Source organism: Sinomicrobium oceani (assembly GCF_900119185.1).
Classification (GTDB): domain Bacteria; phylum Bacteroidota; class Bacteroidia; order Flavobacteriales; family Flavobacteriaceae; genus Sinomicrobium; species Sinomicrobium oceani.
In genome coordinates, this window is record NZ_FPJE01000028.1 from 1 (window position 1) to 57,671 (window position 57,671).

At 43.7% G+C, this 57,671-nt stretch carries 45 protein-coding genes (1 of these 45 running past the window's edge); 21 read left to right on the forward strand and 24 right to left on the reverse strand.

The window, feature by feature from the left end:
• Positions 1–231, forward strand: a 231-nt coding sequence (locus tag BT112_RS18340; RefSeq protein ID WP_072318925.1) for a transposase, incomplete at its 5' end; no start/stop codon positions are given.
• Positions 232–335: 104 nt separating this feature from the next.
• Here BT112_RS18340 and BT112_RS18345 read toward each other — a convergent pair.
• On the reverse strand, positions 336–1,232 hold the full coding sequence (locus BT112_RS18345) for an IS982 family transposase (protein ID WP_175545823.1): 897 nt from the start codon (positions 1,230–1,232) through the stop codon (positions 336–338).
• Positions 1,233–1,502: 270 nt separating this feature from the next.
• On the opposite strand from BT112_RS18345, the gene BT112_RS18350 reads away from it, so the two are divergent.
• The 3 genes from BT112_RS18350 (at position 1,503) to BT112_RS18360 (ending at position 3,403) form a co-directional block, all read left to right on the forward strand.
• Complete coding sequence (locus BT112_RS18350; protein WP_072318926.1) at positions 1,503–1,862, forward strand: BlaI/MecI/CopY family transcriptional regulator; 360 nt, start codon at positions 1,503–1,505, stop codon at positions 1,860–1,862.
• A complete protein-coding gene (locus tag BT112_RS18355; protein WP_072318927.1) occupies positions 1,862–3,184 on the forward strand; it encodes a M56 family metallopeptidase in 1,323 nt (440 codons plus the stop codon). The genes BT112_RS18350 and BT112_RS18355 overlap by 1 nt, the downstream gene beginning before the upstream one ends.
• 66 nt (positions 3,185–3,250) lie before the next feature.
• On the forward strand, positions 3,251–3,403 hold the full coding sequence (locus BT112_RS18360; RefSeq protein ID WP_072318928.1) for an SsrA-binding protein: 153 nt from the start codon (positions 3,251–3,253) through the stop codon (positions 3,401–3,403).
• Positions 3,404–3,428: 25 nt separating this feature from the next.
• Here the strand turns inward: BT112_RS18360 and BT112_RS18365 are convergent, their stop codons facing one another.
• Both BT112_RS18365 and BT112_RS18370 read right to left on the reverse strand, forming a co-directional pair.
• Positions 3,429–4,358 carry a GYDIA family GHMP kinase gene (locus BT112_RS18365; RefSeq protein WP_072318929.1) on the reverse strand — a complete coding sequence of 310 codons (930 nt, stop codon included), beginning with the start codon at positions 4,356–4,358 and terminating at the stop codon, positions 3,429–3,431.
• Positions 4,359–4,394: 36 nt separating this feature from the next.
• A complete protein-coding gene (locus tag BT112_RS18370) occupies positions 4,395–5,714 on the reverse strand; it encodes a hydroxymethylglutaryl-CoA reductase, degradative (protein ID WP_072318975.1) in 1,320 nt (439 codons plus the stop codon).
• A gap of 239 nt (positions 5,715–5,953) precedes the next feature.
• On the opposite strand from BT112_RS18370, the gene BT112_RS18375 reads away from it, so the two are divergent.
• The gene (locus BT112_RS18375; protein ID WP_072318930.1) at positions 5,954–8,119 is read left to right on the forward strand and encodes a S9 family peptidase; all 2,166 of its coding nucleotides are present in this window, start codon (positions 5,954–5,956) and stop codon (positions 8,117–8,119) included.
• Positions 8,120–8,139: 20 nt separating this feature from the next.
• Positions 8,140–9,513 (forward strand): peptide MFS transporter, encoded by a 1,374-nt coding sequence (locus BT112_RS18380; protein ID WP_072318931.1) that lies wholly within the window; start codon positions 8,140–8,142, stop codon positions 9,511–9,513.
• A gap of 9 nt (positions 9,514–9,522) precedes the next feature.
• On the opposite strand, the gene BT112_RS18385 is transcribed toward BT112_RS18380, so the two are convergent.
• The 5 genes from BT112_RS18385 to surE all read right to left on the reverse strand — a co-directional run bounded on the left by BT112_RS18385 (position 9,523) and on the right by surE (position 14,453).
• A complete protein-coding gene (locus BT112_RS18385) occupies positions 9,523–11,559 on the reverse strand; it encodes a ComEC/Rec2 family competence protein (protein WP_072318932.1) in 2,037 nt (678 codons plus the stop codon).
• 42 nt (positions 11,560–11,601) lie between these two features.
• Positions 11,602–12,168, reverse strand: a complete 567-nt coding sequence (locus BT112_RS18390; RefSeq protein WP_072318933.1) for a C40 family peptidase — start codon at positions 12,166–12,168, stop codon at positions 11,602–11,604.
• Positions 12,169–12,234: 66 nt separating this feature from the next.
• On the reverse strand, positions 12,235–13,356 hold the full coding sequence (lpxB, locus tag BT112_RS18395) for a lipid-A-disaccharide synthase (protein WP_072318934.1): 1,122 nt from the start codon (positions 13,354–13,356) through the stop codon (positions 12,235–12,237).
• Positions 13,357–13,402: 46 nt separating this feature from the next.
• On the reverse strand, positions 13,403–13,684 hold the full coding sequence (locus BT112_RS18400; RefSeq protein WP_072318935.1) for a hypothetical protein: 282 nt from the start codon (positions 13,682–13,684) through the stop codon (positions 13,403–13,405).
• On the reverse strand, positions 13,677–14,453 hold the full coding sequence (surE, locus tag BT112_RS18405; protein ID WP_072318936.1) for a 5'/3'-nucleotidase SurE: 777 nt from the start codon (positions 14,451–14,453) through the stop codon (positions 13,677–13,679). Before surE ends, BT112_RS18400 begins: the two co-directional genes overlap by 8 nt.
• A 388-nt stretch (positions 14,454–14,841) precedes the next feature.
• Here surE and BT112_RS18410 point away from each other — a divergent pair, with 388 nt between their 5' ends.
• Entirely contained in the window at positions 14,842–16,971 is a 2,130-nt protein-coding gene (locus BT112_RS18410) for a carboxy terminal-processing peptidase (RefSeq protein ID WP_072318937.1), read from the forward strand.
• A gap of 60 nt (positions 16,972–17,031) precedes the next feature.
• Here BT112_RS18410 and rodA read toward each other — a convergent pair whose 3' ends face one another.
• Complete coding sequence (rodA, locus tag BT112_RS18415) at positions 17,032–18,336, reverse strand: rod shape-determining protein RodA (protein ID WP_072318938.1); 1,305 nt, start codon at positions 18,334–18,336, stop codon at positions 17,032–17,034.
• Entirely contained in the window at positions 18,329–20,191 is a 1,863-nt protein-coding gene (mrdA, locus tag BT112_RS18420; RefSeq protein WP_072318939.1) for a penicillin-binding protein 2, read from the reverse strand. Before mrdA ends, rodA begins: the two co-directional genes overlap by 8 nt.
• A 281-nt stretch (positions 20,192–20,472) precedes the next feature.
• On the opposite strand from mrdA, the gene BT112_RS22155 reads away from it, so the two are divergent.
• On the forward strand, positions 20,473–20,679 hold the full coding sequence (locus tag BT112_RS22155) for a hypothetical protein (RefSeq protein ID WP_175545824.1): 207 nt from the start codon (positions 20,473–20,475) through the stop codon (positions 20,677–20,679).
• Positions 20,680–20,689: 10 nt separating this feature from the next.
• Here the strand turns inward: BT112_RS22155 and mreC are convergent, their stop codons facing one another.
• From mreC to BT112_RS18475, 9 genes are all read right to left on the reverse strand, one after another.
• The gene (gene mreC / locus BT112_RS18430; RefSeq protein WP_072318941.1) at positions 20,690–21,520 is read right to left on the reverse strand and encodes a rod shape-determining protein MreC; all 831 of its coding nucleotides are present in this window, start codon (positions 21,518–21,520) and stop codon (positions 20,690–20,692) included.
• A 10-nt stretch (positions 21,521–21,530) separates the two neighbouring features.
• Positions 21,531–22,559, reverse strand: a complete 1,029-nt coding sequence (locus tag BT112_RS18435; RefSeq protein WP_072318942.1) for a rod shape-determining protein — start codon at positions 22,557–22,559, stop codon at positions 21,531–21,533.
• Positions 22,560–22,743: 184 nt separating this feature from the next.
• On the reverse strand, positions 22,744–24,270 hold the full coding sequence (purH, locus tag BT112_RS18440) for a bifunctional phosphoribosylaminoimidazolecarboxamide formyltransferase/IMP cyclohydrolase (protein ID WP_072318943.1): 1,527 nt from the start codon (positions 24,268–24,270) through the stop codon (positions 22,744–22,746).
• A 336-nt stretch (positions 24,271–24,606) separates the two neighbouring features.
• Positions 24,607–25,842 carry a DUF4280 domain-containing protein gene (locus BT112_RS18445; protein WP_072318944.1) on the reverse strand — a complete coding sequence of 412 codons (1,236 nt, stop codon included), beginning with the start codon at positions 25,840–25,842 and terminating at the stop codon, positions 24,607–24,609.
• Between the two features lie 652 nt (positions 25,843–26,494).
• Positions 26,495–27,409: a hypothetical protein gene (locus BT112_RS18455; RefSeq protein ID WP_072318946.1), complete on the reverse strand. Its 915-nt coding sequence runs from the start codon at positions 27,407–27,409 to the stop codon at positions 26,495–26,497.
• 11 nt (positions 27,410–27,420) lie between these two features.
• A complete protein-coding gene (locus BT112_RS18460; protein WP_072318947.1) occupies positions 27,421–29,253 on the reverse strand; it encodes a type VI secretion system Vgr family protein in 1,833 nt (610 codons plus the stop codon).
• Between the two features lie 502 nt (positions 29,254–29,755).
• Positions 29,756–31,120 carry a DUF5458 family protein gene (locus BT112_RS18465; protein ID WP_072318948.1) on the reverse strand — a complete coding sequence of 455 codons (1,365 nt, stop codon included), beginning with the start codon at positions 31,118–31,120 and terminating at the stop codon, positions 29,756–29,758.
• Between the two features lie 9 nt (positions 31,121–31,129).
• Positions 31,130–31,591, reverse strand: coding sequence for a type VI secretion system contractile sheath small subunit (locus tag BT112_RS18470; RefSeq protein WP_072318949.1), 462 nt, complete (start codon positions 31,589–31,591; stop codon positions 31,130–31,132).
• A 56-nt stretch (positions 31,592–31,647) separates the two neighbouring features.
• Positions 31,648–32,679 carry a PKD domain-containing protein gene (locus BT112_RS18475; RefSeq protein WP_072318950.1) on the reverse strand — a complete coding sequence of 344 codons (1,032 nt, stop codon included), beginning with the start codon at positions 32,677–32,679 and terminating at the stop codon, positions 31,648–31,650.
• A 534-nt stretch (positions 32,680–33,213) separates the two neighbouring features.
• Here BT112_RS18475 and BT112_RS18480 point away from each other — a divergent pair.
• The 9 genes from BT112_RS18480 to BT112_RS18525 all read left to right on the forward strand — a co-directional run bounded on the left by BT112_RS18480 (position 33,214) and on the right by BT112_RS18525 (position 43,677).
• Positions 33,214–33,870, forward strand: coding sequence for a C40 family peptidase (locus BT112_RS18480; protein ID WP_072318951.1), 657 nt, complete (start codon positions 33,214–33,216; stop codon positions 33,868–33,870).
• 336 nt (positions 33,871–34,206) lie between these two features.
• The gene (locus BT112_RS18490) at positions 34,207–35,184 is read left to right on the forward strand and encodes a C40 family peptidase (protein WP_072318953.1); all 978 of its coding nucleotides are present in this window, start codon (positions 34,207–34,209) and stop codon (positions 35,182–35,184) included.
• Positions 35,184–36,110, forward strand: coding sequence for a hypothetical protein (locus BT112_RS18495; protein ID WP_072318954.1), 927 nt, complete (start codon positions 35,184–35,186; stop codon positions 36,108–36,110). Before BT112_RS18490 ends, BT112_RS18495 begins: the two co-directional genes overlap by 1 nt.
• A 2-nt stretch (positions 36,111–36,112) precedes the next feature.
• Positions 36,113–36,976 (forward strand): TssN family type VI secretion system protein, encoded by an 864-nt coding sequence (locus BT112_RS18500; protein WP_072318955.1) that lies wholly within the window; start codon positions 36,113–36,115, stop codon positions 36,974–36,976.
• Positions 36,977–37,073: 97 nt separating this feature from the next.
• Positions 37,074–38,270: an SMP-30/gluconolactonase/LRE family protein gene (locus tag BT112_RS18505; RefSeq protein ID WP_072318956.1), complete on the forward strand. Its 1,197-nt coding sequence runs from the start codon at positions 37,074–37,076 to the stop codon at positions 38,268–38,270.
• A gap of 19 nt (positions 38,271–38,289) precedes the next feature.
• Positions 38,290–38,805, forward strand: a complete 516-nt coding sequence (tssO, locus tag BT112_RS18510) for a type VI secretion system TssO (RefSeq protein ID WP_072318957.1) — start codon at positions 38,290–38,292, stop codon at positions 38,803–38,805.
• Positions 38,806–38,824: 19 nt separating this feature from the next.
• Entirely contained in the window at positions 38,825–41,302 is a 2,478-nt protein-coding gene (locus BT112_RS18515) for an ATP-dependent Clp protease ATP-binding subunit (RefSeq protein WP_072318958.1), read from the forward strand.
• A gap of 15 nt (positions 41,303–41,317) precedes the next feature.
• Positions 41,318–41,749 carry a GPW/gp25 family protein gene (locus BT112_RS18520; RefSeq protein ID WP_072318959.1) on the forward strand — a complete coding sequence of 144 codons (432 nt, stop codon included), beginning with the start codon at positions 41,318–41,320 and terminating at the stop codon, positions 41,747–41,749.
• A gap of 56 nt (positions 41,750–41,805) precedes the next feature.
• A complete protein-coding gene (locus BT112_RS18525) occupies positions 41,806–43,677 on the forward strand; it encodes a type VI secretion system baseplate subunit TssF (protein WP_072318960.1) in 1,872 nt (623 codons plus the stop codon).
• A gap of 109 nt (positions 43,678–43,786) precedes the next feature.
• On the opposite strand, the gene BT112_RS18530 is transcribed toward BT112_RS18525, so the two are convergent.
• From BT112_RS18530 to BT112_RS18540, 3 genes are all read right to left on the reverse strand, one after another.
• Complete coding sequence (locus BT112_RS18530) at positions 43,787–45,253, reverse strand: SusD/RagB family nutrient-binding outer membrane lipoprotein (RefSeq protein ID WP_072318961.1); 1,467 nt, start codon at positions 45,251–45,253, stop codon at positions 43,787–43,789.
• 82 nt (positions 45,254–45,335) lie between these two features.
• Positions 45,336–48,470, reverse strand: coding sequence for a SusC/RagA family TonB-linked outer membrane protein (locus BT112_RS18535; RefSeq protein WP_072318962.1), 3,135 nt, complete (start codon positions 48,468–48,470; stop codon positions 45,336–45,338).
• A gap of 24 nt (positions 48,471–48,494) precedes the next feature.
• On the reverse strand, positions 48,495–49,772 hold the full coding sequence (locus BT112_RS18540; RefSeq protein WP_072318963.1) for an alkaline phosphatase family protein: 1,278 nt from the start codon (positions 49,770–49,772) through the stop codon (positions 48,495–48,497).
• Positions 49,773–50,048: 276 nt separating this feature from the next.
• Here BT112_RS18540 and BT112_RS18550 point away from each other — a divergent pair, with 276 nt between their 5' ends.
• A complete protein-coding gene (locus tag BT112_RS18550; RefSeq protein ID WP_072318965.1) occupies positions 50,049–50,648 on the forward strand; it encodes a TetR family transcriptional regulator in 600 nt (199 codons plus the stop codon).
• A 3-nt stretch (positions 50,649–50,651) separates the two neighbouring features.
• Here BT112_RS18550 and BT112_RS18555 read toward each other — a convergent pair whose 3' ends face one another.
• On the reverse strand, positions 50,652–50,897 hold the full coding sequence (locus BT112_RS18555; protein ID WP_072318966.1) for a CBU_0592 family membrane protein: 246 nt from the start codon (positions 50,895–50,897) through the stop codon (positions 50,652–50,654).
• Positions 50,898–51,168: 271 nt separating this feature from the next.
• Between BT112_RS18555 and gyrB the strand changes: the two genes are divergently transcribed.
• The 3 genes from gyrB to secDF all read left to right on the forward strand — a co-directional run bounded on the left by gyrB (position 51,169) and on the right by secDF (position 57,467).
• Positions 51,169–53,109, forward strand: coding sequence for a DNA topoisomerase (ATP-hydrolyzing) subunit B (gene gyrB, locus BT112_RS18560; protein ID WP_072318967.1), 1,941 nt, complete (start codon positions 51,169–51,171; stop codon positions 53,107–53,109).
• Positions 53,110–53,286: 177 nt separating this feature from the next.
• Positions 53,287–54,207 carry a malate dehydrogenase gene (mdh, locus tag BT112_RS18565; RefSeq protein ID WP_072318968.1) on the forward strand — a complete coding sequence of 307 codons (921 nt, stop codon included), beginning with the start codon at positions 53,287–53,289 and terminating at the stop codon, positions 54,205–54,207.
• Positions 54,208–54,458: 251 nt separating this feature from the next.
• Positions 54,459–57,467, forward strand: a complete 3,009-nt coding sequence (gene secDF, locus BT112_RS18570) for a protein translocase subunit SecDF (protein WP_072318969.1) — start codon at positions 54,459–54,461, stop codon at positions 57,465–57,467.
• A 125-nt stretch (positions 57,468–57,592) separates the two neighbouring features.
• On the opposite strand, the gene BT112_RS18575 is transcribed toward secDF, so the two are convergent.
• Positions 57,593–57,671, reverse strand: the 3' end of a protein-coding gene (locus tag BT112_RS18575; protein WP_072318970.1) for a 2,3,4,5-tetrahydropyridine-2,6-dicarboxylate N-succinyltransferase. 737 nt of this gene lie beyond the right edge of the window; only the last 79 of its 816 coding nucleotides appear in the window; the start codon falls outside the window, past its right edge — the gene reads right to left on this strand; its stop codon occupies positions 57,593–57,595.

Genomic DNA, 57,671 nt, shown 5'->3' on the forward strand with positions numbered 1-57,671 from the left:
AGAAACCATGAGCTAATACGGTTAAAGGCCAAGGCCAAAGCACTGTTGCTCTCAGAACAGGGCATTGCCCACCGAAAAAGGAGGTGCTGGGAGGTGGAGGCTGTCTTTGGGAATATAAAGCAGAATATGGGCTTCAAGCGCTTTATGCTCAGAGGACTGGATAAAGTGGAAACCGAAATAGGGCTTGTGGCTATGGCACACAATCTTAAAAAGGTTGGGTTAAGGGCGTAATCCCACAACTTCTATTAACTCATTAACTTTTTAACACGCAACTCTTGCTCCTTGTAGGTTGAAAGCAAGAAAATAGCCTAAATAACGTGAGTTCGATATAAGGATTACTGAATTCTTTGGAAGTTATGGATATTAATATTTGGTTTAGTAGGGTAAAAAGAATAGGCAATTAACCCCGAGACTAAGTTTGTAATGAAGTTATCGAAGCTTCGATGTCTTGTGTGTTCGATTTGGCATTGGTTTTTCAGGATATCGTTGACGCTCTCCACGACTGCCCTTTTTCGAAGCAATATCTTGTCATATACATGTACAAGTGCGTTTTTCATGTTCTTCTTAATTTTTTTGACCAAGTGTATGCCATCCACAAACAGTTTTTCAAAAAGATCTTTTCCTATATAGCCCCTGTCTGCGAATATCTTACCGAAAACCTTGTCATGGAAGGTCTTGTCCTTTAATGGCTGCCTATCGTCGACATTGCCCTGTGTAATAAGGAAATCGATAATCTCACCCCGCTCATTGATCACAATATGGAGTTTGAACCCGAAGAACCACCCCATGGTACCCCTGCCTTTGGCTGCTGTCCCCTTGAACACCTTGTTCTGCTTCTCCCGTTTGTAATGACAGGCTTTCAGCACGGTAGAATCAAGAAAGGAAATACCGGAACACTTGCCCAAACAGCAAGTCTGTAAAAAGATGGTCATTGGAAGCACACATTTCTTTTGTAGTTCCACGAAGCGGTTATAAGAAACGGTTTCCGGGAAATCGTCTTTCATGTGCTGGGTGACATGGTTGATATAAAAATGTTTCAGGCAACGGTATCCTTTTAAATGGAACAATATCATGATAGTGATTACTTCACTATCAGACAATCTGGATTTACGGTTACGTTTTTTCTTGCCAGTGGTTTGGACAATTGTATTTTTGTCGATTATGAGGTTCATTTCTTTGCAAAAATCGTCAACAACACAAAAAATTTCAGTAATTTTATCCTTAGAAATCATAAGCAGATTTTCAGTTAAATATTTGAATTTAAATCACTTAAATATACTGAATTTCTGCTTTTTTATGTTGATAAATTACTTATTTCTTACATCGAACTCACGTTAAATATAAAAAGACCGCCTAAAACTTTTTAGACGGCCTCATTTTTTTTGCTTAAAACAATTTATAAAAACTGTAAAACGTTATTTTTAGTTGTTTAACTATTTTTATAGTTGTGTAACTAAAAAAATAGTTTATATTTGTTTTCAGCTTAAAAATGAGATAGCATTATGCAGAAACTAACCAATAAAGAAGAGGAGGTCATGAAAATGCTCTGGAGACTGGAGCGGGCTTTTGTAAAAGATATTCTTGCACAGTTCGGAGAAGATAAACCCCATTACAATACATTGTCTACGATGATCCGAAATCTTGAGGATAAGGGATATGTGGGGCATACAACCTATGGAAATACACACCAGTACTATCCGGTTGTGGCTAAAGAGGAATACAGGAAACGATTTATACATAATGCGATAACCGATTATTTCAACAACTCATATAAAGGATTGGTGTCCTTTTTTGCAGAGGAAGACAAGATCAGTGTAGAAGAACTCAAGGAGATTGTGAAACAACTGGAAGAGAAACGATAATGGAATTTTTTTTAATATATCTCATTAAAAGTGCCGGGCTACTCCTGCTCTTTTACATTGTTTACCGCTTGTTTTTACACCGGGAAACTTTGTTCCGGGGCAACAGGCTGTTTCTTCTGTCGGGGATTATAGTTTCGGGAATTTTACCCCTGTTCGTGATCACGAAGGTTGTGGAGTCATCTCCGGTATTTTCCGGGATAGCCGGCAGTCCTGTGGAAGGAGTTTCTCTTGAAAAGGATGGGACAGCGTTTTGGTCGGGTATAATTTTCCAGGTATATATCACTGGTGTTGTTTTCTTTCTGTTCCGGTTTGCCGTACAGTTATATTCGTTGAGAAGATTCCTGGCGTCGGGAGAAAAGAGTAAGAAAGATGGTGTAATTCTTATAAAGACCGGTGAAGAGACAAGCCCGTTTTCCTTTTTCAATTTTCTGGTTTACAACCCGGATATGTACAACAGCCCGGAAGAGCTGAATATCATTCTCGCGCACGAAAAAGCACATATCAGGCAACAACATTCACTTGATATCCTTTTGATACACCTTTTTACCGTGTTACAATGGTTTAACCCCATGGTATGGCTTTATAAAAAAGCTATGGTGGTTAATCTGGAATATCTTGCAGACCGTCAGGCAGCGGGATCGGGGAAGGGTGATAAGCGCAATTATCAGCTGTTACTGCTCCGGCAGACCGGGGCATATCAGAAATATATGACATTGACCAATACATTTTTTAATTCATCGATCAAAAAACGAGTAGTTATGTTACAGACCAAAGATTCCAAAGAAAGTGCATGGTGGAAATACGGGATTATAATTCCCGCACTGGCCGCATTTATGTTTATTGTCAATACCGAGACCGTAGTTGCCCAAAAATCGGTAGGTATTACCACAGAAAATATTCCCGATAATGTCCTCCTTATTATAAACGGAGAGATCAGCGAAGGAGGACGCCTGAAAGATATTCAGCCCGATAGTATCCGGGCCATCAATATCATTAAAGATGAGCACGCCATAGCAGCCTATGGGGAAAGAGGGGAAAACGGGGTGATTGAAGTCTATACCAAATCGTATAGTGGCGTAGTGGGAGTGAAAGGCAAAGGCAAAGGAGATGTCCGTATCCGTAAGAAAAGCACGCCTGGGGCTGGTGAAGAAAGACCGCTTATTGTGGTAAACGGACGTGTAAAAGGTCGTGATTTCGATATAAACTCCATCCCGGAGTCGTCGATAGAAGCTGTAAATGTACTGAAAGGCGAATCCGCATTAAAAAAATACGGAAGCAGGGGGGCAGATGGTGTGATAGAGATTTCGGTAAACCGGGAATAATACGCCCTTAAGTATATACCAGATATAAAAACCGCAGTACTGCGGTTTTTTTAGTATCTTGTAATTATGAAAAAAGAGTTTTTTAAGCTTCTGGCAAAACTAAATAAAGCAATACTGCCATCCTTCAGCAAACGAAAACTGAATATAGCGAAAGCCAGTAAATGGCAGCTGGCCATTATCGGATGGCGTGCCTATGTGACTAAAAATGCTTTGGGTTAGGTCCTGGTCTTTGCCGGATTATTCATCAATACACAGGGCGTACCATTTCGGAATATGGGATGATAGTGTGATATCCTTTCGCGTGGAAATAGGCGCCAGGATCTGTCTTAGCCGTCACCATGACAAAATCGCCGCCCCATGCCCCCAGGCTTTTGATAGCTCCGGGATAGTCCGGAAATAATCGTTCCCGCACTGTGGGAAGTTCTATAAGAGAAGCTATGATCTCTTCGTGATGTGTGATCAGGGATTCAAAATCCTCCAATGTACTACTGCGGAGAATTTCTTGGGTAAGCCCGGAAATTGTGACAATCGTTTTCTGCTTATCTTTTTCACGGCTTCTGTACCGTTCAATCCCCGACCTGCTGTTTTGTTTCTGATTGAGATGTACGAAATAGAGGTTTTTCCGGAAGGCAGGAGCAAAAGTCACCGGGGTAATTGTCGGTTTTTCCTGTTTTATATCGTAGAGAATAGGTGTGTGGTGGCGGGCACATGCAATGTCATAACCGCTTCCCGAAAATGTACGCCGAAGCAGTTCAAACGCGTCGATATGGGCCCATGCTGCAATATTACTGACCAGGGTGGAGGAAGTGCCCAGGCCCCAGTTTCTCGGGAACCCGAGCTCCGTAATTACCGTAACACCTTTTTTGTCGGTCAGGAAATCGGGATTCATGGTGTTTGCTGTCCATAGCAGTCCTGCTAATCTCTGAATAACATCTTCGTTTCGGGCGGCATCCGGACCTGTATTGAGAATGTCGGTTTCGATGTCGAAGGTATGAGAAAACCAGTGGTTCCCGTTCACATCTTTACTGATCCAGGAAAGTTTGCCTTCTGTTCCCTGGCTCAAGGTCAAAGATTGTCCGTAAGCGGTAGGGACGGCCAGGCACAAGGCGCCGTCCAGAACGACATATTCGCCGGTTAGCAACAATTTTCCGTTACTGTAAAAATGCTTTTCCACGTAGAAAAATCTTATGGTCTTTTGTCGGAGGCCGGATCAGGCATTCTCCCTTAATTTGTGAAATGCTTCGATTACTGAACGGTGCGTAGCTGTCTTATCTTTGAAATAGGTGACAAAAAAAGCTTTTTCCTCGTCGGTAGCCTGAAGCTGATTGAGGATATTCAGAAGGTGCATTTTCATGTGGCCTTTCTGTATTCCTGTGGTCACCAACGATCGTATAGCCCCGAAGTTCTGCGCGAGTCCGGCAACAGCAACGATTTGCATAAGCTCGGGAGCAGACGGGTTACCGAGCATTTCTAGGGATAGCTGTACGAGCGGATGCAGGCTTGTCAACCCTCCTACCGTACCAAGGGCCAGGGGGATCTCGATCTCAAACCGGAATATGCCGTTTTCTATCGATGCACTGGTCAGACTGCTATACCGGCCGTTTCTTGCAGCATAAGCATGTACCCCTGCCTCAACAGCCCTGAAGTCGTTTCCTGTAGCCAGCACTACAGCATCGATACCGTTCATAATCCCTTTGTTGTGTGTTACAGCACGATAAGGTTCTATTCTTGCAATGTCTACCGCCCGGACAAATTTATCGGCAAATTCTTCAGGGGGCATTTGATCTTCATTAAGTTCCTCTACCTTACAGGACACGGATGCTCTTACAAGGCAGTCAGGGACGTAGTTGGACAGGATACTCATCACGATCCTGATCTTTTTCTCTTCAGTTTCAAAAGCTTCATATTCCTGCGCTCCTTGTTGCAGGGTGCGGGCAAATTGTTCCAGACAGGAGTTGATAAAATTCGCTCCCATGGCATCGAGGGTGTTAAAGGTACAGTGCAACTGGTAATAGTCTTCCAGTGCAGCAGTCTTGTCACGGAGTTCGATAGCGATGATCCCCCCCCCCCTTTTCTTCATATTCTCCGTAATAGTTTCCGTTTCGGAGAACAACGCCGGTTTTATATGCTCGAAATACTGCCGGAGCCGTTCCTTGTCGCCTTTGTATATAAAGTGTACCTGTCCTATTTTTTCGGTATTGACCACTTCTGCGTGAAATCCGCCCCTTTTCAACCAGAATTTTGCGGCTTTCCCTGCAGCGGCTACCACAGAACTTTCTTCGATAGCCATAGGAATAGTGTACAACTGTTCGTTGATAAGGAAGTTGGGTGCCACGCCCAGGGGCAGGTAATAATTGGTGATCGTATTTTCTATAAATTCGTCATGAAGTTTCTGGAGCTTCTCGTCATCATTCCAGTAGGTTTTAAAAATGGATACGGCTTTGCCGGGATCGCTAAAATATGCTTGGGCAAGCCATTCTATTTTCTGATTTTTGGTGAGTTTGGAAAACCCTTCTACAGGTTGCTTCATCATTTCTGAGAAAATTATAATGCCGGATACCTTTTTCGGATACGCCCGCGTTGCCGGCTGCAACCGGATCCGGCGGTAAAGATACTAAAAGAAATCCGGGTATTTTACGTGTTAATATAACGTCATGCAGAACGAAAAACCGTGAAATGTCACAGTTTAACTGAAAAAGTTTATATTTTCGCAAAAAAAATAGTATAATTGGCAGATTTTTTTACCTGTTTATAATAACCTGAACCTTAATGAAAAAATATTTCATCTTATCTATTGTGCTTGCCGGATTAACAACTTCACTCGCTGCACAGGAGCGTCAGATAACTTTAGAAGAAATATGGGGAGGGGCATTCGGTACCGAAGGTATGGATGTGCTTCACTCCATGAAAAACGGAAAACAGTATTCCATTCTCAATATGGACCGCAAATCGCGGGTCATATCCGTAGATAAATACGATTACAATACGCTCGAAAAAGTAGAAACCATTGTCTCTACGGAGAATCTGGACGGAATAGCATACTTTACGTCCTATGAGTTCAGCGATGATGAATCGAAGGTGTTGCTGGCAACCGATGTGGAATCGGTATATCGTCATTCCAGATTGGGAATATATTACATGTATGATATTCAGGAGAAGAAAACACAAAAAATAGCCGATCATAAAATTCAGGAGCCCACTTTTTCCCCGGACGGTAAAAAAGTGGCTTTTGTTTTTAATAACAATATCTATATCAAGGATCTCATGAGTGGAGAAACCAGTCAGATTACGGATGACGGGGAAAAAAATAAGATCATCAACGGGGTGACCGACTGGGTTTATGAAGAAGAATTTGCTTTCGTACGGGCTTTCGAATGGAATGCGGACGGAACTCATCTGGCCTACATCCGGTTTGACGAAAGTAAAGTGCCCGAATTTTCCATGGATGTATATGGTAATGCTTTATATCCGGTACAACAGGAATTCAAGTATCCCAAGGCTGGAGAATCCAATGCAGAAGTTTCCCTTTTTGTCTATGATCTCGAAAGCGGGAATTCGCAACAGGTAGGTCTGAAGAACGCCTATTATATTCCCCGGATCAAATGGACGAATGATCCGGATATTCTCAGCGCACAGGTGCTTAATCGTCACCAGAATAACCTGGAGCTGTTTTTTTATCATGTCGATGAGGCCAAAGCAGAGGTGGTGCTTCACGAAGAAGACAAAGCGTATATCGATATTACCGACAACCTTACTTTTCTTGATGACAACAGTTTTATCTGGACCAGCGAACAGGACGGGTATAACCATATTTATCACTACGGAAAAAACGGAAAGCTGATCAGGCAGGTTACCCGTGGCCCCTGGGAAGTAACGACCTATTACGGGTATGACAGTAAAACAGGAAGAATTTTTTATCAGTCCGTAGAAAACGGATCGATCAACCGCGATGTGTATGCTGTGAAACTCAACGGAAAAAAGAAACAACGGCTATCCGTAGCAGAAGGGACGAATAGCGCAACGTTCAGTTCGGATTTCAGTTACTTCATTAATGCGTATTCCAGTGCTTCCGTACCACCGCGTTATACACTCAACGATGCGCAGAAAGGTAAGGAGCTGAAAGAGATTGTAAATAACGACGCACTGTTGGAAAAACTCGGCGGATACAAGCTTTCGCAAAAAGAGTTCTCCACGATTCATATCAATGGATACGACCTTAATATGTGGATGATAAAACCATCCGGTTTTGATCCCGATAAAGAGTATCCGCTTTTTATGTTTCAATACAGTGGTCCCGGTTCTCAGCAGGTAGCCAATCGCTGGGGAGGTGCCAATGATTACTGGTACCAGATGCTTGCCGAACAAGGGTATATCGTGGCCTGCGTGGACGGACGCGGAACAGGATTTAAGGGGGCAGATTTTAAAAAGATGACGTATCAGGAGCTCGGAAAATATGAAGTAGAAGACCAGATAGCGGTAGCCCGGCAACTTGGAGAAGAGCCGTATATCGATGCGGACCGTATCGGGATCTGGGGATGGAGCTATGGAGGTTTTATGTCCTCCAATTGTATTCTTAAAGGGAACGATGTGTTTAAAATGGCCATTGCAGTAGCTCCGGTAACCAACTGGAGGTTTTACGATACGATCTATACCGAGCGGTATATGCGTACCCCACAGGAAAATGCTTCCGGCTACGACGATAATTCCCCGATCAATCACGTAGATAAGCTCAAGGGAGCCTACCTGCTGGTACATGGTACTGCAGATGATAATGTGCATGTACAAAATACCATGCGTATGATCGAAGCTCTTGTACAGGCCAACAAACAGTTTGACTGGGCTATTTATCCCGATAAAAATCACGGTATTTACGGAGGTAATACCAGGCTTCATCTGTATACCAAAATGACAAACTTTATTAAAGAAAATCTATAGAAACATAATTATACATTGATATGGCAATGATATCCAGACCAGCACATGAACGCGAACTGTTCGGCCATCCGGCAGGATTGTACATCTTATTTTTTACGGAAATGTGGGAACGTTTCAGTTACTATGGTATGCGGGCATTGTTTACCCTGTTCCTGGTTGCAGAGACTACTGCACGAAATCCCGGTTTCGGATGGACAGAAACAGAAGCTCTTTCTCTTTATGGCTGGTACACCATGCTGGTATATGTTTCTTCAATACCCGGCGGCTGGCTGGCCGATAGGGTATTAGGGCAGAAGAAAACCGTAATGCTGGGTGGTGCCCTATTGTGTATAGGGCATACGGTACTGGCTCTGAACTCGGAGTTGTCTTTTTATATGGGATGTCTGTTTATCATACTCGGTGTAGGATGCCTGAAGCCCAATATTTCTTCCATGGTAGGAGGATTGTACAAACCGAAAGATGAGCGGAGAGACCTCGGGTTTTATATTTTTTACATGGGAATCAATATAGGTGGCTTCACAGCTCCTATCATTTGTGGATATATCGGGGAAAAGATAAACTGGCACTACGGTTTCGGCCTTGCGGCTATAGGAATGTTTCTGGGACAGATTGTCTATATATGGGGACAGAAATACCTGAAAGGCGTTGGAGATCTTATATCCGTAAAGAACGAAAAAGACAGGGCAATCCTGGAAAAACCGCTGACAGCAATAGAAAAAGACAGGGTGAAGGTCTTACTGCTCTCTTTTCTGCTGATCATACTTTTCTGGGCTGCTTTTGAACAGGCAGGAGGCTTGATGAATCTTTATGCCAAACAAAAGACCGACAGGGACTTCTTCGGATTAGGGGTTATCCCGGCTTCCGTATTCCAGTCCGTAAACTCGTTCTTTATCATTACACTTGCAACCGTAGTCGGAACGTTCTGGCTGAAATGGAGACGTAAGGGTAAAGAATCTTCTTCGTTGTTTAAAATGGCTATAGGTATTATTGTTATGGCACTCGGGTTTAGCTTTATGAGTGCTGCTGCTGCCGAATATAACGCTACCGGATCTTCTGCGATGTATTGGTTGATCCTTGCCTATCTTTTTCATACTATAGGCGAATTATGTGCATCACCGGTTTCCCTGTCATTTATAACAAAGCTGGCACCGCTTAAATACGCATCCCTGATCATGGGGTTGTACTGGGCAGCGACCGGTTTTGGAAATTATGCAGCGAGTAAACTCGGGGTATTGGCTCAGTCTCTTGGCGATTTCGAAGTATTTACCGGGATTGCCGTGATATGGACGCTTATCGGTATTGTGGTATTGTTGCTCCTGAAGCCCCTGAAAAGACTGACACATGGTGCAGAGGACGGAGAAGGAGCTGTAGTAGCAGATATGGGTGAGGCATAGCACATTTGTCTATTCCGGACTAAAAATATAGGCTCCCTTTTCATAAGTGTTGTGAAAAGGGAGTTTTTCTTTTGCACAGGTCAGGCGCCATTGCATTACCAGGGATGCATAGTTGCTTCCGTCGGCTATGACTACCTTAGGGCGATATGCCTGTATAAACCTTTCCAGGTTAATGGTAGGGGAATTGCTCAGAAGTAAGTAGTCTATCCTGGGCTGTTCAATCAGCGGTGCGTTTTCGGACACGATATGCATTAGGTAACTTCCGTAGATGTCATATACCGAGTGCACAGGCTGTATTTCTGTCTTTCTGATGCCCTCATGCATGATATAATCTGTGAGCATACGATCCTGCAAGGCGTTTGCCGTAGTGTCTGAGGAATGAATAACCAGGTGTTTGCCATAATGCCTGAGGATACGGGTCTCCCTGTTTTTGTGTAAAACAATCCAATGATCTTTCCGGGATGCCCGGTAGCTTTGGTAGAAAAAAAATCCCTGCATACATAAAACGAGGATCAATACCGGGTAAAGTTTTCGGTAAGACCTGTTGCGGAGATATGAAAAGGATGCGATGAGGAAGCCGTAAGATATGATAAGCAGTACGGGGTGGAACGGGATGTTCCGGAAAATAAACAGTTCCTGCCGGGCTATTCCCGATATCAGCAGGTTCATGCCGGAAATCCCCCAGGTATAACTATCCAGTAAAAACGAAGGCAAAATGTCAAGGAGAGCGAGTATAATAATAAATATTCCTCCTCCGAGAATCAATCCCAGAAGGGGAATGATAAAAAGGTTGGAAAGCAGGAAAAGACCGGGGAACTGGTGAAAATAGTAAAGGCTTAACGGCAGTACACCTGCCTGTGCTGCAAGGGATACTGTAGTGAGTTTCCATACTGCATCCGTAAACCGCCATCGTGGTCTCCACCAGTTGTAAAATACAGGTTGGAGTTTAACAATGGCAAAAACAGCCAGATAACTGAACTGGAATCCTATGTCAAAGAGAAACCCGGGTTGCAGAAGGAGCAGGAAAAACATGGAAGCCAGGAGTACGTCGTTAATATTTGTGGTACGCCGAAGCTGAAGACCAAGTGCAATAAAAGAGAACATACAAACAGCACGGGTTACGGATGCGGACATCCCGGTAAGAAATGCAAAGCACCACAATATACCTGCTGTCAGAAAAAAGCTGATGAGATTTCCGTGCCTGAAACGCAGAAGAGGACGGAATAAAATATATAACATCATCATAATAATCCCGATGTGCAGCCCTGATATAGCCAGAATATGGATAGCCCCTGCGTCCGTATAATCTCTGTAAAGGTCTTCGGGGATATATTGTCTTTGGCCAAGCAGCAATGCCTGGATCATCGAGAATGTCCCGGGTGCCAGGTCGTGTTTTTTCAGGGAAGCAGTTATATGCTGACGTAATCTTTCTGCGTGGGCATGTATGCCGTTTTCACTTCCCGGGAATATATGGAGGTCTCCGGGAATAACGTTAAAACTCTGGTAGACATATTGTTTTTTGAGATAATCGGAATAGTCGAATTCGTGAGGGTTACGGGAGGGATTAATAGTATGAAGATCGGAACGTACCCCGTATTGTTTTTCCATAGACAACCCGGCCGTCGTACTGTCCCGGTACAGGTAAAGCAAGGCTTTTCCGGAAGTTTTACGTCCGTTGACACTTTTTATTCGGACAATATATCGAAAGTACCGGTCTCCCGGTTTTAGCACACTTACAGGGGTAAAGTACATCATGGGCTTTTCCTTTGTAAAATGTGTGTAATGATCAGCGGTGAATTCCGGTTTGCGGCTACAGCTGATGAGTACTCCAAGTACAAAAGTGAAACACCAGGCTATGAGTCCGAAAGTGATACCGTGAGAGAAAACCGGTCCGGATAACCTGTAATAAAGCAGTCCGAGTACTACAAATAATAAGGTCAGTATACCATAAACAACCGGGGGTGAAGGGGAAGTATAAAAACCAACCCATATACCGGCTGATAAAAACAAGAGCAATCTAAATATCTGGGAATTCAGTAATTGCATGTTTAAATATACGAAAACATGCGCTAATGTAAAGCAAGCGTATTACAATACGCGCCGGGCTTCGGTAAAGGCATGATTCCAGTAGCCTTCACTTAGGGAAGAGATCAGGACGCCTCTGGATGTAGTAGAATGAATAAAACGGATATCCTTCCCCTTTTTATCAACTACGAGTCCGACATGATTTATCCTGTTTTTTCTGCCCGTTTTGAAAAAGAGAAGATCGCCTTTTTGTACTTCTTTAAGTTTAATTTCTTCTCCCTGGGTGGCCATCATATAAGAAGCCCTTTCGAGCGTAACATCGTGCTCCTGGAACGAAACAAATACCAATCCGGAACAATCCATTCCCTTATTCGTCGTACCACCGAATTTATAACGGGTACCGTTAAAAGAAATTGCGGTATTGATAATCTGACTGGCTTTAGACCCGTGTTTGTGACGGGAGTTTCCGGCAGATTCGTTTTCGCTGCCCGGCCATGCTTCCACGGTAACGGTCCTGTCCGTTGAAGTGCCTTCAATACTGACAGACCTGGGTGTTTCCGGGATCGATTTTTTGGATTTACAGGCGCAAAAAAATAAAAGCAGACAAATAAAAAAAGAAATTTTCCGCATACGCTTAAAACTGTTTGGGCTAAAATAATAAAAAAAGTGTTTTTTTCTTTTGCGGCAGGTGTTAAACTAACGACTTTTCAATACAGAAAAGATCAGCTTAGCGGTTTTTTTGCTCGCTCCCCGTCCTCCCAGCTTTTTCTCAAGGTCGTGATAGTCGTGGAATATCTGTTTGCGCTTTTTACCTTCCAGTATTTTCTGGAGTTCTTCATGCAGTCTTTTTCCGTTGAGATTGTCCTGTATGAGCTCGGTAACAACTTCTTTGTCCATGACAAGATTGACCAGGGAAATAAATTTTAGTGTAATGATTCTTTTCGCGATCTGATAGGAGATCCAGTTGCCCTTATAGCACACAATTTCCGGGACCTTTAATAAAGCGGTTTCAAGTGTGGCGGTTCCGCTGGTAACCAGCGCAGCAGTAGAAACACTTAGTAATCCGTATGTCTTATTAGGTATAAGGCTGATGTTGGAATCTTTGATAAAGGGGTGGTAAAATTCCTCGTCCTGCCCCGGAGCTCCGGCAATCACAAATTGGTATTCGGGGAAGAGTTTTGGCATCTCAAGCATAACGGAGAGCATTTTTCGGATTTCCTGCTTCCTGCTTCCTGGCAAGAGGGCTATAATAGGCTTTTGGGGATCGAGAAGATGAGCCTGCCGGAAGGCGGTTTCGTCTGTTCTGGGGTATTGAGAGATGGCATCGATCAGGGGATGCCCGACAAAATGCACAGGATAAAAGTGCTTCTTCTCATAAAAGTCTTTTTCGAAAGGAAGGATGACATACATTTCGTCGATATCCCTTTTGATAGCTTTGATCCTGTTCTCTTTCCAGGCCCATAACTGGGGAGAGATGTAATAATGAGTACGATATCCCTCTTTTCTGGCCCATTGTGCGATCCGCATATTAAAGCCCGGATAATCTACAAAGATAATGACATCGGGGGCGTAGGCGGTAATATCCTTTTTGCAGAAGGAAATATTTTTAAAGATGGTACGGATATTCATCAGTACTTCTGCAAAGCCCATAAAAGCCAGGTCTTTGTAGTGTTTCACCAGAGTCCCGCCAGCGGCTTGCATAAGATCACCGCCCCAGAAGCGGAAATTGGCATCCCGGTCTTCGGCTTTCAGCGCTTTCATCAGGTTGGAAGCATGAAGGTCTCCCGAAGCTTCCCCGGCAATGATGTAATATTTCATACGATTAATCTTTTGTAATGTGACCGACCGGATCCATAAGCCGGACTCAGAATATTTTATAAATAAGCGTTATTACCGCAGTGAGCACAGTGGCCAGTAAAACCCCTTTGGCACGGTGATCACGTCCTATTCTCAGGAATCCGAAAAAAGCAATCAGGTTGAGCAATGCACCCAATGCAAGGATACTTCCGAAATGGCCTGCATGGAATGCATCGTTCAGGGTCTCTGCGATGCCCGCTCCCGAAAAGATAAGAATGTATAATAAAGAGCCGAAGGTGTTGGCAATGATTCCTACGGCAAATCCTATAGCTATTTCTTTTTTAATCATTAAGGCTCCATGTATTTAAGGTTTGTATGGCATGATGAGCAGTCAGGTCAAACTGTACCGGAACCACAGAAATATAGCCGTTGGCCAGAGCCCATTCGTCCGTGTCCTCTCCTTTGTCTTCACTGATAAACTTTCCGGTGAGCCAATAATATTCCCTTCCCTGCGGATTGGTCCTTTTATCAAATTCTTCGACCCATCTTGCGTTGGCCTGGCGGCATATTTTAATTCCCCTGACAGCTTCCTTACTGATCTTGGGGAAATTCACGTTGAGCACGACACCTTTGGGCATACCATTTTTCAATGCGCTGAGGGTAATGGTCCGTACCTGGTCTTTGATCGATTCGAAATCGGCATCCCAGGAGTAGTCGCACAGCGAAAAACCTATGGCCGGGATACCTTCGATACCGGCTTCTACGGCAGCACTCATGGTGCCTGAATAGATGACATTAACGGAAGAATTGGAACCGTGATTAATACCGCTTACACAGATATCCGGTTTTTTGCGAAGGAGCTCGTTAACGGCGAGTTTAACACAATCGACCGGGGTGCCGGAGCAACTGTATTCTTCCGCAACCTGATCGTCTATATTGATCTTATTGCAAAAAAGCGTGGCGTCGATGGTTACGGCATGTCCTTTGCCGGATTGCGGGCTGTCGGGAGCTACAACGATAACATCCCCTATGGTCTTCATGACCTCGATCAGGGCCCTGATACCCGGTGCGGCGATGCCATCGTCATTGGTAACCAGTATGAGAGGTCTTTTTTTCATAGCGCTTTACGATTATATTACGTTGCTAAAATAAGCATTTATCCTCAGGTCTATTTTTAAACCGGACTTTACTTTTTTCTTTCCGCTTTTCTCATTTTTTTATTAATGCCCCTTTGTACACGCCCCGGTAATTTGCGTGTATACCGTACGGATAATGGAAATGCGTTAACCGTTTAACAAAAAATTAGTATCATTGTAGCTAACTGGCATGGTTTTTTCAGTAATTTAGAGGTTCCAAAAAAATAACCGGAGCAAACGATGCGGTATTTTCGTTCGTTTCTGCAAAAGGGCAGGCAGGTTTTCTGAAAAAGAAAAAGATAGCTATGGAGAACTTCCCCGTATATGCGGTTTGATTTTGCGTTCCGGGATTCAAAAAAAAAGTAGACAGATGAAAAGAAACTTTGTGTATGTACTGGCGGCACTGCTTATATCCGTGGCTTCCTGTAGTTTTACGAATAAAACATTTGACAACCCCGATAAGGATAAACTTCTTATTCAACTTATTTCCTACGTACTGGAAAAGGGGCATTACGATCCGAAAGCCATGGATGATGCCTTTTCCGAAAAAGTATTCGACCAGTATATTTCCATGCTGGACCCTTCCAAACGCTATTTCCTGAAATCGGATATCGAAGAGTTTGAAGTATATCGCGACCAAATAGACGACCAGATCCGGGATTCCGATATCACTTTTTTCGATCTTGTTCAGCAACGTCTGGTAAAGCGTATGGAAGAGGGGAAAGAGATTTATAAGGAAATACTGGAAAAACCTTTTGATTTTTCTGCAGATGAAGAGATAGACATGGATTATGACAACCTGTCTTTTGCTTCTTCCCGGAAAGAACTGAAAGACAGATGGAGAAAATATCTTAAGTTTTCTACGCTCTCCGGCTATGTGACCAGACTGGAGGACGAAGAGAATAAGAAAAAGGAAGATGCGGAATACCAGGAGAAATCTGAAAAGGACCTGGAGGAGGAAGCCCGGGAATCTACCAAAAAAATGCAGGATGAGTTTTATGATCTCGTTGATGACCTGGAGCGTAAAGACTGGTTTGTGATGTACCTCAACGCGATCGTAACCGAATTCGACCCGCATACCTATTATTTCGGACCGGAAGAAAAAGATCGATTTGATACCAGTATGTCCGGAAAATTCGAAGGGATAGGAGCCAGGTTGCAACGAAAAAATGACAGGATAAAGATTGTTGAGATCATTTCCGGAGGGCCGGCGTGGCGTGGCAATGAAGTGGAAGTGGGCGATGAAATCCTTCGCGTAGCTCAGGGAAATGAGGAACCCGTAGATGTTATCGGAATGCGTCTTGACGATGCCGTAAAACTTATAAAGGGACCTAAAGGATCGGAAGTGAAGCTTACGCTGAAAAGGGTTGACGGTACGACAGAGACGGTTTCCATTGTACGTGATGTCGTAGAGCTTGAGGAGTCTTATGCAAAATCATCTACGGTAGAGAAAGACGGAAGGACTTTCGGGATTATTAACCTGCCTAAGTTTTATATCGATTTTGATAATTACGATGACAGAAATGCTGCTTCGGACGTAGAGAAAGAGATCGAAAGACTCAAGGAAAAGGGAATGGAAGGACTTATTCTCGACCTTCGCGGAAACGGGGGAGGTTCGCTCAAGACCGTAGTGGATATGGCAGGTTTCTTTATCGAAGAAGGTCCTGTTGTACAGGTGAAGTCTTCCGGAAAACGAAAAGAAGTGCTTTCCGATACGGATAAACGCGTGCAGTGGGATGGCCCCTTGGTTATCCTCGTGAACGAATTGTCCGCTTCGGCATCCGAAATACTTGCGGCTGCCATGCAGGACTATAAAAGAGCGGTAATTATAGGAAGTAAGCAAACTTACGGAAAAGGAACCGTTCAGAATGTAGTGGACCTCAATCAGTTTCTCGGACAAAAAAATGATTTTGGCGATGTAGGGGCACTGAAGATCACAACACAAAAATTTTACCGTATTAACGGTGGTTCCACCCAGCTCGAAGGCGTAAAGAGTGATATTACGGTTCCCGATAGGTACAGTTATATAGACATCGGAGAGAAAGATCAGGAAAACCCGTTGCCATGGGATAAAATAGACCCGGCCGATTATAAAACCTGGGACGGGCCCCTGAATTATGATTATGCCGTAAAAAGAAGTAAGGAAAGAATGGGTAAAAGCGAGCAGCTTTCCCTGATCGATGAGAATGCCAGATGGGTGAAGAAAAAGCAGGATGAAAGCAAGTACCCGCTAAACTATGAGGCATATAGAAAAGCGATAGATAAGGATGAAGAGGTTGCCAAACGATTTGATGCGTTGTCCGATTATAAAACCACTCTGTCTTTCCGGTCACTTCCTTATGAAGAAACCCTTATGGCAAAAGATACCGTATTGCGTGACAAGCGCAAACGCTGGCATGAAAATCTGGCTAAGGATGTCTATGTAGAAGAGGCGCTTAATGTATTGGAAGATCTTCAGGCCGGTCATGTGAAGAAAAGAGTGGCTAATATCCGGGACTGACCGGATAGTCTGCGCTATTCATAAATTATAATTTAAAAGCCCCGGACGTTCCGGGGTTTTTTAATGGAATTCGGAGAAGTCATCCCACTCGTTGATCTGGTTGGCATCGAGTTTTACGAAGACAAACAAAAGCAGGGTAAAGGCCCATAATCCGGAACCTCCGTAGCTAAAAAAGGGTAGAGGAATACCCACCGTAGGCAGCAGCCCGATAACCATTCCTATATTGATAGCAAAATGAAAAAACAGAATAGCGGCTACGCTATAACCGTATATCCGGCTAAACTTCGACTTTTGGCGTTCGGCAAGGAACAGGAGTCGTAGTAGCAAAAAACAGAAGAGGAGAACAACTGTAGTGCTTCCTATAAAGCCCCATTCTTCTCCTACGGTACTGAATATATAATCTGTGTGTTGTTCCGGAACAAAACCACCCTTGGTACGGGTGCCTTCCAAAAAGCCTTTTCCGGAAAATCCCCCGGACGATATGGCCGACTCCGACTGGTAGGTGTTGTATCCTATGGATTTTCGTATTTCCCTTAATTTGGCAGGATCGTGCTCCAGTTTTAGCCACAGGTTGATCCGGTCCCTGTGATGTTGCTTGAAAATGTTGTCGAAGGTAAATCTCACGCTTGAAGTGACTACCACCGTAATGATCAGAAGTGTGATAAACGGCAATACCGAAACCATTTTCTTTTTTCGTTTTCTCCATAAATAATACAAGGTCAGAAAGGAGAATACGGCAATACATACCCATACAGCCCCGAATATAAGTGTTGTTACAAAAAGTGTAACCAATCCGAGTCCGGCGAGAAGATACCAGGAGGGAAGCCCTTCGCGGTACATGACGGGAATAAAGGCCAGAAAAACCATGGCGCTTCCGGGGTCTGGCTGCAGGAGAATAAAAATAATGGGCAGTACGATGATCAGGAAGCCCTTTAGTTGATATTTCAGGTATTTTATATTGGTCTGTGAGTCGCTGAGATATTCTGCCAGGGCCAGTGCTGTACCGGTCTTTGCAAACTCGGCAGGCTGTATGCTCATAAAACCGAGATCGTACCAGGCCGTTTGCCCGGCAATAGTCTTTCCGAAAATAAAGACACCTGCAAGTGCCCCCACTAAAACAAGATAGATTATTCCGGCAAATTTCTGGTAGAATTTGGCGTCTACAGCAAGAATGAGTGTGATGAAAACACTGCTCAGGCCTATAAAAGTCAGTTGCTTTCCGTAAAATGTGGAAAAATCGAATACAGACACCCCGGCACCCTCCGTGACACTACTCGAGTATATATTGATCCACCCTATAAATACCAGTGAGAAATACAGGATTACGGTGAGCCAGTCTATTTTTCGTATAAAAGAATTATTCATTAATCCGGAAGGGTTTACCGCTGTATGGTTTTTCGTATTCTTTTTCCAGGCTTGTTTCGAGCATTCGTTTTTCCAGATCTTGTCGGGTGACTTCCCCTTTCAGGTATTTTTCTATCATGACGGAGGCAATAGGAGCCGCATACCGTGATCCCCAATAGCCATTTTCGACAAATACGGCAATGGCAATTTTCGGGTTTTCGACAGGAGCAAAAGCAACAAAGATAGAATGGTCCGTAAGTTGTGTCCTTTTACCGTCTATACGGGTGAAATTCTCCGCTGTTCCGGTTTTTCCTGCAATATCAATGCCGGGGACCTGGAAATATCTGGCCGTACCGTTTCTGTATACTTCAGCCATACCTTCGATGACGGGATCGAAATATTTGGCGTCTATCGTAGTGTATTTCTTTTCTGTAAACTTCTTGTCTTTCAAAGGCTGGTTTTCTATGCTTTTCAGTACATGTGGCGTATAGTAGTAGCCTTTGTTTGCAATAGTTGCGGTAAAATTGGCCAGTTGTATCGGAGTGGTCAGTATTTCTCCCTGTCCGATAGCATTAGAGAGGTTGGTTGTCGAATACCAGCGATGTTTTCCGTACATACGGTTGTACATAGTGGCATCCGGGATCCTCCCTGCTTTTCCTATAGGAAGGTCATAGCCGAGATAATCTCCCAGTCCGAAGCTTTTCATGTGTTTTTCCCAGGCGGTCATTCCCTCTGCGGAGGTCGGATATTTATCGATGATTTTCCGGTATACCGTTGCAAAATATCCGTTACAGGAGAGGGCCACACCCCGAACGAGATCCCATGAACCTCCCCCACAATGGCATCCCATAAGTCTCCTACCCTTATAGTAATAACCATTCTGGCAGGTTAATCGGTGAGAGGGCTCTATAACATGTTCCTGCAAAGCCACCAGGGCATTAAGTGTTTTAAAAGGAGATCCGGGCGGATACATGGCCAGCAGGCTTCGGTCGTACAGTGGGTTGGCGATGGAATCGTAATACAACTCGGTGTAGTTTCTCGAACGCTGACGGCCTACAAGCAGGGAAGGATCGTAGCTCGGTGCCGTAACCAGGGCAAGTATTTCCCCCGTTTTGGGCTCAATAGCAACAATACCGCCACGTTTATTGACCATCAGTTTTTCTCCGTAAGCCTGGAGGTCGATATCTATGGTTAGCTGAATGTCTTTCCCCTGTTCCGGTAGGGTGTCGTATGCTCCGTTTTTATAGGGGCCTATGTCACGGTTGAAACGGTCTTTCTGGATATATTTAATCCCTTTGCGTCCCCTGAGCGTACTTTCGTAGTATTCTTCTACGCCCTGTATGCCAATAAGTTCTCCCGATTGGTAACTGGGGTTGTTCCTCAGATCATATTCACTGACCTCACGGATATATCCGAAGATATTAGCCCCGTATGCGGTCTGGTAGTGACGCAGGGACCGTTTCTGAATGTAAAAACCTTCGTATTTGCGCATTTTCTCCTGTAATGCGGCATATTCCTGCTTGGAAAGTTGCGGAACGAAAACCGAAGGGAGTCTCGGGGAATAGGTGTACGCTTTTTTGTATTTTTTTATAAAATCTTCCTCGGAAATATTCAGGAGAGAACAGAATTCAAGAGTGTCCAGACTTTTAACTTCCCTGGGAATGACCATGACATCATAAGAAGGCTGGTTAGCGACAAGGAGTCCGCCGTTACGGTCATAAATATAACCGCGTTCGGGGTAATCGAAGACCTGTTTTATCGCGGTGTCATTGAGCGGACTGTCTTTATTTCCCGATATTAATTGCAAATAAGAAAGCCTGCCTATATAGATAAGCGCAACAAAAATAATAATGGATGAAAGTAATAATTTCCTCATTGATTCTTAGTCCTGAACAAAGGGATAAACAAAAAACACAACAACAGGGTAAAAGCTCCTGATAATAACGCTTTTTTAAGGGTTAAAAGTATATGTGTAAAACTAAAAATCTCTAAGGAAAAAAGTATGATATGATGTGTTAAAATCATAATAAACAAATACATAAACCGCTGCCCGAGGTTCGTATTGCTGATTTTTAGGGTCTGGTACTCATAGGCGCTTCCGAAAGAGAACCGGAGTACGAGTGGACGTATATAGGCTATACACAGGGAAGCCGCAGCATGGATGCCGCCGCTGTCACTAAAGGTATCCACGCAAAAGCCCATGAAAAAGGCCAGAAACAGGAAAAGTGCCCTGTTCTCATTTTTCAGAGGGTACAACAGGATAAACAAAACGTAGATGTAAGGGTTGATGTATCCCAGAAACTGTATGTGATTACAGATGAGAACCTGTACCAGGACGAGGATAATAAACCTTATACCGTTTGAAAGCGTATTGTTATTCATTTACCGATTGCTCTAATTCGAGAATTTCTTCCTTATTTGTGTTTTCTATGACATAGACATGTCCGAGATTAGTCATGTCATTAAAGAGCTGTACATTGATAATGTAATAATTTTCAGAGACGTCAAGCGCAAATCCTTTTATGGTCCCTATGGGAATACCTTTGGGGAATATGGTAGACATCCCTCCCGTAATTATAGTATCTCCTGTCTGTAGTGGTGCTATACGTGCAATATCTACCAGTTGCACTATGGAAGGAGATTTTCCGTCCCATTGTAATGTTCCGAAATGATTGGTGTTCTTCAGCTGTGCGTTGATCCGTGTGAGTGTATTCAGGACGGATTGTACTGTGGCGTAATGAGCGGACGTATTGTCTATGATACCTACGATTCCGTCTGAAGTGATCACTCCCATATCCTGGGCAATGCCATCACCTTCTCCCTGGTCTATGGTCAGGTAGTTTTTCGGAGCGCTAAAACTGTTTTTGATTACAGCAGCATCCCTGATCACAAATCCCGGGTTTTCCGGAATGAGTATGGAGTCGGCCGGAAGCGAATCGAGAGGTGCGTTGTCCCGGTTAAACAAGAGGGCACGTAATCTTTTGTTCTCTTCTATAAGCCGGAGGTTATGCTTTTTAAGTCCGAAATAATCGGAGATATTGCTTGCGGTTTCGTAGATTCCTCCGGTGACCCAGTTGGCCGAATGAATAAACTTACTTCTATGGTAATTATGGGATTGTATGGTTAAAAACAGGGAAAATGACAGCAAAACAAGGAAAAGAAAAAAATATCTGTTCTTTAAAAAAAAATTAATTATGTTTTGCATAGCATGTTACCTATCTGACCAGAATACTTTTAAATCTTCCGATGTTTTTCAGGGCAATTCCGGTACCTCTTACCACGGCACGGAGCGGATCTTCGGCAATGTACACGGGCAGGTCTGTTTTCTGGGAAAGCCTTTTGTCCAATCCTCTGAGCATTGAACCTCCCCCGGCGAGGTATATTCCGGTGTTGTAAATATCAGCCGCAAGTTCCGGCGGAGTTTGCGATAGCGTTTCCATGACCGCGTCTTCGATACGGAGAATAGATTTGTCCAGTGCCTTGGCAATTTCACGATAGGAAACCTGTACCTGTTTGGGTTTTCCTGTAAGCAGGTCACGTCCCTGTACACTCATTTCTTCCGGAGGCGTTTCCAGGTCTTCTGTCGCCGAACCGATTTGTATCTTGATATTTTCGGCCGTAGCTTCCCCCACGTACAGGTTGTGCTGGGTACGCATATAATATACAATATCGTTTGTGAAGACATCACCTGCGATTTTAACGGATTTATCACAAACAATACCTCCCAGGGCGATAACGGCAATCTCGGTAGTTCCACCTCCTATATCTACGATCATGTTCCCCTTGGGTTCCATGATATCTATACCGATACCGATAGCCGCAGCCATAGGTTCGTGGATGAGGTAGACTTCCTTGCCGTTTACCCGTTCTGCCGATTCTTTTACGGCCCGCATTTCCACTTCGGTAATCCCCGAAGGAATACAGATGACCATACGCAGAGCCGGCTGGAATAATTTGCGTTTCAATGCCGGAATATTCTTGATGAACATATTGATCATTTTTTCCGAAGCATCGAAATCGGCAATAACACCATCCTTCAAAGGGCGTATTGTTTTTATGTTCTCATGGGTTTTTCCCTGCATCAGGTTGGCTTGCTGGCCTACAGCAATGATCTTGCCTGATATCCGGTCCCTGGCCACTATAGAAGGGCTGTCCACGACAACTTTGTCGTTATGGATAATCAGCGTATTTGCTGTGCCGAGGTCCATTGCGATCTCTTCCGTTAAAAAATCAAAAAATCCCATGTATGCGTAAAATTAGTCAGTTTATTCGTTTTTAAAACAGTTATTCTTCAGGTTGATTGCTTTCAAATGTAACGATACTTTATCACATTTTACGAATCAGTCCTCTTATAAAGTTCCCCGGGGTATCAGGAATTGCCCGGAACATTCCGGGCAATGTTGCTTTATAACGAAAAACAGGGGGTAATTAGTGTTTAAAATGTCGTGTTCCTGTAAATACCATGGCCATTTCGTGCTCATTGCAATAGTCTATACTCAGCTGATCTTTGATAGAGCCACCGGGCTGTATTACCGATTTGATACCTGCTTTGTCTGCAATTTCCACACAATCAGGGAAAGGGAAGAAGGCATCACTGGCCATTACGGCATTATGGAGGTCAAAATCAAAAGATGCTGCTTTTTCTATAGCCTGTCTCAGCGCATCAACTCGGCTTGTTTGTCCGGTACCACTGGCACACAGCTGGCGGTTTTTGGCCAGAACAATAGTGTTCGATTTGGTGTGCTTGCATATTTTCGACGCAAAGAGCAGATCCTTTAACTCGTTATCCGTCGGTTTATTGTTGGTTTGGTATGTTAAATCTTCGAGGGTATCGGTTTTGTCATTTTTCTCCTGGACCAATATTCCGTTCAGGCAGGTTCTTACCTGTGTTTTCGGAAGTTTGGCATCTTTCTGAACCAGGATGATACGATTTTTTTTCTGCTTAAGAACATCGAGGGCTTCTTCGGTGTATGAAGGAGCGATCACGACTTCGCAGAAAAGACCGCTGATCTCGTCTGCCGTTGGCTTGTCGATTTGCATGTTGGCGATCAGGATGCCGCCGAAAGCGGATACGGGGTCACCGGCAAGGGCATCGAGATAGGCCTCTTTTAGGGTATTGCGGGTCGCGACCCCACAGGCATTATTGTGTTTGAGTATTGCAAAGGTAGGATCGTCGCCACGAAACTCTTCCATAAGGTTTACAGCAGCATCCACATCGAGAAGGTTGTTGTAAGATAATTCCTTGCCGTGAAGCTTGTCGAACATAGCTTCCAGGTCTCCGAAGAAATATCCTTTCTGGTGCGGGTTTTCCCCGTAACGCAATTCCTGACCTTTGGTTTCACTCGCTTTGAATACCAGTTCTTCCTCGTTGAAATAATTGAAAATAGCCGTATCGTAATGCGAAGACACATTAAAAGCTTTGGCTGCAAAACGCTTCCGGTCTGCGATTGTGGTATTCCCGTTACCCTCGGAAATGACATTCAGGAAATCCGCATAATCTTCCATAGAAGCTACACAAAGTACATCCTTAAAATTTTTGGCCGCAGCCCGGATCAGGGAAATTCCCCCGATATCTATTTTTTCGATAATATCTTGTTCGGAGGCACCGCTTGCCACGGTTTTTTCGAAAGGATAGAGGTCCACAATAACAATGTCGATCTGCGGTATCTCGTAGGATTCCAGTTCTGTCTGGTCCTGGTTGTTATCCTGACGGTTAAGTATACCCCCGAATACTTTGGGGTGTAATGTTTTTACCCGTCCTCCCAGGATAGAGGGATAACCTGTAACATCTTCTACAGGCACGACATGCACACCCAGATCCCGGATGAACTTTTCCGTACCCCCGGTAGAATAAATGGTAATGCCAAGGTCGTTTAGTTTGTGAATAATAGGTTCCAGTCCTTCTTTGCTGAAAACAGAAATTAAAGCAGATGCAGCTTTTTTTGTGGTACTCATACTACTGTTGTTAACTCTTGATATGTTTCGAAAAAATAATGTGAGGGATATATGTCGAATTCTTGCGGAGCCTCCATATTATAAGCGGGGTCGTACCCGGAAAAATTATAAAAGTGCAAAAAAATATCCCTGTCAGATACCGGTTTAAAACTTAAACGGCACGATTCGATTGCAAAAGTAGTTTTTTTGTAGCAATCATTTGAGTCCCACAAGGAAAAATGTTATAAAAGTATGGGGTGTAGCGAGTGTATGAGGGAATTTTAGAAATAGATTCTTCCTTAATCAAATACTTGAGAACAATTTGATGATGGCAGTTCTTTAGAAAGAGGAACCTTTTTAAGGTTGAGTAGCTACAATATCACCGGTTGTACCCAGATCTTTGGCCAGAAATTCGGCCATGGTTATCCTGGCTTCTTCAGAGAAATACCTGGCAGCAAACGGAGCGAAATACATCAATCCTGTCACACTGTTACGTCCTGCATTTTTCAGATTGTTATGAAATGCCTGGCGGTTTGCTGTTGTCATTTGATTTCTCATGGTCGGATTGATACGACGATTATTAAAATTCGTAATAGCCTCCCGTAACTGGGGGTGATTTCCTTTTTTTAATTCACTCAATAATGCTTTAGCCCCGGAATCTCTCAGTAACTGTTGTCGGGATAGCCCTGATAAGTTGTTAAGTCTTTGTTGCATTTCGGCATTTTGAACACTCAATTGTCCGCTCTTAACTGCTTCCTGAAGGCTGAGAAGATCGTTAAAATCACTTAGATCGCTTGGGTTTTCCGGAATGTAGAAATTATCTGTAAAAGGGCCGGATTCTACCTCATTCATACGATCGTAAGAAGTATTTTCCGAAAGCGAGTTGTTTCGTATAATATCGCTTTGAATGGCGGTAGCACCTTGCATAAGAGCGACGCCGAAGACAAATCCGCCTGTCATTTTAACTCCCCCGAGAAACTTGAGTCCCAATGTCGAAGCCCCGGCTACACCGGAGATGCCATAGGGCAGAAATGCCCCGGTAACAAAAGAAGCGGCCGCATTAATACCAATCTCTTTTTTATTGTTGGAAGCTATGGAACTTGCAGCCTGACTGGCTAATGCAGGGTCCAGGATAGGAGAAAGAACCCCTCCTTCGTTGCAACTGAGAATGGAGATCTGAGTGATAGCCTGGTGTCCGTCTATGTTTACGCTGTAATGGGCAAAATTCCATTGTCCGGATTCCAGCCCGGGACTACATTTGTGTTTTATTTGTGTAGCGTGGTAGGTCCCGGCTGTGACCAGCGCGGCAGCCGCTACTCCTGCTGCTACCCAACCTACGGGCCCCGATGCTATAATAGCGGCACCTACAAGAATTCCGGCTGCCATGGCAAAGAAGGAAGCCATGGCATTGGCAGCACTCTTACATGCGAATTGCTCGTTTATGTTGAGGTCCCCTGCGGTAAGTAAAGGTACCGTTTCCGATGTCTTGATTACCGAAATCCTATCCCTGGTTACTATAAGTTCTTTAGGAGCGGAATCTGTTTGGAAAGTACAGACAACTTTTGTTTTTTCGGGAATATAAGGTGAACTCATCTCAACAGGTTTTATAAGGACATAATGATGTATATGGGAAATGATATACAGTATATAAGCAGCATGAAAAATAAAATCACCGGCAATATGTATAAGAAACGTATGCCGCTGTCTGAAGGAACTCGCTGTTTTTTACATCTGGATTCCAGAAATTTTTTTACCATGTCGAAATCACGGTGGAATTTTTTTGGTTTTTGGTAATAGTCCCCGATCTTCCTACGCTTATTTTGCGTTTCTGATAGGTGTCCAAGAAATTTTGGTACGATAAAAAACACGCGGTTTTCTGTGTTTTTTGTGACCCGTATGGCATATCCGAATCTTTTTCGAAAACCGGATAGTATATAGTAATGATCTATGGCTTCTGGTGTAAGAACCTGTTTTTTTATTTTTGTTTTGTTATCCGGAATAAAAGGGATATTGCTGATAATTAATTCATAGAAGAATAAATATGGGAAGTTTCTGGCTATGGCATAACTTGCTATAAAAGCCATGGATGTCCAGAAAAAAAGTATAAAAGGAAGAAATATACGGGTATGCGTAGCGCTCCAGTTGGCGAGAAAAATACAGATTAGTGTTATAAGAGCAACAATAAAGAGTCCTTTCACGCGGTTTGCGTGAAGTACAATCATGGTATTTTGATCCTGTTCGGGTGTCATAGAGCAACTTGTTTAAGATCGAATTGTGAAATTAACTCGTAATTGTTTTTTATACGCTCAATCATGACTGCCTTTGCAGAAGTAATGATGCCATCTTTTTTGTTTACGTATCTCCGGATACGATATTCATAATTGTACTCCGTGAAATTATATTTTATTACAGGTTTATAAATACGATCGTATTGTCTGATCATCTCATCCTTGTTCATTTTTTTTAGATCTGGATTTCCTACGCTTCGGTATATTAGTATACCATCTTTGTCGGAAGCCTTGGAGTTTACGATCGGAATGTTCAGTTTCTGGTCATTAAATATTTGTGACATAAAAGTGAGGGAATCACTTTTATTGGAAGGCCTGTAATCCTTAAACAAAATGTGGTAAAACATATTTTTCTCATAAGATCTCAGGAGTTCCGCAATGGTGGAGAACTCTTTATCGCCCGTTTTCAGAATATCATCTGCGGCTTTTTCGTTCACTTTTTTAATGTCCTGATAAAAAAAGGTATTTGTGAATTTTTTGCGAAAAGCACTCCATCTTTCCTGAAGTTCCCTGAAGTTTTGTATGGAACTGATAGTGCCGGTGTCACTGATCTCAAAAGAAACATTTTCCTTGGAGTATTCCAAAGGTTTCATTTCCTCTAAAGGTAATTCAAAGGCTTTAGGGTCAGCTTGGAATACATAATCCTGTAGTTGACAATGAGCTGAATTTTTTTCGGGTATATAATTTACAATATATTCTTTCCTGATTTCCGAATTGAACGTAGGAACTCCTCCTATTCGGGTAACATTGGTCTGCCTGCAACGATATCTTGCGGGAAAATGCCCGTCCGGGTAGGTATGGAACATCGTACCTTCTTCTCCGCTTACCGGATATTCCTTATCTCCCTGGTAAAAACTGTATTTATCAGACATGGGTATGGTGTTTAATTGATATCTACCTGGGTTCCCTTAATAATGACATTACCCCCGTCGGGCTGAACCGTAACATCTCCCGAAGGATCTATGGTTACTGCTGATCCGTTCATCTCGGTCAGGGTGTTTCCCGTAATGGTGTTTTTCTCCCCGGTTAGGGTAATACTGTCTTCTCCGGTGAGGTCTATGTTCTTGCTGTTTAGGGTGATGTGATCTTCCGTAATCCCGATATAACTGTCGCCTACTTTGAGTTTTACATGGGTATCTCCCTTGATCTCGATATTGCCGGATGAATCCATGATAATACATGCGTTGGAATCGCCGACATTTATGCATACATTGGTATTGGCATCTACCCGTAAGTTTCCGGCACCATCATAGAAAGAGGAGGCCCCGCCGTTATCCGAAATATACATGGAACCGCTATTGTCATCCATAATGATCTTATTACCGTTGCGGCTTTGTATGGCCTTGAGATTGTTGTCGGGGTCGGCATAACCGCTACTGGCATTGCCGTGTTGTACACATCCGGTGACATAAGGCATTTCTGCATTGCCGCTTTGAAAGTCGACCATAACGGTTTCTCCGGTTTCCGGAATAAAATGGAATCCTTTTCCGGATCCGCCATTTGGAGTAGATAAAGGAACCCAGTCCGTGGTTTGCCCGTTTTCTTTCTGCCATGCCATTTGTACTTTAATCCGTCCCAATCCTTTCGGATCGTTGTTGGCTATGACCGTAGCGGGCTGGCTTTCACATTTCGGATAATTTCCGGGTTCGCAATAAGGGGATATGGTAACTACCGAGGGCACACCCTTGAAAACATTTTCGTAATCACCGTTATCCGTACAGCGATGATCGGTACTGATGATTTTAAAAGTACCGATGACATTGCCGTTTTCATCTGTTATTCGGGTCATGGCTCCCGGGCGTAGTGCCGGATTTTCACTTCTCCCGTATACAAAGAGCATATTAGCCACCTTTTTCCTGAAATTCAGTTGTGCGTACTGATCTACATCGGTTTGGCCATTGCCCTCATTGACCAGAAAATTGTGCTGTACTGTGGTTTCCTTTTCAAAAACACGTGCTGAGGATCTTATGAGTTCTCCTGTAATACCATTTACGGAATTTTCGAGGGAACGTGTGGAACTGTAATGTGATACGCCTTCGGACAAGTCGTTGCCGTGGTATTTGAAGCGTGTGGGCTGCAGGCTCATTTCCAGATCAAATTCAACCAGATTGTGGCCGTAATGCAGGGGTATCTCTTCCTGATTGCTTTCCCGGCCGATGATGAGCTCCGTGCCATTGTAATAAAACCACTCCCCCTGCCTGGAGCAGATACGTTTCAGAAAGTCGTAGTCGCTTTCGTTGTACTGAGCGATGTACGGATAGTCCTGGTTTCTTGCCGGTTTTATACTGGTCTTAAGCATATCGGTATCATAAAGCCGGGTTGTGTTATGCACGATATGGATAAAGTCTTTTTTCAGAAAAGAGAAAGATTCCGGACCGTTATCCATAAGTATGGTGGGGCTAAAGGCCTTAAACCGGATACGCTTGCCGTCGAGTTCATCGGAATTTCGAGCCTTAACACTGGTGATAATACCTTTGAAATAACCGGTATTTCCGGAAAATAGATTGTTGGATGCCCGCATCGTAACCAGGAGTTTCTGTCCGATGAGTTTTTGATAATTCCCCTGTACTGCCGGATCGTGAAATACGACCTCATCTTCACGACATTCGAGCGAAAGTTCGTGGTGGTCGTCAATATTCTGGGAAAGTTGCAAATGTAGAAAGCTCGTTATCGTGAGTTCTCCTATTCTAATGGTCAAATCAGTTTGCAGGGCCATGATATGCTGATTTTTTAGATTTGGGTATGTTTAATCATTAGTCAATATGCGTCATCATGTCCTCCAAAGGATTTTTTGAATGGAGGATCTGGCGTTGCTTCGGTTTGCCGGTTACGGATATTGTTCGTCGAAGCGTAATCATTTTCCGGAAGTCCGAAGCCCCGGAACAAATAACGTGCTGTTCTGAAAAAAGGAGAAAAGGTCGGTGTTTGTGTGCCGGACAGCAGTTAGTAGGTCTGGCTGTGTTCTATGGGAATCACCGAAGGCGTAAGTTTTTTTAAAGGTATCATAGCTGTAAAGATTTAGGTAAAATAAACACAAGATGTCAAAATGTATAAAAATATGATCTAAAAGTAAGAAAAAGAGACTTTTAATCAAAGCGCAAGGGAGATATTTTTGTGCGTAAAGTGTTTTTATGTATACTTTTACAGCTTTACATAACGAAAAAACGCCGGTTTTGCCGGCGTTTTGATCGTAGATATTTTGTATTGGGAGCTGGCATTTATTGCTCGGAATATTCCGTGTCCCATTCTGTACCGTCGTCCCCTTTTTGCCCGTCCATTTTGATCAGGAAGTTTTTGGCAGGAAAATACGGTTTGAGGCGTATGTCGAGGAAAATCCTGTCTTTTTGGTTGGGGTCCTGTTCAAATTTAGTGATATCAAAATCTTCGATGAGTTTATCGGGACCGGAAACACTGTCCAGGAATTTAATAACCTGGTTGAGTATTTGTTTACGGGTCTTGGCATTAAAATTCTCGAAGGCCCTGCGATTCAGGAAGTCCATCATCACTTTAGTGATATAATCGAATACGCGGACTACAGAATAGGTCTGGAGCCCGAGATTGTCACCGTTAAAAAGTGTTTTCCCGGAGAACGCCATAACTTTGTTGTATTCATTTACCATGGGAACCAGGCCGAGGTGTTCCAGGTCTGCAATCTCACTTTTCTTCAGGTCAAATTTCACACCGTCAACTTCGTTGATACCTCCGAATTTTTTACCGGCGGTAATCTGTGACATCAGCGTGTTGTATATTTTTCCGGCCAGAGCTGTGGAAGGAGGGAGGTAGAGGTTATCCTCTTCTCCGATCTCTTCGTTTTTGCCACGACCTACCAGCCAGTTACAGGTCATAATAACATTGGACCTGTATATATCTCCCCCGGTGAGATTAGCCATTTCAAACATTTCGATGACATCATCCGGTTCGTCCAGATGCTGAAAGTCCGTGACGAGCATTACCTTGTTGTTATGTGCTATCTTGGCCCATTTCTCAAGAACTTTGTTAGAACCGAGATATCCGGGAACAACCAAAAGGGAATAGTTGTTTCTGAGATCGAGACGGTCGTAATTGTTTACCAGCTCTTCTTCGATATGGTCTATGAACCTGGTGTTGTCCAGATCTTTCAGCTGATCGAGTTCCGCATTGATAATGGCGACGTTCTTTACCTTGCTCTCTTCTGTATTTTTGTAGAACATGGCCAGAGTACGATAAGATTCTTCGAGCTCTTTGGTGTCTTCTACAGCTGTAGCGAGGTTCTTTTTAAGAGTTTTCTCGGCAGATTCTGCTTTTTCCTGGCAATCGTTGACGAGGTCTACGAGATTGTCCGATGAACTGAGGGATTCCGCCCAGAGTTTCAACACCCTTTTCAGGTTTTGCCGTTCTGCTTTTTTACCGGCTTCATTGAGAAATATATTTCTTCTGGCCTTTCTGTCAGGGCTCAGGTTCTGTACGCCCTCTATAGCACTCTCCAGTAAATCGAAACCTCCGTACTGGATGAAGGATTCCAGTTTTTGCTCCAGACTTACTTTTTTTCCTGCTTTCTCCTGCTCCTTAACTGCTGAAGGAGCTGTTTCTTTCTGATTCTTCATAAGTAGTTCTTATTTATCGGTTTCTTCAATTTCCCGGACCAATGCCTCTATTGTTTCTATAATGGATTTCTTGGCTTCCGGGTCCTGGAGCGCCAGCTTTAAAACCTTGTTGGTCTTGAGCTGTTTTATCATCTTGTTATACTGTTCTTTTTTGGTTTGCAGATCGGTAAGGAATTCGCTTTGTTCCGTAATTCCCTTCGAGGAGAAATCCGAGACGTTTTTGAATTTCAGTTCTTCTCTTACAGTCATTCCCTGCTCATTCTCAAAATTCACGTTCATTTTAGGAGAGAAATGTTCGAAAACTTCATCCATATTTTTAAGACCTGTAACCACTTCCGGCCGTACCGGGGTATTAGGTGTTAACTTCTGGGCGATCAGTGTTTTGTTTTGAGGAATATCAACGATGCTCTCTTCTCCTTCCGGTTTGACCTCATTTCCTCCTATTCCATAACTGTTTGAAAGATTTGCCATAACATTAATTTTAAGTTAAATATAATAAAAATTACTTATCGAGTATACTTTTCTTATCAGAACAGACCTTTCCGCTTATAATCTACAACGATTAAGCTTACACAGCCATTGTCTTTATTCCGTATTATAGATACACTTTTGAGGTCTATCTTTTTGCCACGGATACTGTTATTGAGGTAGTGAATGGAGACTATCCTGTCTTTGAGTTGTACCGATGGCAGTTTTCCTTTGCAGAAATACCGTACAAAATTGTTGAAGGATAATTTGTCTTCCGAAATTCCTATGATAAGTCCTGCCAGTTTGGATTCGTCCAGTTCCGGAACTATAACTTCCTCTTTCGACTTTTCGACGGTTGTAGCAGACTTTTCCTTGAGCTCGGATGCCGGTGCTTCCGGTACACGGTCCAGGAAGTCATTAACTACATTTCCCCTGGTTTCTCGCATGATATCCGCTCTCGATATCGGGGTGTTTTCTTCTCTCGCCGGAAGTACGGTGATTTTACGGAATCCTACATATTTGATATCGTCGTTTACGAAAAGAGAAATCGTTTTTTCACCTGTGGTTTTGTAGGTGTACGAAGGATTTCTGTCTATAGCGTCTATTTTCTCGCCCTCACCGAAACGCCATTCCCACGATTTGGCATGGGATGTACTATCCGAAAAAGAGACCGGCTCGTTTACATAAGCGATCTTAGGGGCAAAAAACTTTGGTAACAGGGTAGAGTCGATAATATCTTCGGAAGGTTTGATGTCTACCAGTCTGGTAATATTACAATTTTTATTTACCCACAAGCTGACCAGATATTTTCCGGGGTCTTTATATTGATGTACTACTTTGGACCGGAATGCAGCTTCATTACCATCGCCAAAATCCCATTTCCATTCATGTGCATTGTCCGTGTAATCCGAAAAAGTGATGATTTCCCCTACCTTAAATGAAGAAGCCTGTACTTTTATTTCTTCTACTTTACAAGGCTCGCTTTCATTGACGCGAAAAGCGAGTATTATCCCCGAAAGTAGCAGTATGGCTACAAAAGACAGGATAACCCTGGAGTCGAAATGTGTTCGGATGTGTGAGTTTCTGTTCATTTTAAATCTTTTTAATCGTATCGGGGAATATTGATAAGCAATTACTTATAGGCTTGTTTTTGAGCTATGTGTTTTTTGGGTTTTAAAGCTTTTCAAAAGTAAAAAAATTGCGATTGTCAAAAAATCCCCGAAAACAAGTATTTCAAAATAAAACAAAAATATTGTATTTTCGTACGGAAAAACGTGGGTACAATCTAATAAAATAGATAAAACCCTGCAAATTTGACAGGTTTAAACTGTAAATCTATAGTAAAATATAATACATTTTTGATGTTAATTTAAGATGCACTTAACCTTTTGGAATATTTCTGTCTTAATTTGCTGTGGAAAATCAAAATGTTGTTTAAGAGTATTGTAAGGTGTGTGTTTTTCTCTGTTTTTTAAAAAATACCATCTGGTCTTTTGTTGATGTATTTTTCTCTAAAATGTAGGAAAAACGGCTGATTCTACAGGTTTTCTGGTGGAGGAAATGTCCTTCCTGTTGGGGGTGTGAATTAGAAAAGCAATGACGTCTGTAATTAAAAATCTGCGGAGATGAAGAATAAATATATGTTAGCAGGGCTCGTGCTGTTTTTTGTTTGTAGTTGTGGTGGCAAAAAAGATGCAATAGGTGTGATTACCGACCCTTATGTAAATGCAGAACTCGGGAGAAGGCCCCAGGTAGATGATATCAAGGTGATCCGCGATATGGAAATTGTTCTGGAGGAGGAAGAAAAAGAACCGCTGCTGATTACTCCCGGCGACCGCGCATATTTCGCGAAGGTACTTGGGGTGAGGCCTTCGGAAATAACCAATCAGAAATTATATGCCTATATTAAAGAGTGGCAGGGTGTTCCTTATCGTTATGGTGGCGAAACCAAAAGGGGAATAGATTGTTCTGCCCTGATGCGCGACCTGTATAAGGAAGTTTATGGTATACTTTTGCCCAGGACCGCTTCGGAGATCATGCTCAATGACGATCATGTAGAGCGGTTTCGTTCGATAAAATACTTACGTGAAGGTGACCTGGTGTTCTTCCGGTCAAATAATGAAAAGATCATGACGCATGTGGGTATCTATCTGAAAAACAATAGATTTCTTTCTGCTACGGAATCGCAAGGTGTTCAGATTACAAACCTTGATGATCCCTATTGGCGGAATACCTATAGATTAAGTGGCAGAATAAGAACGGAAGAGACTTCTATGCGATAATAGCTGAGGTTTTTTCTGTACGGTTTTTTGGTTGTGGTAAGGGTTTTTTTAAGATTGCTGCCCGGAAATATACAGGTAAAATTTCTTATATATTCTTTTTCCGGAACGCAGAAATCGTCCTTTTTGATGATTTCATCCGAAAAACCCCTGTTTTTGGCGATGGTTTGCAAAGTCCGTTTGATGTACTTTGGTCCCCTGAGTTTGTGATTGCACGCCAAGGTGTCGAAGTGTTTTTTCGTGTTATTGTCGTTACTGACAATGTATGCATGACGGACACACCGTTTTATAGGATGTTAAATAGCATAACACTGTAACCTTAAAAATAACCAGGAGTTTATGAAGGTAATTATAAATAAGGAGAACATGGCAGGTATGAGAATACTGGGATGCGTTGGGTTGTTTGTCCTGGTGATGTCCTGCAAATCCAAACAGGGTATCCTGCCTATTACCGACGAACAGGTACAGATAGAGTTCGGTGAATTGGGGGATATGGAAAGCGAATCGGAAGTGCCCGAAGAAGAGGAGTCTGTAATGAAGATCGAAGCTATCACTGATGAGGATGTCGAGGCTGAGCTTGGAGGTCCCAGGCAATATAAAGCTCCCCGTAAAGCAGATCGCGCCCCGGCGTACAGGACTACGGCAGTAGCTGCTGACGAACCCATCAATGCCGCGCTTCTACTGGAAACAGGACAGGTCGTGCTATCGGACAGTGAGTCTTCGATCATGCTCGACGAAGTGGAAGTTGTCGGGATACTTCGTACCGAACAGTTTGCGATTCCGCCTGTTCTTTCTGCCCCGATAGCCTACTTGAGAAAACAACGTCCGGCCTCCGCTCCTTTGATGCGTGAAATCAAAATCAGGTCGTATTCGCCGTTAACTATTACCGATAAAGTGTTCTTTGCTAAGGAAATGAAGGTGAAAGCCATTGACATCAAAGATCAGCGATTGTATTCTTACATCAAAGACAGGCTCGGGGATCCCTACAAAAAAGACAGGCTCGATCATTTGACATTGATGCAAAATCTGTATCAAGAAGTTTATGATATCAGTTTTCCGAGAACTACTTCCAAGGCTATCCTGACAAACTATACGGAAGGGCAGATCCATTATACCAAGGATATGGGTGAAGGCGATCTGCTTTTTTTTCGTTTCCGGGATCGCGGAAAGCCCTATACTCATGTAGGGATATACCTGAAAAACAAGCGTTTTTTAACCGTAACTCCTGCCGGTGGTGTAGAAATAGCCAGCCTTCGGGACAGGATGTGGCGTAACGGGTATATAGGCCGTGGAAGAGTAAAAAATCTGAAACATTGATGGGCAGAGAAGATATTGTTTACGAAGAACTACAGGATATCCCGTCCTTTGATTTGAAAGCCGAGCTTTTGTTTGAGGTAATGCTTCGCCGCAAGATACAGGAGCGGAATATCACTGTATGGCCACAGGGAAACTTTTTCCGGAAATTCAGTAAAGATGTAATGCATATAGAACTGGACATGAACCATGCGGACATGTGGCAGTTTAAACTGAGCCGGGATGGGTTCTATGATGTTCTTCCGGAAGGAATAACACATAATTACCGTACGAGAAGCCGTAGCGAAGATCCTGTAGAGGAGTATAAAAAACGTAAAAAGGAAGAAAAGGAAGCCCGGCATTTTTTTAATCCTCTCGAAAACGAATTTTTCAGATTCAGGCATGAAATCGAAAAATATGAATCCGATTTCTTCAGGGATATCAATGCGTATGGGGTTGCCGATGTCATACGGATGATTCTGGGGGTTTCTGTCAATGTGCCGGATGAACTCCTTGTGAAAATGTTCTTTCTTCTCATGAGACAGAAGAACTACGTGAGCCGGAATACCGAGGAAGTCCGAAAAGGATTATCGTCTATTATCAGGGAAAACGTGCAGATTGTTACGAAAAATGTTAAATTGGAGCAGGTTTATGACCCTTACGACAAAACAGATGACATGTTACTCGGGATAAATACGACTTTAGAAAGCAAAGAAGAGATTTTTTTGAAGAAATATCACTTTATTATCGGACCGCTGAAAGATTCGACAAAACTTCTGGATTATGTCAATAAAGGACAAATGGAAAGTTTTCTGGAAGCTTTTTTTCACCTGTTTTTACCATGCCAGGTTCAGTTTTCTTATCAGTTAATGCTCAATGACAGCGACGAACTTTTCCGGCTGAACGAATCCGTATATCAATCCCGATTGGGAATATCAACCGTTATTTAAACATGAGAAAGATTTTAGATTATATAGTCACCGGCGAAACTTTAACTGTACTTTTAATTGTACTTGCCGTAGCTTTTATACTCAATATGCTTTTCGGTGCCAAGGCCTCCAAATTTCGTAAGAAAAAATGGAAGTTCTTTTTGTATGTACTTTGTATGGGAGTTGTCATCATAGGTTTCGGAGCAATTTTGTACAACCTGAAATCCACCACCCTTACGTCGCGTTTTATCTCATTTCAGGTATTGATGCTGCTATTAGGAACGGTACATCTCGTGTTTTTTCACAAAGTATTCCGGCGTTTTGAGACAACCAGGATATATCTGGAGATTTTCCTGGCCTTTATCATGGCATTGTACATGGCCGTTTTTCTCATCCTGATCGTATCTTATTTTGCAGAATTTAAATTTATCTACTACATGTTCGGCAGTTTACTGCTGTTTGTAGTACCTACGCTTATACTTATACTGTTTGAGACGGCGATCACTATTCCGGCACGGCTTTATAAAAGATGGTTTTACCCGTTGAATAACCGTTATCCCAATCCGCAGATCACGGAGATGCGTAATGTAATACTGCTCAATCTGGTATTCCACAAAAAGCCGAACGACCGGCATATTATCAACTTTAAGGTAAAAGCTCCGAGAGCCATGGAATTCGGAAGGCTTTTCTATTATTTTATCAATGATTACAACGATAAGCATCCCAATAGTCAGATCCATTTTACGGATATCAAGAACGAACCTTACGGATGGTATTTTCATTCCCGTCCCAAGTGGTTCAGCTCTACCAATCATATAGATCCGGATGAATCTGTAGACAGAAATGATATGAAAGACGGCGATACCATAATTTGCCAGCGGATATAGAAAATAACCATTGCCGGTTTGGCAGATCTCAGGACCTGCCAAACCGCAAGCAACACATCATATAGCTTAACCAGATAATTGTAAACGACAACGAATCATGGCAGAAAACATAAGATATTTTCCCGTAAACTGGATCGACGGGATGAAGATCAACAAAAATCATTTCATCGAGTTCCAGGACAATGTGGAAGACCTGGTACGCGATGCGAGAAATATGGGAGTCGATCAGCTTAGGTACGGCCTGCTGTCTACCAGGTTCAAAGCTCCTTTCGAATATTCGGTCATCATCGATGAGCACAACGAACTCAACGTATCCATTAAGTTCATGAAAGCCGTGACCCCGGGTGGGGGACGTATCGAGATTACCGATTATACCGGGGAATTCTCTGAAAAAATATCTCTCGAAAATTATGATTTTAAGGAAAACAACCGTTTTCTGTTGCTCAATGTAGACCCTTATAACCGGGTGCCTACGGGAACACAGCACATGGAGGAGATCCCTCCTAGATTTCCGCATGCAATGCCCAGGTATTTTCTGACCACGGTAGCTGAAGCCGAGGTTACACAGAATAATATAGGTCCGTTGCAATTTCCTTTGGCTAAGTTTTTATCTCGTGGAGGCGTTTTTGAAGTCGTGAACACCTATGTCCCGCCTTGTATGACTGTCAACAGTCATCCCTCACTGGTGAAACTCTTCGAAGCTTATGACGCTTTTTTTAAGCAGATGGAGTTCTATGCGGTGCAGATATGTCAGAAAATACGTTTCAGAAGGCTTAGCGGTGACGAAAACCTCATTGCAGATATCGTTTTTGCCACGCTCGAAAAGATCCTGGGACACGTGGGGCAGCATATCAATCAAAACCGCTGGAACGGTTTCTATTCCTCACCTATCGACGTGCTTGACAAAGTGGTAAGCCTGGCGAGAATTATGAAAAACAGCTTCGATTCGTTCTCCGGGGACGGAAAGGAAATGGTGTTTAATTATTTCTCCGAATGGACTACCGAGCTCGGAAGCGGAGATTATGAAAAGCTGTTCTCCGAAACGATAAACCTCAAGTACAAGGGCTACGATATGGAGCCTTGTGTCAGGGGAGTGATGGAGTTTATCGAAAAAACCGATCACCTGTTTTCTATTCTCAATCAACTCGACTATATCGGAAGGAAGAAAGATTCCGGCATTTTTGTCAATGAAAATATTGTGAAAACAGAACGGACATCCGGCATTTTCTTTAAACAGGAAGACGATAAGGATAACGAGGGGCAGGAAGGTTCCACATCATTCCTGGCAGATTGATCTAATTTATTTTTAAACTATGGAAATACTCAATAAAAAAGAAAGGGTCTCCGCATTTTTACTATTTCTCCTGATGCTTGTCATTACGGTAAGTGTGCTTGTTTTTGCCGTGTTCTTCAATTACAAATTACCCTGGAGAGAAAATGAGGCACTGAAGCAGGAAAACGACAAAATAATGAATGAATTTCGTTACCAGGACAAGTTTTCTGCACGTATCGATGAGCTTACCACCAGTATAGATTCCCTGGATCGTTCCGGAGACGGTTTCCAGTTTCTCGAACAAACGATAGGCCTGGAACTCGCCAAATTGAAGGAAAGTGTGCCCTCTGATAAAGAGGCCTACAAGCAGACCCTGCTATACAATAATGTAATCCTGAATCTCAAAGATCTGGTTACGACTAAAAGAAGGATGCAGCTGCTTCGCAAATCCGAAGTCCAGATCGATGACCTGAAAAAACAGGTCAGTGATTACGAAGAAATCATCAATGACCTGAAAAAGGAACTGGAATTGTGTAAACAGCTCAACAGGAACTAACCTTATAAAACGTAACCCGATGTTTACAGCAAACGGCACCGAGGCCATTCATATCGCCAAACAGCTGGCCAAAGAAAACTTTCATCCGAAATATGCTCCGGCCCATGTTCTGAAAGCGATGCTTCATCGTCAGTTTTCTTTTATCAGGGAACTTGATGCCGCAGGGATCGATGTATTTTATATCGATGAATGGGCAGACATTCGTATGGAAGAGTATGCGAAGACATCCCGGCCGGTGGAAGATCCTGTTCCGGATGCTTCTATGGAAGCTGTTTTTGCGGAATCGGAAGACATTGCGAAACATGCCGGAAGGGAAGAAGTGGGGTTCATCCCCATACTTATGGCCCTGGTGACGCCGGGAGTCGGCTTTTCTCATGATGAGTTAAAATCCATGCCGGTGACCGCTTCGGAAGTGGCCTTAAAGCTCGGGTACGGACAACACGGAAAAAATAAGACATCAGCAGAAGGGCCTTCGCCATTATCGGCGGTCTATGGAGAAGAGCAGCATACATCCTCCGGACAGGGGGCACTGGAAAAATATTGTACGGATAAAGTGAACGCTTACCGGGAAGGTGAAGATGCGCCGGTTGTAGGGCGGGATGAAGAACTCAAGGCGATTACGGAGATCCTGAACCGCAAACTGAAGCCTCATGTTATTGTTACCGGAGAACCGGGAGTTGGAAAGACAGCCCTGATCGAAGGTTTCTGCGGAAAGATAGCTGATAATCATATCATACCCCCGCTTCAGGGAGCCACAGTTATGGAAGTCAATACCGGTTTGCTTTTTGCCGGAGCTTCTTATAAAGGGGAAGTGGAAGACCGGCTACAGAAAATATTTACCGCGGTTAAAAAATATCCCCGCCCCATGTTGTTTATCGATGATATTCACGAATTGTTCGATGCCCATCAGGGCAATGGTATAGCCAGTATCGTCAAATCCGAACTTACCCGGGGAGAGATTACTTTTATAGGGGCTACCACCACGGAGAAATACCGTAAAACCCTGGCAAAAGACGATGCCCTGAACAGGCGTTTCGAAACTCTTGAAATTCTGGAACCCACCCCGGACCTGGCCTTGCGGATGGTGAAGAATGTATTGCCGCATTACGAAGCACATCACCAGTTTAAAATTGACGAAGACAGTCTTAAAGAAGCCATACGTCTTTCCAAGCGGTATCTCAAGGAAAAATCGCTTCCCGATTCGGCCCTCGATCTTATAGATCGTACCATGTCATCGCTCCGGGTAGCCAAAGAGGTCGTGCTGGACGGGCTTCCCGAATTGGAAGAACGGTTACAGGACCTTAAAAAATCGCGTAAGAAAAACAAGGAAGAAGAGCTTGGCTGGTTATACAATGACATCCTGGATAAAGCCGGGGAATTGCTGAGTGAAGAACAGGAAAAACAGGTGTTTGACGGCCTGAAGAAAACGAGTGAAAAGGTCGCCTATCTCGAAAAACTTCTCGGTAAGCTTTCCGAACTCACCGGGGAAGATAACGTCGTAACCTCCGGGCATCTTTCTGCGGTTGTATCCGGTATAACAGGTATACCTGCAGGAAAAGTAAAGAGTGAGGAGCGCGAACGCCTTCTGTATATCGAAGACACCCTGAAAAAACGGGTAGTAGGACAGGACCACGCGATCAAAGTCGTATCCGATGCCATTCTCGAATCCCGATCGGGGCTTACCAAACCGGGGCAACCCATTGGTTCTTTCTTTTTTCTCGGACCTACGGGTACGGGTAAAACCGAGTTGGCGAAATCGCTTGCAGATTTTCTTTTCGGAGATGAAAACGCTATCATCCGCCTGGATATGTCCGAATTCAAGGAAGAGCATTCGGCGGCATTGTTATATGGTGCACCTCCGGGCTATGTAGGGTACGAAGAAGGTGGACTGCTGGTGAATAAGATCAGGCAAAATCCGTATTCTATAGTATTGTTTGACGAAATCGAAAAGGCACACCGATCGGTTTTTGATGTCTTTTTACAAATACTCGATGAAGGTAAATTGCACGATCGTCTCGGTAAAGAAGGGGATTTTTCTAATGCCGTAATCCTGTTTACTTCCAATATAGGGTCTGACTATGTGGTAAAATCCTTCTCCGAAGGACAGATACCTCCGTCCAATCACCTGCTGGAGATCATGTCCGGATATTTTCGTCCGGAATTCCTGGGGCGTCTGACGGAGATCGTACCTTTTGCTCCGATAAGCCGGGAGAGCGTGGTGAAAATATTTGATATTCACCTGGAAAAAGAACTTACCAGTTTGTTGTCGAGGCTCGATATAACCTTAAAAATGACCGACAAAACCAAGGGTGAAGTAGCCCTGATGGGGTTTAGTCCCGAATACGGGGCAAGGCCTATCAAGGGAACGATAAGAAACAAGCTGAAACGTCCGCTGGCCCGGAAACTCATTTCGGGTGATGTACGTCATGGCGACGAGCTCACCCTGAAGATCGCAAAAGACGGAGAAGTGAAGTTTTCCGTTAAGAAAAACAAATAATTCCAAAAGAATACGGTGAAAGATCTCTATTACAAAATACCCATAGATTACAAGAGGATCACCGAAGGGCAGGACCTTCGGAAAGTAACACTCGAAGAATCTCTGGCGCAGTATATTTCGCTGGTAATTACCACTATTTTCGGGGAGTATAAATACGATACCGAATTCGGTACGGTGATCTGGGATGCCGATTTCAACCTGTTGTCCAATATCAACCAGTTGAAAGACAAGATCAAGGAATCGGTCTATGAAAAAGTAAAAAAGTATGAAAAACGTATGACGATCACTGATGTAAGTCTGGCCATAGGCGAAGATACGATAGAGTACAATCCCAACATACGGATTAAGAAAAGACTGGACATCGTGGTGTACGGAGTGATTAAAAAGACAAACGAGCCCTATTATTACAAGAGTTCCTATTATCTCGCTCCGTTTTCATATAAATAAAAAGAAGTGCCTTTTGTGTGCTTTGGAAAACCGGTATTAGGTCAAAAAGTTAGCGAATGAAACAATTATCCAAAGATCAGATAAAAGATAGGCTGCTCAAGAGAGCTGCCAAACACTGGGGATACTCTGATGTGGAGTTGGAGAATATATTCGATCCCATCGTTAATCTTCTCTTTGATGTGTGTTCGAAAGAGCTGGAAAATATTTCGAATGAAATTTTTTCGAGCCGGAGAAGGATTACGGAACGGCTGGTGGATATCCTTACACCGATTACTTCGTCTAAGGCTACGCCGTCACGCGCGATAATGCAGGTTTTTCCCACCGAAGATGAAACTACGCTCAACGACCATCACCAGTTCTTTTTCCAGAAGAGACAGCACAATCCTTATAATCCCGGAGAAAAGATCGTTAAAGAATATTTTTTCGGGCCTACCAAACCTGTAAAAGTAACCAGGAATGCCTTGCAGTACGTGGTACTGCCTAACGGAATACAGGATGCTTCCCGCGGGCAGTTCCAGGAATTTCTGGATGGCGAAGCATATCTCAAGCCTATGCCTCACCGTACGATATGGCTGGGACTTTCGCACCGTGGCAGTGGGATTGTAAAGAACCTGATGTTTTACTTTTACATGAAAAATATACATGACCGGGATACCTTTTTTCACTTTCTGCCAAGAGCTAAATGGTATTTTAACGGTCATCGACTCACCGTTTCCCAGGGGTATAACAGTAAAGGAACGGTAACTACGGGAGACCGGTATATGGTGCATGAAGATTTTCATCACCTGCAACGGGTGGAGGAGCATGTAAATACCTATTACGAAAAGAATTTTATCACCGTAAGGGATGTACTTAACACGGGAAACGCGGATCATGCTTTTCCCGATGAATTTAAAGATTTCATCCCGGGTAATACGCTCGAAGCGCTACGGGAAGAAAACCTGTTGTGGCTTAAAATCGAATTTCCCAATGTAATCGGAAAAAGTATACTGTCGGAGATATTCTGTGCCAATAATTGTTTTCCTGTGATTAATAAGAAAATGAATGAAACTCAGGGAAACATCAGGAAGCTGTTGAATATTTACCCTCTGAATATCGGGGAGGACTTTTTCCTGGAGCTGTATTCGGTACTGGATGACCGGAGCAGGCAGTTTGATGTGATCGCTAAAAACCAGGATGAGTTTACCGAAGATTACGCGTATTTGCGTTTCGGTGGGGTAGCGAGGTTCGATGAACGTAATGCGACCGAAATGATAGACTATATGATAGATCTTATCCGCGATGAAGCTGCAGCATTTTCCAGACTGGAAACCGATTTTATGGAAACTAATCTTCACGAAATAAACCAGATCATCTCCAGGTTTCGTAATAAGATGGCACAAACCGGAATGCATAAGAAAAATACGCCCTATCTGATTCTCAATACCAAAGGCGAAGAAAGTAAAGGGACATTATTTGTGAAATACTGGACAACTAACGGGGAGCATGCCAATAAGATCAATGCTTTCTCCAGGCTTCAGGCTCATAAAGGAGCAGATTTTGAGAAAGATTCTGTCATGCTTCTGTCAACTACCCAGGGAGGCCGGAACGAGCTCAGCAACTCGGAGAAAATATATGCATACCGGGAAAATATCGTGTCCAACCAGCGGGTGGTTACACGTCAGGACATTGTAATCTTATGCAAAAATCATTATGGCAATGCCATAGCGGGAGTGGAGGTTAAAAACGGGATACAGACAAGTCTGGACGACCATGTAGGATACACGCCCACGATTGATATATTCCTGGAAAAAAGTGAGGAAGTTAACTATTCCGATGAGGAATGGGGATTTCTTAGTGATGATCTCATGTTGCTGCTAAAGAACAGGGCTGTTAACGTAGTGCCTTTCCGGGTGATGTACAGGGAAAAAGATATACGGCTGAACTGATGGGGAAATGAAATTCGTGTAAGAATAAAAGGCAGACCCGGATACGCCATTTGGCATTATGATCCCGGATCTGCCCCGAAAGTACACAGATCATGCTGTTATTTACCCGTTATTCGCGGATCAACCACATTTCGGCATTGATGTCGTCACCTTCTGGAAATTGCCGTTGGATGGCTTCATCCAAATGAGCCTGATTTTGAGTGAGCTCCTTGGCGGGATACATCCAGCGTTTGGGGATTCGGCCATTGTTGAGGACTCCTCCGCCTGAAATGTCAAATTCCGGATATCCCGTACGGCGATGTTCAAAAAACATCTGCCAGCCCGTGTTCAGGAACATAGCAATGTGTTTTTGGGTAAGTATCATTTCCGGAGAAGGGTCTTCCGAAACAACATCCGGGTTTTGCAGATAAATGTCGATTTCGCTTTCGGAAATACCGTAAAACCGCATAGAAGCTATGATTCCGTTTGTATAGAAACCCTCGGCGCTTTGGGTGATCCATTCACGTGATGCGGCCTCGGCAAGAATAAACTGTAGCTCGGCATAACTTATAAGAATTCCCGGCTCGTTAGCAGGCTCGGTGTAATATCTCTCATTGATCATAGAGGCCTCACCGTTACCTGCTTTGTCGACATTCTCATCGAGCGGGGCACTTCCCGGAAGTCCGTTATAGGCATCAAAATCCGTGACTTCTAAATTTTGATCTACAGCTTGCGGTGTACGCTGTGCAAAAGCAAATAATCGCGGATCTTTCAGAGTTTTAAGTTTGTCGACAAAAGTCTTCTCCATATAGTATGCAGTTTGCAGACTGTTATTCCTGAACAGGGGATAGCGGTTCCCCTCAATATTGTGAAAAGGTAATACCCCGTTATCTTCTTCAGATGTAAGAAGCGGGAAATCCTGTGGATTGTTAACTACCTCACGGAAGCGTGATATGATGTTCAGGTCCGTGTCTCCGGTCTTATGGGACAGGCTGAGCAGTACCCTGAGATAATAAGAGTTGATGAGTTTTCTCCAAAGCAGTGCATCTCCGTTATAAATAACATCTCCGCGAATATCTTCTCCGTTTTCTGACAGTTCCTCGGAAGCTGTTTTCAATTCGTCTAACACTTTGAGGTAGATATTTTTTTGCTCGTCGTATGCCGGAGCAAAATTTGCTTCGGAAGCTTGCAGGGCTTCCGTATAGGGGATGTCACCGAAAATGCGGGTCATATCGATGATGAAGTATGCATTGAAAAACCTCGCCAGGCTCCGGTAAGCCGGGAGCCCGGTACGTTCTGCTTCCAGGATCATTTGTTGTACCTGCTTCAGGTCATCGTAAGCCCCGAAGCCGGATCGCTGCCAGTTATAGTACTGATCAGAATTGACACCATCGGTATAAACCAGCTGCCGGGTAGCCAGAGCAGCCGAAAGGGATATGGTATTGAACGCTCTTGTTTCCAGTTGTGTAAGCAATAATTCCGGCGGTACTTCCAATGCCCGGTTGGGATCGTCCTGCAAGTCATCGATCTTTGTGCAGTTCACGAGCGAAAGAGCGATGCACAACAGAAGGAACAGATTTTTAGATGTGCTTTTCATCTTTGGGTTTTTACGGGTTAGAGAATGGTGGAGTATAATTCTTGTATAAGAATGACTATATAGGTTTTTCATAATAACTACATTAAAATTTGAGGTTAACATTAAAACCTAAACTACGGGTAGATGGAGCCTGTAAATTGTCTTTTCCGGGGTCAGGATCTACATTTGGTATTTTGGAGGACAACCAGAGATTCCGGCCTACAAAAGATACGCTCATCGCATGGAAGGGTGTTTTTGAAACCAGCGTTTCCGGAACATCATAGGTTAGTGACAGCTCGCGGAGCTTAATAAAAGTCTGACTGTAATAATGATAATTTTCGTTGTGTGCATTGCTGGTGGTCTTCATGAAAGAAATATAGTTGACGGGCACGTCGTTCGGAGCGTATTGCCGGGTGTCTTCCGTAATATTTCCGTTGGAATCGTATGAAACACTACCGCCGATGACCTTTACACCCTGGGCGAGATAGGTGCTTTCTCCGTTATTGGCATCGTCGCGATACTGGTTGACCGTACCCGGAGAGATACCACCCCACCACATTTTCTGGTTTGTGGAAGAGTACATCAAACCACCTATGCGGCCGTCGAAAAGCATAGAAAGCGTAAAGTTTTTATAGTGAAAGGTATTGGAAAAACCGTAGGTCCAGTCCGGTTCGGTATAACCGATATAGCGTCCGTAAGGATCGCTTACGGGGAAGCCGTTTTCATAAATTATATGTCCCTGCCCGTCCGTCTGGTACACCGAAACATTATTGAGTTTGTCTGTTCGGTCTCCTTCTTTTAACCGGTTGGCGGTATAAGTTTTATCACCGTATATTTCATCGATATACCGCCTGTACTGACTGAAATTCAGTTGAGTATCCCATCGGAAATTGTCGTTGCGTACGGGGGTGGCATTGATTGTAAATTCAACACCTTTTCTCCGGTATATATTTCCGTTGAGGAGGTACCCCTCGTATCCGGATGCATCGGAGACCGGTATATTCTCGAGATTGTTATAGTCTTTGGCCTGGTAGTAAGCGACATCGATACCCAGGCGGTTCTGGAAGAAGCGGATGTCTGTCCCTATTTCCCAGCTGTCGGAGGTTTTCGGCTTCAATGCCCCGCTGATGAGTAACCTTCCGTATTGGGATGAGGGGTAACGCGTTCCCTGCGAGTTGCTCCAGGCCTGTCCCTTGTCATAGGCCTGAATGTAATTGTAAGGAGCGTTGGCATTAAGTCCGGAGATATCTTCTATTTTACCATCAGATACTCGGGACCATGACCCTCTTACTTTGGCGAAGGATATCCAGCCTGGCAGATCTGTCAGTTTGGAAAGTACTACAGACCCGGATACAGAAGGGTAGAAGAATGAGTTATATCCCTTGGCAAGGGTGGAAACTTTGTCATTCCGCCCTGTTAAAGACAGGTAAAAGGTGTCGTAAAACTCAAAGTCCACAAAGGCATAAACACTGTGTATCGCTTCCTTTTCTTCCCTGTTTTCTCCAATCAGTGTTGAGCCTGCGTTATTGTCCAGGTTGTAAAAACCGGGAACGTTAAGACCGTCTGTGGATGTGGAGTGAAAGTTTTGTAAACGATAGTAACCGGAATAGGCTGCTTCTCCGGAGAGTGAGATATTTGCGGTAAGTGCTTTTTCAAAACGTACGCCGAAATCTGTCGTGATGTCGAAGTAGTTGGTGTTCTGGACAGTGAAATTACCTAATGATTTTTCGTTGTATCCGACATAGCTTTTAGGTTCTTTATATGTTCTTTGCAGCCCGTAAACATTGGCGCCGGCCCTCGCTTTTAACGTTATTCCGGGAAGCAGCTGATATTCGGCGGAGAGGTTGCCAAAAAGATTGTCCTTATCGTACCCCTGCAGGTATTCGTATGCCTGGAAATAGGGGTTGTTGTACCAGGAGGTATTGTAGTGCCTTTGCTGATAGCCTTCCTGTCCTTCGGCCCAGTAATTTCTCAGATCTCTTACATCTACGTCGGTCCCCGTCCAGAGTACGAGGTTATAGAGGTAGTTGGTGGGGCCGTATCCTACGGCCGGGAAATTATTGGTGTATTGCTTGTTATAGGTCAGGGCGGAGGTTACTCTGAGCTTATCTGAAGGAGTGATGCTCCCTCCCAGGCTGAATGAAGTATTGTTGAGGTCCGTATTCGGAACGATGCCTTTCTGGTAAACGTTAGACATGGATATACGATAATTGGCTTTGTCGTTACCCCAGTCTATGCTCAGGTTATTGGTTTGTACCAGACCTGTACGAAAGAAATTTTCAATGTTGTTTTTCCCTCTTGATATATAAGGTAACGGAATACGTTTACCGGTTTCGGGGTCTATAGGGCTGTTGTATTGTGGGGTCTCCATGTACCCGCTCGGTGTGGAGGGATCGGGCTGATTGAGTTTAGGTCCCCATATCCAGCCACCACCTTCCGAGCCTCCGCCTCCGCCGTTTACATAAGCGTAATTGCCGTTATCCCCGTTTCCGTAGGTGGTCTGTACATCCGGAACACGGATAAAAGAAGGCTGGAACATTGTGGAGTTGTTGAAGTTTACGGTCAGTTTACCTTCTTTACCTTTTTTTGTAGTAATCATAATAGCCCCGTTACGTCCTACAGATCCGTAGAGTGCGGAAGCCGTGGCTCCTTTCAGTACACTTATGCTTTCTATATCATCGGCATTGACTTTCCACAAGTCCGTGGTCCGGTCGGGAATACCATCTATAACGAGCAGGGGGCTTTCTCCCCTTAAGCTGATTTCCGGGTTCTGGAAAAGATCCGTTGAGTTTTTGATATTAAGTCCGGCAACTTTCCCGCTGAGGGCACTGACAAAATTGGGCTCTTTGGCTTTTTCGAGCGCAGCACCCTGAACTTCCTGTACTGCATACCCCAGTGCTTTAGTTTCCTTTCGGATACCGAGTGCTGTTACGACAACTTCCCGAAGCTGTTCGGTATCTTCAGACAATACAATATCAACCTGCGATTTTCCTCCTATAGCCACAGTTCGTGTTTTGAAACCGATGTATGAAAAGGTAAGGCTGTCACGGTCCGATGTGGCCCGGATGCTGTAAAGCCCGTCAAAATCACTGACGGTACCTAATGAGGTTCCCGGAACGGAAATATTAACCCCTCCCAGGGGTATTCCGTCGGTATCGGTAACTTTACCTGAAACCCCATGTTGTGCAAACAGGTTGGGTGTTATCGATAACATTATGATAATAAAGTAATATTTCATCGTAGTAGTCAGTTTTTTGTTTTTTTAGTTAGTGGTTTTTACCCAGGTATTCAGGGTGTTTTTCGGGGTTTGAAGTACTATTTTGTAGAACTTTCCCTTTTGTTTCGGAATGTAGCGAAACAGTTCCTCGCGTACCGGAACCTTACCGGCAAGGGTGTAATGGTCTTTTCCTCCCGTGCTGTAATGGTTTGATTCGGAAATCCAGATCGATGCCTTTCTGCCGGTATGCTTTCCGGTGCTTTTCCAGCGTATGATCAGTTCGCCGTTTTGTAATTCCGCTTCCAGTTGTGTGGCATTCAGTTGTCCCGTAAGCGAAATACCATCGAGTTCGAAAATCTGCTCTTCCGGAATTTCGATATCCATAAAATCGGCAATGGTTGGAAGAATATCTACGATACCCGGCGTTTCTTCGCTAAAATAAGCGTTGGTATCCGGGCTGTTGGTTACGATCCAAGTGCTTCGTTCCCGGTCTGACTGACCTCCGTGATGATGCCCGGTTTCCTGAGTACGGCCGTGATCCGTGGTAATAATGAAGAGCCATTCTTCTCCTTTATTTTCTTCTCTGTACTGTATGGCGTTCCATATTTCTCCGACCAGGTGGTCTTCAAAAGCTATGGCCTGATCCAGTTGTGGACTGTCCCCGTATTTATGCCCCATATCGTCCGAATATTCGAGATATACCCAAGACAGGTCCGGCCCCTCTGCCCTGATATATCTTGCAGCCTCCAGAGCAACTTTTTCGTCGATGTTGCGTATATAGGTCCTTTCCGGGTCATGAGGGAAGTTGACCGTATCCAGTTCAAAGCCGTCGTAAGCATAGTCGATTTTTATCTTACCTGTTTCTTCCAGACCTTCCCCGATAAGTTTGGTCCTGTTATCCAGCCATGTGGAAAATACAGCGGTTTTTTTGTCTGGATACTGATTTTTTAGGAGCCGGAATATGGTAGGGTAGTGATAGTTGGGAGCTTTGATGCTGTTGCCCCATACATTGTGTTTGTTAACCCAGGTCCCCGTAAGCAAACTATTATAGCCTACTGCCGATATGGTGGGAGTTTCGGAGTATCCCCCTTTTTTACCCCCTACATAGGCCGGTGTATACCCTCCTTTTTTCGCTATGGCGTCCAGGTTTGGTGTGGGTTTGTTTTCAATCATGTCAGCCGAAAGCCCGTCGACGATGATAAACACTACTTTTTTTGGTTTTTTCCCGGATATATCAGGTTCGTTATCTGTGTTGTCTGCTATGGCGTAACAGAAACATGCAAGAGTGACCGCTAAGGCAGCCAGGTGTCTGTATAGTTTCATATAGTTTTGGTTGAAGGTTCAGACGAAAATAATAAATTTATTGAACATTCATTCAATTTAAAATAATTTTTGTTCATAACTTTAAATGTTTTTTAGTTTTGTTTCAGATGTTTACCTTGTTAGTATCGGTTATAGGGCAAAGGTAAATCCGAAGTCCTTTAAATTGAATGAGTATTCAGTTAATAAAATATTATACAAATGTTTTGTTTCTGTTATGTATGCTCCCGGAGCTAAAAGTGTGAGTCAAAATGTTATTTTTGTTGAAAACTATCGAAAATGGGCAGAAAGCGTTTAACCGATGTACGTCAGAAGGAAATCATCAAATCTTTTTATAAGGTAGCTAAAAGAATCGGGCTGGAAAACGCATCTATTGCCAAGGTGGCCGATGAAATGGGGATCAGTAACGGGTTGGTGATGCATTATTTCAAGACCAGGGATGAACTTCTCATCGGGTTGAACGAATATATTCTGGACCGCCACATGCATATTATCGCCTCGGGAGATAACGGGGGGGTAGATACCTGGGATCGTTTGGAGAAACTGGTCGAAAACCTGTTTTCCAGAAAGTGGAACCGTTATTTTGATGACGGTGTATTTTACAGCTGTTATGCATTGATATACCGGAAAAAAGATTTTAATGAGAGTTTCAGGAAGTACCTGGAAGAGCTGCATACGGTCTTAAAAGACAAATTACTGGAGGCCCGAGCTCACGGCGTGATCTGTAATGAAAACCTGGAGGAGCTGACGGAGATCATATTTGCGCTGATCGACGGGGCATATTACTATCTGGGGATGTTTACGGAGCGAAGTGCCGAATATGAAAAACAGGAAAAACTGTATATCAGACATACGATGTCGTTGTTCCGGAAGGCATAGGTTTTATTTGCGGAAATCCCTGGATATTCGATAAACAGCCAGCATGGCGATGCCCGTCCACACCATATTAACGGCGACATTGGGCAGGTCGCTAAGATGAAGTGCATGAACGACCAGGCAAACTCCGCCGGCGGCGTTCAGGTAGTGGTAAAATGGTTTTTCGGCGGAAATCACCCTGATGCTCAACATAAAATATGCAGCGATAAAAAGTAAAGCACCTACCCATCCCGTTATCGTGTATAACGACATCTGTTTTCTTTTTCCGAAAGATAGCAAAGTTGCACAAACCCTAAAACGATTTTTCACAAAAACAGTACATGCAGAGAAGTTGCTGTTGTGAATGAATCGAGACTCAAAAACGTGCTACGCGTTGATAAAATGTGTATAACTTAGGAGGGAACTGTATGGGGCATGGCTTTGATTATGTCGGTATTTTACTATATTTGTCCGTTCGTCCCCATCTGCGCGGCATTTGCCGTTATGAAGCGGATTGGGCGGATGTTTAAAACAGATTTGATCTATGAGTGAAGAAACCAATAAGAAGCAATATTCTGCGGACAGCATTCAGGCGCTGGAAGGAATGGAGCACGTACGTATGCGTCCTTCCATGTACATCGGGGATGTAGGAGTAAGAGGGCTTCATCACCTGGTGTATGAGGTGGTGGACAACTCTATCGATGAGGCTCTGGCCGGACATTGTGACACGATCTCCGTAACGATTAACGAAGATAACTCTATAACCGTAGAGGATAATGGCCGGGGGATTCCGGTCGACTTACATAAAAAAGAAGGAGTTTCCGCACTTGAAGTGGTGATGACCAAGATCGGTGCCGGAGGTAAATTTGATAAAGATTCCTATAAAGTATCCGGGGGATTACACGGGGTAGGTGTTTCTGTGGTTAACGCATTGTCCGATCATCTGAAAGCCACTGTATATCGGGATGGTAAAATATGGGAGCAGGAATACGAGCGTGGAAAGACTATTTATCCGGTTAAAGCCGTGGGCGATACGGATAAGAACGGTACTATTGTAACATTTAAGCCCGATGCCACGATTTTTCAGCAGACCACGGAGTACAGTTACGATACGCTGGCCAGCAGGATGAGAGAGCTTGCGTTCCTGAACAAAGGGATATCCATAACACTGACTGATAGGCGGGTGACGGATGAAGAAGGTGTGTTTGAGAATGAAACCTTCCATTCCGAAGAAGGACTGAGAGAGTTTATAAAATTTCTGGATGGTAACCGCGAACCTATTATTGCAGAAGTGATTTCTATGGAGGGAGAAAAAAATGATATCCCCGTAGAAGTCGCTATGGTGTATAATACTTCCTTTAATGAAAACCTGCATTCTTACGTAAACAATATCAATACGCATGAGGGAGGGACGCACCTTGCCGGTTTCCGGCGTGGATTGACTACAACGCTCAAAAAATATGCGGATGCTTCCGGAATGCTTGACAAACTGAAGTTTGAAATTTCGGGAGATGATTTCCGGGAAGGACTTACGGCAATAGTTTCCGTTAAGGTAGCCGAACCACAGTTCGAAGGGCAGACTAAGACCAAACTGGGTAACAGGGAAGTTACGGCTGCAGTTTCACAGGCGGTTTCGGAAATGCTCGAAAACTACCTCGAAGAGCATCCCAATGATGCGAAGACTATCGTGCAGAAGGTGATCCTGGCAGCCCAGGCGAGACATGCAGCCCGGAAAGCAAGGGAAATGGTACAGCGTAAAACTCCTATGGGAGGAAGCGGTCTTCCCGGTAAACTTTCGGATTGCTCCGAGCAGGATCCGGAAAAATGTGAAGTATTCCTCGTGGAGGGTGACTCTGCAGGAGGAACGGCAAAACAGGGAAGAGACAGGAACTTCCAGGCTATTCTTCCGCTTCGGGGTAAGATACTCAATGTGGAAAAAGCCATGCATCACAAGGTCTTCGAAAATGAAGAGATCCGGAATATCTTTACCGCACTCGGAGTAACTATAGGTACGGAAGAAGATAGTAAGGCTTTGAACCTGACCAAACTACGCTACCACAAAGTGGTGATTATGTGTGATGCGGATGTCGACGGTAGTCACATCGCTACACTGATCCTTACGTTTTTCTTCCGTTACATGAAGGAACTGATCGAGAATGGACACGTGTATATAGCGACTCCGCCATTGTACCTGGTGAAAAAAGGAAATAAGAAAAATTACGCCTGGAACGACAGGGAGCGTGACATTCTTATCGAAGAATACGGTGCCGGATCTAACGTACAACGTTACAAAGGTCTCGGGGAGATGAATGCCGAGCAGCTCTGGGATACTACAATGAACCCCGAGTTCCGTACACTGAGACAGGTGACTATCGATAACGGAGGAGAGGCAGATCGTATATTCTCCATGCTTATGGGCGATGAGGTTCCGCCGCGAAGAGAGTTTATTGAGAAAAATGCAGTTTACGCGAATATTGATGCGTAAATTTCAACAATAAGATCAAAGGCATCCTGAAAAGGGTGCCTTTGTTTTTTGAGACGGTGACGTGGCGAAGTAAAAAAAGTTGTTGATACCTCCAAGAAGCTCGTTCTTAATGTCTTCATTTCGTGCTAAAATGACTAAATTTGTCAGACTGTAAAAAATCACTCAAAAAATTATAATATGAAAGTTACAATAGTTGGTGCCGGAGCGGTTGGTGCCAGTTGCGCAGAGTACATTGCCATTAAAGATTTTGCTTCAGAAGTTGTGCTGCTCGATATCAAAGAAGGAGTAGCGGAAGGTAAAGCGATGGATTTAATGCAAACAGCATCTCTGAATGGCTTTGACACCAAGATCGTGGGCTCTACCAATGATTACTCCAAAACAGCAGACAGCCATGTTGCGGTAGTAACCAGCGGTATTCCGAGAAAACCCGGAATGACAAGAGAAGAGTTAATAGGAATTAATGCGGGGATTGTAAAGGATGTGGTTTCTAATCTTATTAAGCATTCTCCTGAGGTTATTGTTATCGTGGTGAGTAATCCTATGGATACGATGACCTATCTGACGCACAAGGCAACAGGCCTGCCTAAGAACAGAATCATAGGTATGGGTGGTGCCCTGGATAGTGCACGCTTTAAGTACAGGCTCAGCGAAGCCCTGGAATGTCCTGCATCGGATGTGGATGGTATGGTGATCGGTGGACACAGCGATACCGGAATGGTACCGTTGACACGTCTTGCTGTAAGAAACAGTGTGCCGGTAAGTAAGTTCCTTAGCGAAGAAAGGCTTGCCCAGGTTGCAGAAGATACCAAAGTAGGTGGCGCTACCCTGACCAAACTACTCGGAACCAGTGCTTGGTATGCTCCTGGAGCGGCAGTTTCGGCTTTGGTACAAGCAATTGCCTGCGACCAGAAGAAAATGTTCCCTTGTTCTGCATTGCTTGATGGTGAATACGGTCTGAGCGATATCTGTATCGGTGTTCCGGTAATTCTCGGTAAAAACGGTATCGAGAAGATTGTAGAAATTGAACTGGATGATGCGGAAAAGGCAAAAATGAAAGAAAGTGCAGAAGGTGTTAAGAAAGTAAACGCCCTGCTCTAAGGATAAAAGGATATGTTAAGATGAAAAGCTGCGTAAGACATTCCGGCAGTACTGTCGGAGGTTTACGCAGCTTTTTTTTGAACTGAAAAAATTGTAATATGCGATCGGGGAGCTCTGATTTACAATGATATATGTGTAAGTTGCTGTTTCCGAAACACTAAGGGAATAAAACGGGGAAATAAATTGTTTAATCTTATTGTAAATTATATATTTGCTCGTTTCAAAAAAAGGATTAATTAATAAGAATAAGAATGCAAAACAAGGGACTTATCAAGCTTTTTGCTATTTTATTTGGAATTGTAAGTATTTACCAATTGTCCTTCACTTTCGTGACCAACAAAGTGGAGAAACAGGCGGAAGAATTTGCAATCAACAAAATTTCCGATGACACGGAAAATTATGTAGCAAAAAGAGAGACAGAAGAGACCAGGTATTTAGATTCTGTAGGTAACAACACGGTTTTCGATATCGGAATTACGAGTTTTACCTATAATGAGGCTAAGGATAAAGAGCTGAATAAAGGTCTGGATCTCAAAGGAGGGATAAACGTTATCCTGGAAATATCAGTAAAAGATATTTTAAAAGGATTGGCCAATGAATCTAAGAATGCGGTGTTTAACAAAGCCCTGGCCAATGCAGACAAAGCAGCAAAAAACAGTGATAAGCCCTATGTAGATCTTTTCTTCCAGGAATTTGACGCTATAAAAGGAGATACAAAACTTGCTTCTCCTGATATTTTTGCCAATAAAATATTAAGTGAAGATATCAACTTCCAGATGTCCGATAACGAGGTTAAGCCCGTTATCCGTCGTAAGGTAGATGAATCTATCGTGTCCGCTTTCGAAGTACTTCGAAAGCGTATTGACCGTTTTGGGGTAACGCAGCCCAACATTCAGCGTCTGGGGACTACAGGGAGAATTCTTGTCGAACTCCCCGGAGCAAAGGATATTAATCGTGTAAAGAAATTGCTTCAGAGCACGGCTCAACTCGAGTTCTGGGAGACTTTCAAAAACGATGAGGTTATACAGTACCTGATGCAGGTTAACCAGCGGTTGAAAGATCTGGTAGATACCAAAGAGAAGAAAGAAGAAGCTACATCCGGAGACGATGCTTCCGAGATAGACGCTCTGCTGGCAGATGCCGAAAAAGATTCTCTCGATGCGGTAAGCCAGACGAACCCATTGTTTGATCTTGCCGTAGCTCCGGGAGTACAGGGAGGTCCCGTGCTGATGAGTTTTGCTACCAAGGACACGGCTAAGGTCAATTCGTACCTGAAAATGCGTGAGATCCGTCAATTACTTCCTTCGGAGTTGCAGAACGTACGTTTTGTCTGGAGCAAGCCCGGAGTAAATCAGGAAGTGATCGATCTTTATGCACTGAAATCTAACCGCGAGAACCAGCCCCCGTTAAGTGGAGGCGTAGTTGTGGATGCCCAGCAAACTTACGACCAGCGGGGAAATCCTGCGGTTTCCATGCAGATGGATAGTAAGGGAGCTAAAATATGGGAAGAACTGACCGGCAAAGCGTATCGTCAGGGAAGCTTTATCGCTATCGTACTCGATGATATCGTGTATTCCGCCCCCGGAGTAACCAGCGGACCGATTTCCGGAGGAAATTCCGAGATCACAGGACAGTTTTCGCTGAATGAGGCAATTGACCTTGCCAACGTTTTACGTGCAGGGAAACTTCCTGCGTCGGCCGATATCGTTCAAAGTGAGGTTGTAGGGCCATCACTTGGTCAGGAAGCTATAGACAGCGGAATGATGTCGTTCGTTATCGCAATGTCCCTTGTGCTTATATGGATGTTGTTCTATTACGGAAGAGCAGGTTGGTTTGCCGATGTGGCACTGATCTTTAACATCGTACTGATATTCGGTGTGCTTGCAGGTTTGGGAGCGGTATTAACGCTGCCCGGAATTGCAGGTATCGTACTTACCATAGGTATGTCCGTGGATGCGAATGTACTGATCTTTGAAAGGGCAAAAGAAGAACTTGCAAAAGGTAAAGGACAGAAGCAGGCCGTTGCCGACGGTTTCGGAAATGCATTGTCTTCTATTCTGGATGCCAACGTAACCACAGGTCTTACAGCTATAATATTGTTTGTGTTTGGTACAGGGCCTATCCGGGGTTTTGCTACAACACTGATGATCGGTATTGCGACATCACTTTTCACAGCTATATTTATAACAAGGTTGTTGGTAGACTGGTATATCGGAAGAAAAAAATCTCTTCATTTCTCCACTCCGATTACCAAAAACCTGTTCCAGAATATTAATGTGAATTTCCTTGGTAAAAGGAAAATATCCTACACGATTTCCGGTATTCTGCTGGTCGTGGCTTTAGGATCCTTGTTTACACAAGGATTAAACCAGGGTGTGGATTTTGTGGGAGGACGTTCTTACCAGATCCGTTTTGAGCACCCGGTGAATCCTACCGAACTGGCTTCCGACCTGACCGATGCACTCGGAAGTGTGGAAGTAAAGACATTTGGTGCGCCCAACCAGGTAAAAATAACCACAAAGTATAAAGTAGACGAGGAAGGTACGGCAGTGGATGAAGAAATCCAGGAGATCCTTTATACCAGCCTTCAGAAACATTTGCCGGAAGGTTTGACAGAAACAGAATTTGCAGGTGGTGGAGATGCTAAACAATACGGTATCGTTCAGGCGATAAAGGTAGGTCCGACTATTGCTGACGATATTAAGAGAAATGCGGTTTGGGCGATCATAGGATCATTGATCGTGGTTTTCCTATACATTCTCATCCGTTTCCGCAGATGGCAGTTTTCTGCAGGTGCGGTTGCCGCATTGTTCCACGATGTATTGATCGTTTTGGGTATTTTCTCACTGACCTACAAGTTTATGCCTTTCAACCTGGAGATCGATCAGGCTTTCATAGCGGCGATACTAACAGTGATCGGTTATTCCATAAACGATACGGTGGTGGTATTTGACCGTATCCGGGAAATTACAAACGAACGGGGCTGGAAAGCCGGTGAGAATATCAACCTGGCTGTAAACAGCACGCTGAGCCGTACATTGAATACCTCATTAACTACATTGGTGGTTCTTCTTGCCATATTTATTTTCGGGGGAGAGTCCATACGAGGATTTATGTTTGCACTTATCGTCGGGGTTATAGTAGGTACCTATTCTTCGATATTTATTGCAACTCCGGTTATGTTTGATACCCTCAGGCATAAAACAACAGACATGTTAAAGAAAAAAGAAGAGCCGGCGGAAGATGGCAGGGAGGTATAACAGCCTTCAGGATTTTTTCATCGTCCTGTAATATAAAAACCCCGCCCGAAGAATTCTTCGGGCGGGGTTTTAATTTTTTTAAAAAAGCCTGCAGAGCAAATAGCAGCTTGAAGGCCTTTGAGTTGTCAGACGGCAACGTTATATTCGCGAAGTGCGTCGTTAAGTGAAGTTTTCAGGTCAGTCGAAGCCTTGCGTTTACCGATA

Coding starts and splice junctions, on each gene's coding strand:
- BT112_RS18345 (WP_175545823.1), bottom strand. CDS start 1,232: ATGATTTCTAAGGATAAAATTACTGAAATTTTTTGTGTTGTTGACGAT.
- BT112_RS18350 (WP_072318926.1), top strand. CDS start 1,503: ATGCAGAAACTAACCAATAAAGAAGAGGAGGTCATGAAAATGCTCTGG.
- BT112_RS18355 (WP_072318927.1), top strand. CDS start 1,862: ATGGAATTTTTTTTAATATATCTCATTAAAAGTGCCGGGCTACTCCTG.
- BT112_RS18360 (WP_072318928.1), top strand. CDS start 3,251: ATGAAAAAAGAGTTTTTTAAGCTTCTGGCAAAACTAAATAAAGCAATA.
- BT112_RS18370 (WP_072318975.1), bottom strand. CDS start 5,714: ATGAAGCAACCTGTAGAAGGGTTTTCCAAACTCACCAAAAATCAGAAA.
- BT112_RS18375 (WP_072318930.1), top strand. CDS start 5,954: ATGAAAAAATATTTCATCTTATCTATTGTGCTTGCCGGATTAACAACT.
- BT112_RS18380 (WP_072318931.1), top strand. CDS start 8,140: ATGGCAATGATATCCAGACCAGCACATGAACGCGAACTGTTCGGCCAT.
- BT112_RS18385 (WP_072318932.1), bottom strand. CDS start 11,559: ATGCAATTACTGAATTCCCAGATATTTAGATTGCTCTTGTTTTTATCA.
- BT112_RS18390 (WP_072318933.1), bottom strand. CDS start 12,168: ATGCGGAAAATTTCTTTTTTTATTTGTCTGCTTTTATTTTTTTGCGCC.
- lpxB (WP_072318934.1), bottom strand. CDS start 13,356: ATGAAATATTACATCATTGCCGGGGAAGCTTCGGGAGACCTTCATGCT.
- BT112_RS18400 (WP_072318935.1), bottom strand. CDS start 13,684: ATGATTAAAAAAGAAATAGCTATAGGATTTGCCGTAGGAATCATTGCC.
- surE (WP_072318936.1), bottom strand. CDS start 14,453: ATGAAAAAAAGACCTCTCATACTGGTTACCAATGACGATGGCATCGCC.
- BT112_RS18410 (WP_072318937.1), top strand. CDS start 14,842: ATGAAAAGAAACTTTGTGTATGTACTGGCGGCACTGCTTATATCCGTG.
- rodA (WP_072318938.1), bottom strand. CDS start 18,336: ATGAATAATTCTTTTATACGAAAAATAGACTGGCTCACCGTAATCCTG.
- mrdA (WP_072318939.1), bottom strand. CDS start 20,191: ATGAGGAAATTATTACTTTCATCCATTATTATTTTTGTTGCGCTTATC.
- BT112_RS22155 (WP_175545824.1), top strand. CDS start 20,473: ATGGATGCCGCCGCTGTCACTAAAGGTATCCACGCAAAAGCCCATGAA.
- mreC (WP_072318941.1), bottom strand. CDS start 21,520: ATGCAAAACATAATTAATTTTTTTTTAAAGAACAGATATTTTTTTCTT.
- BT112_RS18435 (WP_072318942.1), bottom strand. CDS start 22,559: ATGGGATTTTTTGATTTTTTAACGGAAGAGATCGCAATGGACCTCGGC.
- purH (WP_072318943.1), bottom strand. CDS start 24,270: ATGAGTACCACAAAAAAAGCTGCATCTGCTTTAATTTCTGTTTTCAGC.
- BT112_RS18445 (WP_072318944.1), bottom strand. CDS start 25,842: ATGAGTTCACCTTATATTCCCGAAAAAACAAAAGTTGTCTGTACTTTC.
- BT112_RS18455 (WP_072318946.1), bottom strand. CDS start 27,409: ATGTCTGATAAATACAGTTTTTACCAGGGAGATAAGGAATATCCGGTA.
- BT112_RS18460 (WP_072318947.1), bottom strand. CDS start 29,253: ATGGCCCTGCAAACTGATTTGACCATTAGAATAGGAGAACTCACGATA.
- BT112_RS18465 (WP_072318948.1), bottom strand. CDS start 31,120: ATGAAGAATCAGAAAGAAACAGCTCCTTCAGCAGTTAAGGAGCAGGAG.
- BT112_RS18470 (WP_072318949.1), bottom strand. CDS start 31,591: ATGGCAAATCTTTCAAACAGTTATGGAATAGGAGGAAATGAGGTCAAA.
- BT112_RS18475 (WP_072318950.1), bottom strand. CDS start 32,679: ATGAACAGAAACTCACACATCCGAACACATTTCGACTCCAGGGTTATC.
- BT112_RS18480 (WP_072318951.1), top strand. CDS start 33,214: ATGAAGAATAAATATATGTTAGCAGGGCTCGTGCTGTTTTTTGTTTGT.
- BT112_RS18490 (WP_072318953.1), top strand. CDS start 34,207: ATGAAGGTAATTATAAATAAGGAGAACATGGCAGGTATGAGAATACTG.
- BT112_RS18495 (WP_072318954.1), top strand. CDS start 35,184: ATGGGCAGAGAAGATATTGTTTACGAAGAACTACAGGATATCCCGTCC.
- BT112_RS18500 (WP_072318955.1), top strand. CDS start 36,113: ATGAGAAAGATTTTAGATTATATAGTCACCGGCGAAACTTTAACTGTA.
- BT112_RS18505 (WP_072318956.1), top strand. CDS start 37,074: ATGGCAGAAAACATAAGATATTTTCCCGTAAACTGGATCGACGGGATG.
- tssO (WP_072318957.1), top strand. CDS start 38,290: ATGGAAATACTCAATAAAAAAGAAAGGGTCTCCGCATTTTTACTATTT.
- BT112_RS18515 (WP_072318958.1), top strand. CDS start 38,825: ATGTTTACAGCAAACGGCACCGAGGCCATTCATATCGCCAAACAGCTG.
- BT112_RS18525 (WP_072318960.1), top strand. CDS start 41,806: ATGAAACAATTATCCAAAGATCAGATAAAAGATAGGCTGCTCAAGAGA.
- BT112_RS18530 (WP_072318961.1), bottom strand. CDS start 45,253: ATGAAAAGCACATCTAAAAATCTGTTCCTTCTGTTGTGCATCGCTCTT.
- BT112_RS18535 (WP_072318962.1), bottom strand. CDS start 48,470: ATGAAATATTACTTTATTATCATAATGTTATCGATAACACCCAACCTG.
- BT112_RS18540 (WP_072318963.1), bottom strand. CDS start 49,772: ATGAAACTATACAGACACCTGGCTGCCTTAGCGGTCACTCTTGCATGT.
- BT112_RS18550 (WP_072318965.1), top strand. CDS start 50,049: ATGGGCAGAAAGCGTTTAACCGATGTACGTCAGAAGGAAATCATCAAA.
- BT112_RS18555 (WP_072318966.1), bottom strand. CDS start 50,897: ATGTCGTTATACACGATAACGGGATGGGTAGGTGCTTTACTTTTTATC.
- gyrB (WP_072318967.1), top strand. CDS start 51,169: ATGAGTGAAGAAACCAATAAGAAGCAATATTCTGCGGACAGCATTCAG.
- mdh (WP_072318968.1), top strand. CDS start 53,287: ATGAAAGTTACAATAGTTGGTGCCGGAGCGGTTGGTGCCAGTTGCGCA.
- secDF (WP_072318969.1), top strand. CDS start 54,459: ATGCAAAACAAGGGACTTATCAAGCTTTTTGCTATTTTATTTGGAATT.